We start from the raw sequence: 57,671 nt of genomic DNA on the forward strand, positions 1-57,671 counted from the left end.
CGCGCAAGGTTCGACCACCCGCTTTGCCGGACTGGATTTCCGCGCCGTAGCCGATATGAAAAAGCGCAATCTGACGGCGGTGGATGCGCAAGGGGCAGTGTTTTACGGCCTTGACATGACCGGTGCCCAGCTTCAAGGGGCGAACCTGTCTGGTGCTGATCTACGCCGCTGCGACCTCAGTCATGCCGACCTGCGCGGGGCGAGGCTGATGCGGGCGCGCCTTCAGCACTGCAACCTGACCGCTGCCAAATTGGGACCGCTGATGCTGGGGGTCGATAAGATGTTGCGTACCGACCTTACGGCTGCAAACCTCAGCCATGCCGACTTAAGCTATGCCGATTTCACCCGCGCCCGCATGATGGAAACCGTGCTCGATCATGTCCGTGATGAGGGCTGTAATTTCTCCCTGGCTGAACGCGAGTAATAGCCGAACGGGAGTAGTTGCATCCGCATCTAAAACAGTGCTATGGCATGACCTGCATCAAGAGTTGGGCCGACGCCTGACACCAACCTGCTTATCCGGCAAGGTGGTGCCCTAGACCTGAGGGGATGTGGCCTGACCGGCAACTAACGGAGTCAAAGCCACACGTCGTTTCGCTCTTTTAGACTTAGAAAGGGCGTCCCCGTGGTCATTACCTCCCAACAATTCGCCAGCGACAACTATGCCGGCATCTGCCCCGAAGCCTGGGCTGCCATGCAGGCGGCCAATGACGGCTCGGCCGTGGCTTACGGTAATGACGAATGGACCGCCCGCGCCGCCGATGCTTTGCGCGCCCTGTTTGCCTGCGACGCCCAGGTCTTTTTCGCCTTTAACGGCACCGCCTCCAATTCTCTGGCTCTGGCGTCATTGTGCCAGTCCTACCACAGCGTCATCTGCTCCTCGTCGGCCCACGTCGAGACCGACGAATGTGGTGCGCCGGAGTTTTTCTCCAACGGTTCAAAGCTGCTGGTCGCCCCTACCCCGGACGGCAAGCTGACGCCGGAGGCCATCCGCGCCCTTGCCGTCAGCCGCTCCGATATCCACTTCCCCAAGCCGCGCGTGGTCACCGTCACCCAGCCGACTGAGACCGGCCTTGTCTACACACCTGATGAATTGAAGGCCATATCGGCAACCTGCCGCGAACTGGGGCTGAAGCTGCACATGGACGGGGCGCGCTTTGCTCATGCCTGCGCGACGCTGAACTGCGCCCCTGCCGATATCACCTGGAAGGTCGGGGTCGATGTCCTGTGTTTCGGCGGCACCAAGAATGGCATGGCGGTCGGTGATGCCGTGCTGTTTTTCGACACCGCCCTGTCTGAAGATTTCGGCTATCGCTGCAAGCAGGCCGGACAACTGGCCTCCAAGATGCGCTTTCTGGCCGCCCCGTGGGTCGGGATGCTGGACAGCGGCGCGTGGCTGAGGAATGCGCAGCATGGCAATGCCTGCGCAAGGCGGCTGGCGGCGCAGATTGAACCACTAAACGGCGTCGGGCTGATGTTTCCGGTTGAGGCTAATGCCGTGTTCCTGAGCGCGCCGGAGCTTGTGTTGCAAGGTCTGCGCGACCGCGGTTGGCTGTTCTACACCTTCATCGGCGGGGGTGCGCGCTTCATGTTTTCGTGGGATGCCAAACCGGAGCGCATTGATGAACTGGCGGCGGATATCCGGTCTTTAGTTTAGAGTTGAATGATTTTGACGAAATCATTCAACTCAAGCCGCCACCCGCGGCGCGGCCAAGGTGGCGGAGCCACCGCCCGGCGAGGGACTAAAAACTTACAACCACCCTTTATACTTAAACCACACCATCGGCAGTACAGCCGATAGCACCATAGCCCCAATCGCCAGCGGATAGGCCACGGCCACATGCAGTTCCGGCATGTGCTCAAAGTTCATGCCATAGATGCTGGCGATCAGGGTCGGCGGCAAAAAGGCCGCGGACGCCACCGACACAATCTTGATGATCGAGTTCTGTTCGATGTTTATCAGCCCCATCGCCGCTTCCTGCAGATAGGTGATATTGCCGGTCACATAGCCGGCATGGTCAGTCAGGGACTGGGCGTCTTCGTGCAGGGATCGCAGGCGGGCGCGAAAGACCTCAAGTTCGGCCACATCACCGCTGACCTGATCATCGGTGAGCGCCAGCGCATAGGAAAACAGGCGCTGAAACGATAGCAAACTGTCGCGCAGCTTGGCGATATCGTTCTGATGCCGCCCCATCTGCCTCAGCAGTTTGTCCAGTCCGCGATTGGCCTTGGTGGCGAAAATCTGCGTCGAGATGTCATCGACTCCGGCTGAGATTTTTTCAACCAGATCCGCCGTGCGGTCAATCAGCACATCCAGCAGATTGGTCAGGGTCATGGCCGCACTGTCGCACAAGGCCGGAGACCGGCTGATTTTATCGGAGAAAATACTGAACGATTGCGGATCGATATAGCGCACCGTCACCAACCGCTCCCGCAGCAGGGCAAAGGTCACCGGCCCGCTTTGCAGATGGGGGCGGCCACCAAAATAAGCGACCTGAGCGGTCATGAACACCGCCCCGTCTTCGGTATAGAGCCGCGATGAGGTCTCAATCTCGTTCATGTCCTCACGGGTCGGAATACCGACACCGAGCGCACCTTCGACAAACAGTTCTTCATCGCGGGTCGGATTATAGAGGTCAAGCCAGGTCATGGCGTCATCAATATCGCACCAGGCCGAACCCGCCCCCTGCTGTGGCTCTAAGGCGATCATCTCCTCGACCTCATGGCCATATTCGATGGCGGCGCGCCGGTCTTCGGCGGGCACATCGCCAAAGGATTTGACGACCGAATGACCGTCTTCAGAATCGTGGGCGCGGCTATAGATTTTCAGCATGTCAGTACCTCAATAGTGCGGAGGTAAACATGATTTGCGCACAATTTGGAGAGGGGCTACCGCTTTAAGCGGCTTTTTTCGCCTCAGGCTTGGAAGCCTTGGCCGTGGCGACCTTTTTATCGGTCTTGGCTTTATCCGTAGCCTTATCCGCCGTCTTAGCGGTGCTTTTGTCGGCCAGTTTTTTGGACGACGACTTAGCGTCGGCCTTTTTGGCATCCGTCTTCTTAGATGAAGCGTCCGCCTTAACCACGGCCTTGGTTTTCATGGCCGCAGGTTTATCGGATTTCTTGACCGGAATGGTCGGCGCATCGATCAGATTGGCGGCCAGCAGCTTGGCCTCAATGGCGCGGGTATCGACACTATCGATCGCTTTCTTTTCGGCAATTTTGGCGTCATTGGCCTTCATGACCGTATAGGGCACGGGGGCGGCATTTTCGGCCTTATCGCCTGAGAACGTCTCCGCAATCGAGGCCGTCAGGCTCTGGCCGATATTCTGGCCTTTTTGGGCGGCGGCGTAGATAAAGCCATAGGTCGGATAGACCGAGGTGCCCAGATCGTTGATCGGCCCGTACCAGACCTTGACCTTGGACCAGTCGCCCTTATCGGAAACATCGACCACGGTGACGTCTTTTTCGACCTGACCGCGACGGCCATTGATCGGCGACCAGTTGGCGTGGGTGATCTGAATGATGCGGTCAGTGACAACTTGGGATACAACGGCGACGTGGCCGACCCGCATCTTACCCGTAGGTTGAAACACCAGAACGGCGCCCGCCTGCGGGGCCTGCCCCTTATCATATTTGCCGGAAGCTTTTTCCCACCAGGTCCAGGCATCGCCGAAGATCTGCATACCGGTGATCGAACGGGCGAAGGTGACGCACTGCCAGTAAGGCGATTTCTCAGCCGCCTGAGCCATAGGGGCGGCAGCCATTACGCCTGCGCACACCATAGCCAAACCGGCTTTAATTACTCGCGATACCTTAAATGCCTGCAACGCCTCACTCCACGGTTGTTAATCCGATCGCGCATCTTATCCGAAAACCGCTACACACTTTTCGGGACGCGCTTAACACTCTGTGTCTTTGATACATCACATAAAATATTTTACAAATACTTTATGACTATCAAATGGGGAAAAGGTTAATTTTTATGAATAAACCCTTAACCAGACACCGCTCTAAGCCACAAAGCTTATTTCGACGTGCCTTGCAGGCGGTAGTTGAGGCGATAGCGCACCCCGTCACCGATATGGCGCACGACATTGCGCATCGGGTTTTCGACCACATGGTGGGCCAGCATGGCGATCGGGATAATCGCCACAAATCCCCCCAGCCACCACATCAGCGGCAATGAGTCTTCGCTGCCCAAAATCATGCCCGCGGCCTTAGTGAAGATCCACTTCCACGGCACATAGACCATGTACATGGCAAAGCTGGCATTGCCGAGATAGACCAGAACGCGGTTAGACATAATCCCTTTGCCGTCCGCCGTCGCCAGCCCGCCGACCGACAGGATTAGGCCACCAAGTGCCAGCACGACCAGCGCATCCGAGGTCATCAGCGCCGACGCCCCCGCAATTACGGCCAATGATACCGCAACCCCACCAAGGGCTATGGGCTTTGAGGTCACCGCCCCGGCCCGCCACGCCAGATAGACGGCGCAACCCAGCGCAAAGCACGGCACGATGCGCAGCGCTCCCCACATGAAGGTCGCATTGGTCAGCTTAAACCCGGCAAAGGCTTCAAACGCCCAATAGAGAATCGTCAAAAACCCTGCCGCCAGACCCAGCGCCACCGCTGGTCTCGATCTCAGCGCCCAGGTCAGGCTGGCAAAAACCGGAAACAGCAGATAGGCAAACCATTCCGCCGATATCGACCATGACGGGTGATTCCATGACGCTTCGGGGGCCAGCCCCCAGGCATGGACCATAAAAATCTGTGCGGGTAATGACGCCCACGACGCCACATGGCTGTCGAGCGTCAGGCCCTTGACCGCCGCAGCCATCACCAGCGCTAGCGTAAACAACAGGGTGGCGATATGCAGCGGATAGATCCGCGCTAAGCGGTTGACGATAAACTGCCCGTACTGGAATTTACTGGCTCCAAAACTTTCCAGATAGACGTGACACAGGATAAAGCCCGACAGGATGAAGAACAGGTCGACCCCCAGATAGCCGCGCTCAATGATCCACAGCGGAGCCGCCCCTTGCAGCAGCGGCCAGTAGCTGAACAGGATCACCCAGACGGCGGCAAAAAAACGCAGGCTGGTCAGGGGCTTGAGATAATCGGACACGGCATTCTACCTGTTTATTTAAGACGCGCATCTGATCCAAAAACCGCTACACACTTTTTGGGATGCGCTTACACACTATCCCAAAGCCATGAAAAAACCCTGAAGCCGGAAAGCTTCAGGGTTAAATCATTGTGTTATCAGCCGAATTTACTTCTGCTTCCAGGCACCGGAGGTGTCCTTATAGTATTCACCGGCCTTCAGCTTGGGCTGAATGACGCTGGAAAAGGTCGCCGCACCGGCGGCGGCCACCGGCACATTATTCTTGGCGGCAGCTTCGGCATAGACCTTGGCGCGACCGGCATTGATTTCCTCGACCGCAGCCTTGGTGGCCGCGTCACCGGACTTCACAAAACCGAGGTAGCCATCGGCCTGTTCACCAACCACACCGGCGGCCTTGGCGGCATCGACGGTGGCCTTGGCGGCGGCCTGGGCAAATACAGGTGCTGGCGACGCCATATTGATCGCCACACCTGCGGCCATCATACCGGTGGCGGCCATCATCGCCGCCGTTACAGAAAAGACTGTTTTTTTCATAATCGGTCTCACTTTCACAGGCGAATTAGAAAAGGTTCGGGTTTTGCTGCACCAGCGCCTTGGCGTCTTCGTCAAGGCGAATGCGTACATCGTGGTCCAGCTTGGCATAGATCGAAATCGGGGCCACCTCGACGCGGACGGTCGGGGTGCAGGCGGCAAATACCGGCGCGCTCAGCACCAGTGCCGCAAATAACAGACCTTTGTGGGTCATGGTAGTACTCCTTAGTCAAAGGCCCAAAGACTTAAGCGCCTTGTCGTGAATGTCTTATATGATTTGCAGTCTGAACCCAAGCTGAACAAAAAGTGCTCAAGGAGCGGAGCGTTAGCACAAATAGAAAGTGCTCAAGGAGCGAAGCGTATACACCTTCTCCTCCCTACGCAGTGGGGAGGTGCCGAGCTTGTCGAGGCGGAGGGGTACTTTACTACGGTCTGCAATACCCCTCCGTCTGCTCACTGTGTTCGCATCCACCTCCCCACTGCGTAGGGAGGAGAAAATGAGATAAGCGGCAAAGCGCTCTGCCGATTACTTCAACCCGGCCTTCTGAGCCTCAAACGCCATCAGGTCATCCAGCACCTGATCGAGATTAAGCGTCATATCGAGATTGAGATCTACCCCGGTATCGGACGGCAGATCGATCGGCTTATCAAACAGGCGTCCGCGAATGACATCGACATAGCTGACACGGGCCTCCTGTTTCTTTGGCGGATCGTAGCGGCCCTTGATTTTGAAATTAAAGCCCAGACGACCGTTTTCAAGGCTGTTGATCGTGGCCGACATATCGCTATAGGCCATGTTTTCCATCGCCTGATAGGCCATATCCTCAACCACTTTTGAGGCATCGGCCGGAGCCTGAGCCGGCACATCAGGCCCTTCCGCCGTCACCGCCCCTGATGAGGCCACCCCTTGCAGGGCCGCCCGCTGGATCGACAGGCGCCCCGGCCCGTCGCCATGCAGTTCACCCTGCGCGAAATTGATCCGGCTGCCATTGACTTCAAACGGCATACGACCGGTGACCGTGCCCTCGAATTTCATATCGCGGCCTAGATCGGTCGCGGCGATGATCTTGCCGAAATCAAGCTGGCTAAAGGTCAGCGCGCCCTTGATCGGCACGTTTTCCGCCAAAGGCACATCCATAGGCTCAAGGCCGAACTGCCCGCCCGGCGACATAGCGGTTGCCGCCGCCAGCGCCAGATGATCGCCGCGGAACTGCACGGAGGTATTAATGTCGGTCAACGGCACGGCGGTCGTCAGCGAGGCCACACTGATGATCTGCCCCGGCGGGGTCATCAGCGGTGACAGGCTGGTGAATTCGATATCGCCGCGCAGATCCTGTGCCTTGCCCACCGGCCCTTCAAAATCGATGTCGTTCAGGCGCAGGCGGCCCTGAGAGGTGGGCGTTCCCGTGCGTGACCAGTCAAACCGGCCATCAAAGGTGGCCGCCCCCGTGACGTTCTTGGTGGCCACCGTGGCCACCTGAGGCGTCAGGTCGATTGGTTGCAGGCCGTCGGGCGAAAACACCATATCGCCGGTGCTGATCAGGGCATAACCCGCATCGCTGCGGGCATCCTGCACGATATCGATGCGCGCCAGATCGCCGGTCACACGTTCGCGCACCGCCGGATTGAGCGGCTTTACGCCTAACCTGCCGGTCATGCGGGTGGCGTCCTGATCGAGCTTTCCGGCCACCGTCACCGGATTGAAGCGAGTCTTGTCCGCCGTGTCATGGGCCTCAGCGGAAGCGACCGTTATGCGGAAACCAGCACCGTTCGGCGCGCCGGATCGTGTCGAAAAGGCATTGAATCGGCCCTTGGCATTGCTCAGCCGCGCCTCATAGTCCGGCGCATTGAGCTTCAGATCCTCAAAAGCACCCGCCGACTGCCACTGACCACGTTCCATAGTGAGGATCGGCGCTTCGGTGGCACAAATATTCGCCGTCAGCCCTTCCAGCCGCCCGCCGATGTCCGCGCGCGCCGCGCTAAACGGCATGCAGTCATCCAGCACAAAGGCCGTCCGCCCGCCCGCCACCGTAAAGCGGCCACGGGCTTTGGTCACCGCCGCCGTCACCGGCGCAAAGTTGAATTTGGCATCCACATCCAGCTTACCGCCTAGCTGGCCATTTTGACCAAACCCCATATCGCTCAGGAATGCGCTCACTTCGGGCAGGTTCTCGCCCTCAAGCTTCAGCCCGAAGGCCGCGCGGGTTGCACTGGCCGCACTGGCAATCAGGGGCCGCGTCCCGTCCGGCGTCAGGGTCAGCTTGCCGCCCGTTTCCGGGATGACCGTAATCGGGGTTTTGGTGCGGACATCAAAGGCCACAGGCTTGCCCGCCGCGCCGTCCAGCTTGATATTAATGTCATTGGCGTCAAGGCTGAAGGCTCTGGCCGCATCCTGTAGCGCGATCACCGCATCCGCCTTGATCGGTGCCACCGGCACAGGCGGCGTATCGGTACCCACCGGCTCAGGATAGACGACCGCCTGAAGATCCTTACGGCGTGTGGCCGCCATCTCATCCAGCCCCTTATAGCTGCCGTGGCGGCTGCTTAGGTTGGTCTTGATCGCTGCGGTCCAGGCCGACGCCCCATTTTCAGCGGCACCATTCAGGCCGGCTTCGGCTTTGGCGTTGCCGCTCACCGTCATATTGACCCGGTCCAGCGACAGATCAGCCGCCGACATGCGCCCGGCATAGGCACTGCCCTTAAAGCTGATGTCGGATTCGGCCCCCGCTATGTGCAGGGCTACTTTTTCAAGGTCGGCGCGGGCATTACTGACCTCAACACCGTCCTGACGGTAAAGGCCGATGCGCGCCTGCAACGGTCCGTCGACCCAGATATGGCTGCCGCCCGCATCCGGAGCCTGCGGCGTTGGCTTTTTACTGGAGTGGGCAAAACTGAGATTGAGGCTTGAGGCATCGAGATAAACATCGCGCCCTAACATCGCCCCCTGGGTGACCGACTGAGCCCGCCCCTGAAAACGCGACTGCCCTTCAAGCCGGGTTTCATCGCGCTCAAAACTCAGAGCGGCCAAAATGGAGGCATCGGCCTTAACCCCTTTCAGGGCCGTCATGCCGGTAGTCAGTTCATCCGCCGCCACTTTCATATGCGCTTCCAGCGGGCCCGAAAACTCGGCCAGCGGCGACGCCTTGAGGTTGGCCGCCTGCTCAAGCTGGCGGTACGGCAGGTTGGAGGTCAGATCGAGTTGCACGCCTTTAAGGCGGGTCACGTCACCGGCCTTACCCGGCTTCATTTCCCAATCCCCAACAGCAAACTTGCCTTCAATCTTCAGCCCCTCACCGACCGAACGGGCATGAATAGAGCCGTCACGCAAACTGCCTTCGCCCAGCGGCCCGCTCAGACGGGTCGAGGGAATATTGAGATTAAGCTGCTGCAACCGTCCGGCCTGCATCTGGACACGGCCCGTAGCATTGATCGTGCCGTAGTCAGTCTTCAGGCGCACAACGGCATTTTCGATCAGGACTTCGTGGGGAGCCTCACCCTTATTGGACGGCGACGACATAATGCTCTGGATCAGCGGATCAAGCGTGCCGAAGTTAAGCCCCTTGGAGGTCAGCGACAGGGCGATCTCAGGCTTCGTCAGATGTATGCGCTTAAAGCGCGCCATCGGCTTACCCTGACCGGCAAACAGGTTCAGGTCGTAATCGATGCGAAAATCATTGAGGATCACATCCGGCGACGTCGCCTTACCCAGACGGATCGAGCCTTCGGCATGATCAAGCCCCAGACGCCCGATCTTAAGCTCAGAATCGATCTGCTGTGACCGCAGCCAGCCTTGCGCGATTTCGCGGGCAATTTCCTTACGCGCCACAACTGCCGCCACACCGATCACCGCCACGCCGCACAGGGTCAGGCCGATGATCTGACCGGCTTTGCCGGCACCGGACTTTGGCGGGCGACCGTTGCCGCCTCCCTTTTTGGTCTTCTTTCCGGGGCGCCCCTTTTCGCCGCCGCCCGCCTTGGCATCGCCACTGATGACGCGCGAAAACGTACCCAGCGTCGACGTGCGCACCGGGAACATCAATTCATCGTTTTGATCAGCAGTCGGATCAGTGGGCGTCAAGAGGCGGGCTCAAACTAAAGGGGAATGCAATGCGGTCGAAAAAATTGTGCCGACGAACCAAAAAATTTTCATCATCATCGGCAGGTCATTATGGCACATATATTGGTAAAAATTATGGACACATCACCGCATTTCGCACAAGAGGCGCGATTTCCCTTTAAAACAAGCCAAGGAACAATCGCCATTGGCGAATTCTTTGCCGTTTCGTTATAAATTTTAAATGCTTAAAGCATCATTTATCAACAGATCGATGCTCATCACCCAAAGCCCCCGCATTATGCGTATACCATTTTTTAACAAAATTTAAGGGCGATCTTAATCTTAATCGGCTAAAAAGCGCCCTTCGTTGTTGCCTTCGCGACTGCGGTATGCTTGATCTTAACCCAAGTTTTTGGGCCTCACTTTGGCCCTATTTCGGCGTAAACAGGATGGCACGGAATTTGTAGCTGAGTTTTCAAGCTTCACGACTCAGGCTTTTTCGCTCATAAAGAGCGTCTGTAATGAGACAGATCCGTAATATCCGCACGACTATAACCCTAAAGACTACCGGCCCTTTATGGGTTCATCTGTAAGTTTTAGTATCGTTTGTCTTTTTTAGTGTTTGACGGGGACTGATGGCTCAACTCGATCCACGCCGACAGCCAGTACGCTTAACGCCCATGGTCTTTGCGACTGTGGCGGCCCTCACGGTGGGCACCTTGATCTGGCGTGTTTTTCAGCCGACACCGGGCATCTTGCCGGGTATGGCGCTTGATCCGGGTGCCGTTATGGCGCTGGAGACTCAAGCCTTCGCTGCCGCGTCTGCCCGCCCCGGCTTTAACCAGCCTGAGCAGATCGCCATTCTGGTGCGCTCCGGTGAAACCCTCTCACAAGCGATTGCCCGTACCGGCGTGTCGAGTGCTGATGCACAGGCAGCGGTCAATCTGCTGTCGCAAGCCTTTGATGTCGTCAATGTCCGCGCCGGCATGTCCATTCAGGCCGCGATTGCCAAACCGGCTCCCGGTTCAAGCCAGCCTGCCCAGCTTCTGGGACTTACGACCCGCACCGGCCCCGCCAAGCAACTGACCCTGACCACCAGCCATGACGGCGCCATGCGCCTGCGGGTATTAGAAGAAAACGTGCGCGATGAACGCCGCGTAGCCATTGGCACCATCGACGGCTCTTTATTTACCTCCGCGGCAGCCCTTGGGGCGACACCGGCGGTCACCAACAATGTCATGAAGCTGTTCGCGCACAAACTCGATTTCGAGCGCGACATTAAGGCCGGTGACACGTTTAAGCTCATTTTCGACCGCAAGGTGACCGAAAGCGGCCGCACCGTTGAAACGGGCAAGCTGTTATACGCTGAAATCGAAGCCAAGGGCGGCATTAACCGCTTCTACAGCTTCCAGCGCGCCGGTGAAAAAGACGCCCAGTATTTTGACGAGACGGGTAAGAATATTCGCGGCTTCCTGCTGGCTACGCCGGTTGACGGGGCGCGCACCTCATCGGGCTTTGGCGTGCGCCGCCACCCGGTTCTGGGCTTTATGAAGATGCACACCGGCATTGATTTTGCCGCCGGTTCCGGCACCCCGATCGTTGCTGCCGGTGACGGTGTGGTTCAGGATGCCAAATGGTGGGGCGGTTATGGCCGCTGGGTGCGTGTGCGCCATACCGGCGACTGGCAAACCGGCTATGCCCACATGTCGCGCATTGCCGTACAACCCGGTCAGCGCGTCAAGCAGGGGCAGGTCATCGGCTATGTCGGCTCGACCGGCCGTTCCACCGGCCCGCACCTGCATTTTGAAGTGTGGTATAAGAATCGTCCTATCAACCCCAAGGACGCCAAGGTGCCGCAGGGCACCATTCTGGGCGGCAAAGAGCTTCAGGCCTTCATGGCCCGTAAGCGTGAAATCGACACCATGATCGCTATGGCCGATATCAAGCGCGGCGACGAAAAGCAGGCTTTGGCCATGAACAGCCCGGCCAAGTCCGCGCCTGTGGCCACAGCGCCTGCGCCGGTCACTCTGGTCAGTCACGAGCGCACCAAAACCTATGCCGCGCTCAAACCGGCCCTGTCGTCGACGCGCGGCATGAATTAGAGCAGATTTCCAAAAGCGATGGCGATTGCTCCTCCTCCCTACGCAGTGGGGAGGTGGCAGCCCGACAGGGCTGACGGAGGGGTATAATCGACAGTAAAGATACCCCTCCGCCTCGACAGGCTCGGCACCTCCCCATAAAATGGGGAGGAGATGAGGGAATGCAATGTAAATCTCAAAATGGTCACTACAGTTGAAAACCGTGATCAAAACTATAACTGAGTAATAGGATTTTTAGTTCCTTTGGTTTTAGTCTAAGGCATCATATGTCTGGCTATTAACCAAGGGAGCTGCGCGGTGTTTAATTTCTCCGAGAAAATCAGCGAATTAAAATCCTCGATCCTCTATGTGGTCTTTCTGGCAGGCAGTTTGCTGATCGGGCTGACCTGGCTGAGCATCGGCCTTTATAACGCCCTTAAGCTCTGGGTCGGGACACCGTGGAGCTCGTTTATTCTGGCGCTGATCATGCTGCTACCGGTGGCGATCCATCTTTTGGTCAAGGCCTTTACCGCCGATCAGCCCGCCAAAGCCAATACCTTAAGCAGCCAGCCTCGCCCTGCCGTCGATCCGTCGGGCGCGTTATTGTCGCAGATCATGGGGGCCGTCGCGGGTCAATCCACGCTGATCGTCACGGTGGTGACCTTGCTGGCCAGCTTTATCGCCGTGCGTTTTCCGTCGTTTCTGGGGATGTTCGCGCAGGTGGTCACGGCCTTTGTCGACGATATGAAACTGCGCCCGGCGGCAGCGGCCACACCCCGCAAACCCCGGCGCAAGGCGACCGCTGACGTTGATGAGTAAACGCTCCGAATTGTAAATCGTGAGATTTGCGAGTTTCACCGCAAAAGCCTGAATTTCGGATGCAGTATTAGGCATTAAAACGGGGCTGTATATGAATACAGTCCCGTTTTAATAACGACATAATGCGCCAAAAGGCAGGACTTTTTACCAGGGGCGGAAGTGTTTGGAGAGTTTTAGTCCTTGCCCTTGGTAATGGGAACCGCTCTGCCCATAAAGTTGCGACGGCCGTTCAATAAGCGGCTCATAGACCAGCCGCGCCACGGTCTGGTCATCTTCCAGCAGGAACGGCGTCTCGTGACAGCGCACCTCCAGCACCCCGCGTGAGCCCGCAGCTCCCGCCTCTTCGGTGCCAAAACCTGGATCGAAGAAACCGGCATAGTGGACGCGGAATTCACCGACGCTGGGGTCAATCGGCAGCATTTCGGCGGCTTCCATGACCGGGATCACGACCGCAGTTTTCGACGCCAGAATATAGAACTCACCCGGATCAAGCAGAAGCTGGCCCTTATTCTGGTACAGCGGCTCCCAGAAATCGCGCGGGTCGTGGCCATCGACATTATCAAGGTCGATCACCCCAGCATGTCTGCGGGCGCGGTAGCCGACGAGGTCACCGGTCAGGTCAACGCCGCAATCGGACGTATAAAGCTTGGGCGCCGTCCCGCGCTTGACCCGAAGCTGGTTAAGGCGCGTGCCGGTGCGGGCCAGAACGGAAAAGGTCTGGGGGGCGATTTCGACATAGATCGGCCCGCTATAGCCTTCGCGCACGTCATCAAAAGCATCGGAATAGTCCGACAGAAGACGCACAAACACGTCACAACGGCCTGTCGAGGATTTCGGATTGGCCCGCGCACTTAAGCCCTGCGGCAGGCTCAGGCTTTCCTGAAGCTCGGCAATATAGACGCAGCCGGCCTCGAACACCGCCCCTTTGGACAGATCCATTTCGTGCATGACCACATCACGGAGGCGCTCAACAACCGTGCGCTTACGCGGCAGGTAGGACGCCCTCACCCGCCAGGCGCGCGCGCCCAGACGCAAGTCAATACTGGCGGGCTGAATCTGGTCGGCATCAAGGGCCGATGTGCTCAGGACAACGCCCTGATCCACCAGTTCCGACAGGGTTTGCAGGGGCAGGATGCCGTGACCGGCAGGCGTATCCTCAACAGGCGTCATACGTATCTCTAAACTTATGGGGGCTTTGTTTACGACATTTTTCAAAGCGCGCAAACTTAAGTTTTATGGCGAATGACCCTAATGACGGACTTTAAATCATCTGCGAAGCTGTTTAGATTGAAGCCATGATCTATGAAGCCGTAAGTCAGGGCATCCGCATCAGCGTTGAGGTGGAATATATCCCGCCAGATGATGATCTTCCCGCCACCTCGCGGCGGCAGCGCGCCTATGTATGGGCCTATCACATCACCATCGATAATGAGCGCGGCGATCAGGTGCAACTCATGACCCGCCACTGGACGATCATGGATGGCCTCGGCCGGATCGAAATCGTCGAAGGCGATGGCGTGGTTGGCCAGCAGCCGATACTGGAACCGCAGGAAAGCTATAGCTATTCGTCCGGCTGCCCGCTGCCAACGCCGTCAGGTTCGATGAGCGGCTATTACATGTTTGAGGACGAAGACGGAAAACCGTTCAAAGCCACCATCCCGACCTTCTCGCTCGACCTGCCCGAAGCCCGCCGAATACTTAACTAAATTGCATCCTGAATGAAAAACCCCGCCGTTTCCGGCAGGGTGTTTTGATCAACATCCACGATACGTAAAATCGTGAGATTTGTGAGAGATAATAGCCGGCAAGGGAAGCGGGTACATTTGAGTACCCGCAAACCGTAGACTGCGTATTAGCTCTCGGCACGGGCCGCCCCGCAAAGACCGCGATTTTACAAGTAGCGGCGGAGTGAACGGGACAGGTCTACCCCGTCCTTTTTCTTCTTTTGCTGCGGCTGATAGGCGACGCGCGAATGTTCGACACAGTACGGAATACCGTCATCGGCCCTGCGGCCGCAGAAGGTGAATTCATCGGATGACGGATCGCCGATGGGCCATTTGCACATCTTGGCGCCAAGCGTCAGGACGGTAGCCGTGCCCGGCCCTTCGATCACCGGAACGGCGGGCAGGCCATTTGAGGCCGAACCGGTGGTCTGACGGGCCACGACCGGCTCAACGCGGCGTACAGGCACGGATGCGGTTTGCGGACGCGGCGCAGCCTCGGATGCGGCCTGACGCGCGGGCTTGGCGGGTTTATAAACCGGACGGGCAGGTTGCGACGGGGCGGCACGGCCTGAAAGGCCGAGACGATGCACCTTGCCGATAACGGCATTACGGGTGACTCCGCCCAGTTGTTTGGCGATCTGGCTGGCGGAATGACCTTCCTGCCAGAGCTTCTTGAGTGTTTCCACGCGTTCGTCTGTCCAGCTCATATTCTAGCCTCCCATTCCCCGTGCAACACGGGACACCAACCACAAGATATAGACTGAGACCTTGGGAAATTCTTCCCGGCCACCTACATATCGTAAACAAAACGTTAAAAACCGCAATATTTAGTGGCGATAAGCCACAGGTCTGTCCACATGATTCTAGATATGGTGTTCGCCTGTGGATAATGCTTAACAAGATGTTAATTCAAGCAACGGGTGATCTTTCACCTGCGGCGGCATTGCGCTAGCTGCGCCTGATTCCCTGAATCAGCGCCAGATCATCGCGCCCGGCGCTTAAACGCAAAGCTGCGGATAGTGTGTTTTTGGGCTTTGAGTCTGGCAGCGATTACGCTATGAACGCATCGCCTTAGCCGGTTCGCAGTTTATCAGGATCGTGCGCCATATATAGCGCGGGTGTAGCTCAATGGTAGAGCAGCAGCTTCCCAAGCTGACAACGAGGGTTCGATTCCCTTCACCCGCTCCAACGCCCGGCTTGACCTTTAAAGCCGCCCCAAGTCCAAGATTAAACGATAGGCTCCCAAGCGGCAATTTTGCTTGCGGTAACCGAGGCGCGCGATAATCTCAGGCCTTCACTCAGGGGATAATCATGACAGGTAGCAAGACCCTCAAACTGGCCGGATTAGGTGTGGCGCTGGTCGCGCTAACGGCGGCGGACAAACCCGCGCTGTCGCCACAAGAGGTCATAGATGCAGCGCCCGCCAACGCATGGAAGGAGATCCCCGCAGAGGATATGGTGCTGATCCGCTTTCGCGACGGCACGTCATCTGTCCTGCAACTGGCTCCGGAGTTCGCGCCTGTTCATGTTGCCAATATCAAGACCTTGGTGAAAACCGGCTGGCTTAACACGGCGGCGCTTATCCGGGTGCAGGACAACTATGTTACCCAATGGGGCTATCCCGATGCGGAAGAGGCGCCCCTGCCTGCCGGCGTGATCAAGACCCCGCCCGCCGAATATGAGCATGCGCGATCAAAAAATTTCAAGCCTCTGAAATATAAGGACAGCTTTGCCGCCAAGGTCGGTTATGTCGCGTCATGGCCTGTGGCGGCGGATGGTAAGAGCCAGTGGTTGACCCACTGCTATGGCATGATCGGCGTGGCACGCGATGTCGCCCCCGACACCGGTTCCGGCAGCCAGCTCTATACGGTCATCGGTCAGGCCCCGCGTGCGCTGGACCGCAATGTCACTTTGGTTGGGCGGGTAATTGCAGGTATGGAAAACCTCAGTGCCCGTCCGCGCGGCACGGAGGAGCTGGGCTTTTATAAAACCCCTCCCGAAGAGGGCCGGTTTACGTCCGTCACCCTCGCCAGCGATTTGCCGCAAGCTGAGCGCCCGAAGTTTCAGGTCATGGATACCGATAGCCCGACCTTTGCCGACTGGGTAAAGGCGCGCGCCAACCGTTCCGGCACGTTCTTTGTGAAATCGGCCGGGGCGATCGACATCTGCAATGCCACCGCCCCGATCCGTAAAGTGCCGTAACTACTCTGCCGGTTGCGGGGCGGTGACTGTCTTTTTCCGCCCGTGGAACAGACGGTCCAGCGCCAGGTATATGACCGGCGTTGAAAACAGCGTCAGCACCTGCGACACCAGCAGGCCACCGACCACCGCGACCCCCAGCGGCTGACGCAGTTCGGCGCCGGTGCCGTGGCCGATCATCAGCGGAATGGCCGCTAGCATGGCCGCAATCGTGGTCATGATAATGGGCCGGAAGCGGGTGATGGCGGCCTTATAGATCGCCTGATCTGCGGTCATTCCGCCATTGCGTTGGGCATCGAGAGCGAAATCGACCATCAGGATGCCGTTCTTTTTGACGATCCCGATCAGCAGGATGACCCCGATCAGCGCCATGATTGAGAAATCAAGCTGGAATAACCACAGGAACAGCACGGCACCGATACCCGCCGATGGAAGGGTCGATAGAATGGTCAGCGGTGTCGAGAAGCTTTCATACAGCACGCCCAGAATGATGTAGACCGCCAGCACTGCCGCCAGGATCAGCAGCGGCTGGCTCTTGAGCGAGTCCTGAAAGATGAGGGCCGCCCCCTGCGGCTCACCGGTAATGGTGTCGGGCATATTGATTTCCCCGCGCAGACGCTCAATGTCCGCAATGGCATCCCCCAGCGCCACCCCTTTGGGCAGGTTAAACGATATGGTCACCGCCGGAAACTGACCGTAGCGGTTGATCGACACCGGACCGGAGGTCGGGGCTTCGCGGGTCGTCACCGCCGATAACGGCACCATTTCCTGCGTCAGGGGTGAGCGCAGATAGAAATAATCCATGCTGTCGACGCGCTTGGCCAGTTCGTCATCAATACCCAGAATGATCTTATACTGATTGACCTGAGTCTGGAATTCGTTGACCTGACGCTGGGCATAGGCATCGTATAGCGCCTGATCGATATCATCGACGTTGAAGCCATAGCGCGCTGCCGCCACCCGGTCGATGGTCAGGTTTTGCATCCGGGCCCCCAGTTGCAGATTATGGCGGACGTCACGAAAGCCGGGGCTGTCGCTCATAGCCTGCGTCATACGCTCGGACCACTGGGCCAGTTCGTTATAGTCCTGTCCTTTCAGCACATAAACATATTGCGCCGAACCGCCACCCGCGGACAGGTTGATATCCTGAGCCGAGCGCAGCGACAGATTGATGCCGGGAATTTTCGCCGCCTGCGGACGGATGCGGTCGATGAATTCTTCGGACGAGACATCGCGGTCGTCGCGGTCTTTGAGCACGATGAAAAACCGCCCGTTGGACCAGCCGCCACCACCACCACCACCGATGATATTGTTAAAGCCGGAAACCGCCGGGTCCTTAGCGATGATATCCTGAATCAGCTTTTGCTTGGCCATCATGTCTTCGTAGGAAATGTCATCCGCCGCCTGAGTTGAGCCCTGCACAAAGGCCGTGTCCTGCAACGGGAAGAAGCCCTTGGGTATCCACATATAGCCCGCAACCGCAATAGCTACGGTGATAAAGAAGGTGATCAGGGTCAGGCCCTGGTGGCGCAGAACGACCTTTAAGGCACCGTCATAGAGGTTTTGCAGACGGGTCGAGAAATCCTTTGAGCTGTCGTGATGTTTCGGCGTCTTCATAAAGCGCGCCGCCAGCATCGGTGCCAGCGTCAGGGACATGACCACTGAAATCAGAAGCGACACTGTGATCGTTACGGCAAATTCAAAGAACAGACGCCCGACAATGCCGTCCATGAACAGCAGCGGAATAAAGGCGGCGATCAGCGAGAAGGTGATCGATAACACCGTGAAGCCAATCTCACCGGCCCCTTTCAGGGCGGCGGTCTTAGAGTCTTCGCCCAGCTCCATGTGGCGGTGGATGTTTTCGACCACGACAATGGCGTCATCGACCACGAAGCCAACCGCAATCACCAGCGACACAAGGGTCAGGTTATTCAGGCTGAAACCCAGCACATACATGGCCGCAAAGGTCGCGACCAGCGATGAGCCGAGCACCGCCGCCACGATCAGCGTCGCCGACACCTGACGCAGGAACAGGCCCATGACCAGCACAACGAGGATCAGGGTAATGACCAGCGTCAGCTCGACTTCGTGCAAAGAGGCGCGGATGGTGCGGGTACGGTCGTTGAGCACTTCGACCTTGGTCGTGGCGGGCAGGGCCTGAGTGAGAGTTGGCAAGGCGGCGCGGACCGTATCGGCGATCTTGACGACATTTTCACCGGGCTGACGGGTGATGGCAATGCCTAAGCCGCGCTGGCCATTCGGGAAAGCGGCAGAATAGAGATTTTCTGGCCCCAAGGTAACGGTCGCCACATCACGCATATAGACCGGCGTTTGGTCGCGATAGGCGATGATGACGTTCTGATAGTCCTCAGCAGAAAAAATCTGGTCGTTGGTGGCAAAGGTCGACAGGGTATTGCGCCCCGGCACCGTGCCCTTGGCGCGGTTGACCGAGGCTTCCTGCAAGGCGGTGCGCAGATCCTGCATGGTCAGGCCGTAGGAGGCCAGACGGTCAGGCTGAGCCCCGATGCGGATCGCCGGTTTCTGGGCCCCAAAGATGCGCACTTCGCCCACGCCCGGCAACTGATTGATCTGACGGGCCAGATTGACATCGGCCATGTCCGAAAGCTGGGTCAGATCCATGTACGGATCATTGATCGTCAGGATCAGCACCGGCGAGTCTGCGGGGTTGAGCTTACGCCAGGTCGGCAGGTTCGGCATGTCGTCAGGCAGACGTCCGGATACCGAATTGATCGCCGCCTGCACTTCCTGGGCGGCGCTGTCGATATCCTTGTTCAACTCGAACTGAAGCGTGATGTTGGTTGACCCGATCGAGTTGGACGAGGTCATTTCCGTAATGCCGGGAATAGCCGTAAAGGCCGTCTCCAGCGGCGTGGCAATGGCCGACGCCATAGTGTCAGGCGACGCACCGGGCAGGCCCGCGCTGATGCTGATGGTCGGGAAATCCGCTTGTGGCAAAGGGGCGACCGGCAGACGCGGGAAGGCAAATACGCCCAACAGCACAATGGCCAGTGTCAGAAGCGCGGTGGCGACAGGGCGATTAATAAACCAAGACGAAAAGCTGGAATAACCGCTTTGGCCTGAGGTTTTTTCTTTCGGCTGCGGATGATCCATTATTTGGCCCCTTGAGGTTGGGCCCCTTTGGCGGGAGCAGCCCCTTTGGCGGCAATATCCTCGCCACCGGGCTTGACGCGCTTGACGGGTGCATCCGGCTGCAGGCGTGAATGGCCGTCGGTGACGATCTCTTCGCCTGCCGCTACGCCCTTGGTGACCACCACATAGTCATCATTCTGATAGGCGGTCTCGACCGGCACGATCTGCGCCTTATCGGCCACGATTTTAATGACAAACGGCCCTTCAAGGCCCGGACGGACCGCCACCGTCGGCAGGGTCAGGGCGTTGGTGCTTTCGTTTAGGGAAATATCGGCGACCACGAACTGTCCCGGCCATAGCTTTTCACCGCCATTATCGAAGGTGGCGCGGATCTGCACCGTGCCGGTACCAGCCTGCACCACATTATCAAGCGCGCTAATCCGGCCCGTCGCCAGCACCTCACCTTTTTCGCGGTCCACGGCCTTAACCGTAATGCCACCGGAACGCTTCATGCCCTCAATCAGATCGCCCTGCACCGTCTGCGGCACGGAAAAGACGACCGAGATCGGGTTGATCTGGGTGACGGTCGCCAGTCCCTCAGTCGACGAGGCACTGACCAGATTGCCCGGATCGACGCGGCGGATGCCGATGCGGCCTGAGACGGGCGAGGTAATGCGGGTAAATGAGAGTTGTACGCGGGCGTTTTCAACGGCGGCCTCATCCATCTGCACCGCAGCCTTCGCCTGCTCGACCGCGGCCTTTTGCTGGTCAAGGGTCTGCTGCGGGATGGCGTTAATCTCGGCCAGGGTCTGATAGCGCTTGAGATCAGTCTCGGCGACCAGAAGCCGGGATTTATTTGTGGCCAGTTGGGCCTGTGCACTTTGCAGGGCGGCCTTATAGGTGCGGTCATCAATCACCGCCAGCAGCTGCCCCTTTTGCACAAACGCGCCTTCATCAAACAGCACCTGGGTCAGCACGCCGTCAACCTGCGGGCGCAGGGTCACAGAATTGAGCGAGGTCACCGAACCGACCACCTTAAGGTCATGGGCGATGGTGCGGGTTTCCGCGCGCACCGTCACGACCGGCACCGGCGGACGGCCCTTGCCCTTGTCATCACTCTCCCCCTTTGGCCACAAAAAGAACGCCGCGGCCGCGACAACAACGACACCGGCAGCAATGGCCAAGGGGGCGGGTTTGATCATAAGGGTCTCTTGAAAATCAGGCTGAACGCAAGGGGAGGTGAAATCGCAACCGAAGGTCTGACAATTTCGCTACCAAGCCTTTAACGTGGCACGTCTGAAAATCCTTCGCAAAATATGAATGGTATACAAAAAAATTCGCAGACACGAATTATCTAAACCGCGCTCTCATTTTACGCGTCTTATCCGCTTCCAGATCAGGATCAAAAAAAGCGCAGGCCTGCTGTATTTTTGCAAGCCCGCGCACTTTTGAGGCAGAGCCTACTTATCCATCAGCTTTTGCATCAGATAGGTGTATTCAATGGCATTGCGCTTGGCGGTTTCACGCAGGTTAGCTGCCGCCGCATGGCCGCCGTCGATGTTTTCATAATAGAGGAACGGCAGGCCCATTTCCTGCATCTTCGCCGCCATTTTACGGGCATGGCCGGGGTGAACACGGTCGTCCTTGGTCGAGGTCACAAACAACGGCTCCGGATATTTCACGCCGGCTTTCAGGTTGTGATAGGGCGAGATGGATTTAAGGAACGCGCCTTCAACCGGATCGGCCGGATCGCCATACTCACCCATCCAGGACGCTCCAGCCAAAAGGGTATGGTAACGCATCATATCGAGCAGCGGCACCTGAATGACGACGGCGCTCCACAGGTCAGGGCGCTGGGTCAGTTGCACGCCCATCAAAAGCCCACCGTTTGAACCACCCATGATCCCTAAACGACGTGGCGAGGTCAGCTTTGCGGCAATCACATCTTCGGCCACAGCCTGAAAATCATCAAAGATGCGCTGACGGTTAGTTTTCAGACCCGCCTCATGCCATTGCGGCCCGAATTCACCCCCGCCGCGGATATTGGCCAACACATAGGCCCCGCCATTTTCCAGCCACAGCTTACCCATGCCGCCGGAATAGGACGGGGTCAAGGCAATCTCAAACCCGCCGTAGGCATAGAGCAAGGTCGGCGTATTGCCGTCCAGCTTGGTGTCTTTGCGCGCCACAACAAAGTACGGCACCTTGGTGCCGTCTTTGGAGGTCGCCCAGCGTTGCTCGACCTTAAGGCCCTCAGCATTAAAGCGCGCGGGGCTGGACTTGATCTTTTCGGCCTCACCCGTCGCGGCATCGGCACGGTAAAGGGTCGACGGCTGAATGAAGCCGGTTGAATAGGCGAAAATCTTATCGGAATCGTCATCCGCCGACGATACCGACAGGGTGGCGTTTTCCGGCAGCTTAATGGCCTTATACGACCAGGCGCCGGCCTTATAGCTATAGCTCCTGACCTCACCCGTCACGTTCGATAGCAATTGCAGGACGATATGGTTTTTAGTCTGGGCAATGCCTTCGACCGACTGATGAGCATCGGGTGTGAACACCGCCACCGGCTCGATATTTTTCGGATCGCTCAGCCCGGCCTTGAGGTCGAACGCAATCACGCTGCCGGAGGCGAATTTCGTGCCCTTGGCACTGGTCCAGTCATCTTTCAGGCTATAGACCGCCTGACCTTCATAATAGGCCGACATTTCCGAGGTCAGCGGCAGGGGGAAACTGACTGGGCCATCCGCCGTGATGAACTGATCGATCACCTCAAAAAAGGACGGACGGCGCGTCTGCATGTCCAGCACATAGTTGCCGTCGATGTCGCGCAGGACCGAGCGGTACGCCATCATGTCAGTCTTATCGCCGCGGAAAATTTCCTTGGCGTCTTCAAGCTTTTGGCCGCGTTTCAGTTCACGGGTGACAAAGGCGTAGCCCGATGGCGTGACCTCGCCCGGCGTCCATTCGCGCGAGACATAGAGCGTGTCCTTGTCCTTCCACACTACGACCTGCTTGCCTTCGGGCAGGTCGAAGCCGCCCGCAACAAACGACTTGGCGACGGTGTCGTATTCGCGCACGGTGACAGCATCCTTGCCGCCGTTCGACAGGCTGATCAGGCAGCGGGTCTCTTCCGGCGGCAGGCAGTTTGAGCCCTTATAGACCCAGTTCTTGCCCTCGGCCTTCGACAGCGCGTCGATATCAAGAATGGTTTCCCACACTGGCTTATCGGCGGCATAGGCGCTCCAGTCCGTGCGCCGCCAGATACCGCGCACATGGTCGGTGTCCTGCCAGAAATTATCGACCTTGCCGCCTTTCGCAAAGCCCGGAGAGGCAATGCGGTCCTTGGCTTCAACGATTTTCAGCACCGCCTCACGGTTTTTTTCAAAGCGCGGGTCTTTCATCAACTGGGTAAGCGTCCGGTCGTTTTGGGCGCGCACCCAGTCGAGCGCTTTTTCACCCTCGACCTCTTCCAGATAAAGACGCGAATCCGAGGCCTCGGCAGCGGTGGTATTTTGCGTGGTCATTTCAGCCCTGAGAGTAGCGGGCGACAGCACGCCCATCAGCATGCACAGGCCCAGAAACGCGCCCTTATGAGCGCCGGAGAGGAGTTCGGTCTTAGTCATATAGGATTGCCCAGCCTTACTGCAATGAACACCATACCCTTATCCGCAGAAATGGCGGACGGGTTCGTTAGCGATGAAACTAGAATGGCTTTTACGGGTTTGGCAAGATAACAAATCTGTAATTTCGCCCACACAAAAAGAACTTTACATTATAAAGTTCTTTTGAGATGATGAATCCATGCTCATGAATGAGCGGGAATTCATACGGTGAGGAGGCCGTGGGAACATGTCAGATCCTTTGACGCTGAAAAACGATATCGATTACATGAAGGCCTTGGCTCAGGATGGGGGCCGCCGCCCGATCATCAACGGCGGGGCGCTGTTCTGGGCCGGCATTATGTTTGGGGCCGCCAGCCTTATCCATTACGGATTCTGGACGCAAATGATCCCGTTACCTAATCCGTGGTTCCTGGCCGCTAACTGGCTGGTGGCCGGGCTGATTTATGGCGTTCTGGCGACTTTGAGCATCCGCAGCTCAATCAGAAAATACGGACATGGCGGCACCATGAATGTCGCTATCGGCAATATCTGGTCAGGTATCGGCTTTGCTATTTTTGTGATTGCCATGTGCCTGATCGTGGCTGGCACCCACATGGAGCAGATGGAAGCGACCATGTCGATGCTGGCCCCGGCGATCCTTGTGCTATATGGCCTCGGCTGGTGGATCGTGTCAGCCATTTCCGGTCAGGGCTGGCTGAAGTTTGTCTGTTTTGGTGCGTTTCTGGGGGCCGCAGGCACCTCCTTTATGGCGGGTGAACCGGAGCAGTTTCTGGCCTATACGGCCTGTCTGATCCTGTTTGCGACCGTGCCGGGTATGATCATTATGTTACAGGCAAAAAAGGCGTAAGCGCTGATGGACGATTTTAATATCGAGCGTATTGATGACGTCATCCACGGGCGGTTAAGGCTGGGGGTCATGGCCTATCTGTCGACCGCTGGGTCTGCGGATTTCACCACGCTCAAGCAGAAAACCCAGTCCAGCGATGGCAATCTGTCGGTGCAATTGCGCAAGCTTGAGGAGGCTGGTTATGTCGAGATATCTAAGGCCTTTGTGGGTAAAAAACCGCAAACGACGGTGATCCTGACTGAGGCCGGACGCGCGGCCTTTGTGACCTACCTTGAGGCCATGCGTAAGCTGATTGATGAAACCTCTGCCTGACAGCCCCTGCCCTGTGCCTGTCAGACGATGAGAAAAGCCCCGGTTCCCGCCGGGGCTTTTTAGCTACTTCGCCGTCCAGATAAAGCGCACGCCGTCCTTACCGTCAGATTGCGGGCCGGGGCTGTCGGCGGTGATAGCGCGGGTTTTTGGATCAAGGCGCAGGAAACGGTGATTGACCAGAGACATCAGAGCCAGTTCACCAGTCGGGGTTTCGATCCACTGAAAGCTTTCGGACCTGGCGGGCTGACCGGTTTTTAGGCTAACCGAGCCATTATCCGCCACGCTGATATAGGCGTAGCCAGTTTTCAACGCGGCGCGGCCCAATCCCATATCGATGACGTCAAACGGCGCGGGTTTGCCGGAGGCCAGCTTGCCCCCTTTGACCGACAAACCCGATTGCGACTGATCGCTTTTCAGGGTGATCGTACGCCCATATGGGATGGGTTTCATCAAACCTTGCGGATAAGGCTCATGGATGTCGATGGCGTCAAAATCGGCATGGCCACCCTCAATGCCTGATGTGTTGTAATTAAACAGGCTGTAGCGCACGCCCTGAAAGGTCTTGAGCTGAAAGACCATCGTGAACTCATCGCCAATGGGCGTGAAGGTCTTACCATCCGTCGAATAGCTGAAACGGGCCTTTTCGGTCAGGAAATTACAGTCGGCCCTCAGCCATACGCGCGGGGTCGTGATTTTGACGCGGACAGCCTTACCTGTCTGCTGATCAAATTGCGCCAGCGTCAAACCCTCCGCCATTTTCTCCACGCCAATCCACGCATAAGGCCGGTTCAGAAGCGCCAGCCCCGCTACATCGCCGTCTTTCAACCCGTCGGTTTCCAGAGTAGCGGTGGGTGTTGACATCGGCCCGATAGCGCGCTGGGTCAGGCTGTTTTTGGCATCCCAGAACGAGGTCGCGGGCAGGGATTTCAGCCGCAAATAACCGGGCCGCTCAGTCAGCGACCATTTGCCATCGACCGGCACATGGTTCCATTGCCAGACGGGTTTCAGCGCCGTATCCGAGAACTCATCGCTGCGTTCATAAGGGGTACGGATGGGCTGAACGTCCTCCGTTTTCGGCTTGACCCAGGTGCGCGGATTGCGCCCCAGATTTCCGGGCAGACCAAAGTAAGGCCAGCCGTCCTTCCACGTAACCGGCGACAGGGCCAAAAGCCTTCCGACCGAATTATAATCCATCATCGAAAAGCCCCACCATTCGCCTTGCGGGGTCTGAACGATCCCGCCCTGATGCAGAGACATGCGGCCATTAGGGGCCAGATTAGGCGGATTGATAGTAAAGGGCGGTGTGTCACCCCGCCCCCACATATCACTCAGACGATAGCCTTCCATCAGGCCGAAATCCTCATCAATACTGATGGCCGGATTAACCTCATAGGGCCCAAGAATGTGATCGGCACGGGCGGCCGGCATCTTCATGCGGCCTTCGTACCAGGCGCTGGTGATATAGTATTTGCCATCGAACTTATAGAAATGCACGCCTTCGCCCATGCCGGCATTGGGGGGAATAATCTCTCTCTCGGAACCCGGCACAATGTCGCTCAGATCATCGGTCAACTGGGCGATCTTGATGCCCTGATAGCCCCAGATGGCATAGACCTTGCCGTCATCATCGAACAACACCGACAGGTCGTGCATGGAACGCTTCATCTCGGTGCGCGTCCACGGCCCCTTTGGGTCGGTGGCGGTGAAAATCTGGGTTTTCTGACCGTTTACATTGCTGAAGATATAGAACGTGCCGTTGTGATAGCGAAAGCTGGGGGCCCAGATGCCCTGACCATAGATGCCTTTGCCGTCCTCAAGCCGGAATTGCGGGCCGAGGTCGAGTTTATCCATCGCATAGGTGACAAACTCCCAGTTGACGAGGTCTTTTGAGCGCAAAATCGGCAGACCGGGCATGGTGTGCATGGTCGTGCCGGTCAGATAAAACCAGTCACCGACACGGATCATGTCGGGGTCTGAAAACTCATCGTAAAACAGAGGGTTGGTAAAGGTGCCGTTACCATTATCGGCCGTCCAGGTTTTGGACGTCTCAGCCCATGCAGATACCGCCATCCCGCTTAATAGCGCGGCGATGCACAACGATTTCCAGACCATGTTTGCTCTCCCTGATGTTTTGCCTTTACGGCTTTTCAGGAGAGATTAAATGGCCGGAAACCGGCACGCAACTAAAAACTCAGACAATATAAGCAAGAACCCCCACCACCGCGCATAGTGCGCGCGGCCCCCCTCCCCGGCATGCCGGGGAGGTATAAATCTCATGAGTTCCTTATGCGGTCCAACCGCCGTCGACGGATATATGGGTGCCGGTAATCGATTTGGCCGCATCCGAACACAGGAAGGCAAACGTTTCGGCGATGTCATCTTCCTCGACGAATTTCTTGGTCGGTTGCGCGGCCAGCAGCACGTTCTTGATGACCTCGTCTTCGGTGATGCCGCGGGCCTTGGCCGTGTCGGGAATCTGCTTTTCGACCAACGGGGTCAGCACATAGCCGGGACAGACGCAGTTGCAGGTAATGCCGAACTCGGCCCCCTCAAGCGCAATCGTCTTGGTCAGGCCCAAAATACCGTGTTTGGCCGCGACATAGGCCGACTTGAATGGCGAGGCGACCAGCGCGTGGGCCGACCCCATATTGACGATCCGGCCCCAGCCCTTGGCCTTCATAGCCGCAAAGCTGTGGTGGATGGTGTGGTAGGCCGAGGTCAGGTTGATGGCGATGATAGCATCCCACTTGGCCGCCGGAAACTCCTCGATCGGCGACACGAACTGGATACCAGCATTGTTGATCAGAATATCGACGCCACCCAGTTTCGATTGCGTGGTTTTCACCAGATCTTCGATCTGATCCGGCTTGGTCAGGTCGGCGCCATGAAACCCGACCTCGACACCGTAGTCTTTGGCGATACCGGCGCGAATGGCCTCGATCTCAGCGGCATCACCAAGCCCGTTGAGCATGACATGAGCGCCTTTGGCAGCCAGCGTTTTAGCTACAGCCAAGCCGATGCCGCTGGTGGAGCCAGTCACCAGAGCGGTTTTACCTTTAAGCATGTGTAAGTCCTTTAAAATGGGGAGGTTGAGGACGGTAAATTATTCTGGGGGCGTTTCGCCAGATGTGGCGTCAGGTGTAGCGTCTGGCAGATCACCCTTGACGATGGCCTTGGCGTTCGCTGCCGTATTAAGCGCCTGCTTGCCGCATTGTTCAACGAATTGCATAGTGGTGCGGGCCTGATTTTCGGAATATTTGACACAGGTTTGCGTCCACTCTTTCTGCAGGTCGGTCAGGCCCTGCGGGTCACGCACGGCCGACGCCTCCTTCATCAGGCGCACGGCATCCTCGGCAAAGGCTGTGGTCTGAGAGGCGTAACGATGGGATGAGGCGCTGATCATCTCGATCAGGTTGAGCAGGCTGCGCGTCGCGAGTTGCTGCTGCGCCCCCATAAGCTTAAGGCCCTGCTCGAACGGTCCGTGATTGGTCATGGCGCAACCTTTCCCCAAAGTGAAGCGAGTGCCCACCCTAAAGCGCAATCCGGGACGTGCCAAGAGTTTGTTGACGGTTCCCGTCTGTAAATTGTGTGACAAAGCCTATGGTAGCCAAAGGGCTTTTTCATGGCGGCCTAAATCAGTTTATCAGCATCGTCCCCAGCAGGACCGTCGCCCCTGATTTTTTAAGCACCTGATCGGTGGCCGCCTGAAGCTCACGGGTGATAAAGCCCGGATCGATCAGGCTGTTCTCGCGCAGGCGCAGGCCATAGGCCTGAATACGACTGACATAGGCATCACGCAGACGCGGGATATAGACCGGTATCAATTCGGCCAGCTTGGGGTCTTTGACATCCAGGCCCATCTCTATGGTCATGGTCGCATGGCGACCATCACGACGCGGAATATAGACGCTGATCATCGGGAACTGGGTGAAGCTGGGGCCGCCGCCCTTTTTCTTTTCCTTGGGCGCACCGCCGGCAAAGGCCTGCGGTACAACCGCACAGGCAAGGGCGGGCATCAGTAAAGCGGTGAGAAGGTGACGGCGTTTCATGATGTTCAACCTAGATTAATCTGGTTTATTTTGAGTAAGTCATCATGCTTAATTTCAATTAACCCTGATTTATCAAGGCTTAAAGCTTGAATTAACAGGTTTGCTGTAGTCTTTTTCGCATCGGCACAAGATCATACGGGCGAATGTCAAACCTGACCTATCAAACCTTGCGCGCGCAGCGAAAAATCAATCCGGCGGCGGTAAACATACTGGTCGTTGAGGATCATGATGCCTCACGCCGCATGATCCTTGAGCTTCTGCGCGGCGCGGGCTTTACGCGGTTGCTGCCCGCTCGGTCCGCCGAAGAGGCGATCGGGTTCCTGATGTCGCACAATCCGGATCTGATGCTGCTCGACTGGGAATTGCCAGGCATGTCAGGCGTTGAACTGGTTCAGGCCCTGCGCCGGGCAGCCGTAGAAGACGACCCTCGTTTTCTCAATCCCAAAATGCCGGTACTGATGCTGACCGGACGGCAAAAATCCCAGGACGTTACCCATGCCCGCAACTGCGGGGTCGATGAGTTTGTCATCAAGCCCTTCTCGACCGCGGGGCTGCTTAAGGCGGTGCTGGCGACCCTGACGCGCACGCGCAATTTCGTGATTTCACCGGCCTATATTGGCCCATGCCGCCGCCGCAAATCCCATACGACCTATCAGGGCGTATTGCGCCGGATCGACGATATCGAGCAGGCCGCCGATAAGGTTCAGCGCGACATGTTCCACCAAACCTTATCGGTGGAGTTGAATTCCCTGCGCGTGCTGATGCAGGCGCGCGGTGGACTGGACCGGAAACTGCTCGACTATATGGTCGGACGGATCATGCAGACCGAGAAAAGGGCGCGGGAACTGCGCCTCGAGTTGATCGAGCAGACTACACATTCTTTAAACGATTATGCGGTATTATTTGGGGAAGACGTTGAACCCGAAGTGGTCAGTATACACATCGACACCCTGACGCGGCTGAATGAGATCGACGTGGACGATCACCGCGAAGCCCTCAAAACCGTGCAGCAGTTAGAGCGTCTCGTAACCAAGCGTAAAAAATCCCGAAAACTAGTCGCCTGAGATTAACAAAAATGAACGCGCTCGCCCGAAAAATGAATGAAACCCAGATGGCCGGCATGCAAACGACCACCGGCCGCGATGTGCGCAATCTGGCCAGTCTGGGGGAAACCGCCTCGACCAGCCGGGTGCTCAACCTGTCGCAGGTCTATCTGAGCAGTTCAAAAGACAAAGATTATCTGATGAAGCCTTTCTTCAAGGACAGTCAGATGAACAAGGCGATCCTGGTCAAGCACACCCTGCGTTCCAATGAGCGCATGTTGTTCTCACGCCACCGCCGGACAGCGACCAAGGTGATTTTACCGTTCGACCCCAATGATCTGAAGCTGGGCGGGCGTTCGGTGTTCGTCAACCAGATCGGTTTTGACAGCTTCGCCCGCACCTATTTCAACACCGATGACTTCAATCAGAACTACGATGTGCAGGTCTTAAAGCTTCTGGATGCCTTGCCGTCACTTGATCCGTTTCTGGTGCGTGAACACCTGTCACGCAGTGGCTACAAGCCGGCGACCTGTTACCTCAAAATTTCGCCGGTTGATGTCCAGCAGATGATCGGCTTTGCCAATGCCGAGATTGAACGGCTGGTGATCACCGCCTTTGGTGAGGCTTTACAGTACCGTTCCGTCAAGCTGGCGGGCAAGATTTTGTCCAATGAACTCGACAAAGAACTGTGGCCGCTGAAATCGACCCTGCGCATGACCGATGAAGAGTTCTCGGACGGCATTTTCTCGTGGCGCGGCTTTCTCTATTTCAAGTGGCGTCACATCGAGCTTCAGGACGAAATGCGCAAAGTGTTGGAGGGCCTGGGCAACTATCAGCCCTATAACACCTCCGAAGACAGCATCAAAGAATACCTCAAGGAGGGGCGGCCCCGTCTGGCGCGCGGTATCGCCGAAGCCATCAAACGCGTGGGTCGGACGCTGGCCGTCTATGATCAGGCCTATGCCGCGCTGGTCGAACAGAAAAACCCCGGCCCCTTCCGCCGGTTCCTGCTGGATGGTCCCAGCCTGTTTTACGAACTGGGCGAAAACATCGGCATTTTAGGCCATATCGGCTCCTTCTGGAAATACCGCATGGTTCAAAGTGGTCCGCATATGCGCCTGTCGGCCCCGGAATTTGCCGACATGCTTATGGATTTCGAAGATAGCCTCCTGAACATCACCCATCATGACAGCGTGGCCTTTTAGGATGGCCGTGCAATCATCCGAGTAACAAAGAGTACCCTATGGCCGCGGTCGCAAAAGCCTTAACTCAGAGCCATTTCAAGACGACGCGCGAAGTGCGCAATCTGGGCAATCTGACCTTTACCTCGGCCACCAGCCGGGTGCTTAACCTCGCGCAGGTCTATGTCTGGTACGCGGATGATCCGACCTACAAAGACCAGCCGTTTTTCGAGAACAGCCAGCTTAACCGTGCTATCATTTTAAAGCACAGTTTGCGGGTCAATGAACGCGGGCTTTATCACAACCAGCGCCGTCAGGTGACCAAGGTCATCCTGCCGTTTGACCCCCACGATCTGCGTTTGGGCGGGCGTTCGTTTTTCATCGATCAGATCGGCTTTGATCAAACGCTTAAGACCTATCTCAACATGGACGATCCGGCCAAGAGCCCGGATGTGCGCATCCTGAAATATCTCGATCAGTTGCCGTCGCTCGACCCGTTTTTGGTGCGCGATACGCTTGCGCGCAAAGGCGTCAAGCCGGCGCTATGTTATCTGCGTCTGTCATCGGCCGACCTTACACGTATGGCCAGCTTCACCAGCGCGGAGATCGAGCGTCTGGTGCTGGAAGCCATTGGTGTCGATTCCGGCAAGGCCTCGCTGAAACTTGGCAACAAGATATTGTCGGATAAGCTCGACCTCGAACTGCGGCCGCTGCAAAAGGCGCTCGGCATGTCGGACGAAGAGTTCCGCGACGGCATATTTTCGTGGCGCGGTTTTCTTTATTACAAATGGCGCCATGTCGAGCTTCAGGACGAACTGCGCGAAGTGCTGACGGGGCTTGGTTCCTATCAGCCATCAGGCTCATTTGACGAGCTGACCAAGGACTATCTGCGCAAGGCCCGCCCGCGGATTGCGCGCGCCATCGTGGACACCCTGACCAGAGCGGGCCGCACCCTGCACAGCTACGATATGGCCTACAATTCGCTGGTTAAAAGCCGCGATCCGGCCCCGTTCCGCCGGTTCCTGTTTAATGGCCTGAGTTTGTTTGCAGAGCTTGGGGAATCGATCGGGACGCTGAACCACGTTTCATCGTTCTGGACATTCCGGATGCAGAAAACCCAGAATGGCCGCAAACAGCTATCGAGCGCAGAATTCGCCGACATAATGATGGATTTCGAGGCCAGCCTGGCCCACGCTATCAAGAACCGTCATAGTCAGACCAACTGAGCCTGCAGCATTGTTGATAGGGTTGATGATCCGACTCGTCCAACCGGATCAGTGGAGTCCAACATTTAGATAAGTCGCGGATTAAGCATTAAAGCCGCCAATCCAGATGCCGTGAAAACAGCAAGAAAGCACAACATAGATAGGCCTAAACACTTTCTGGCTTCACCAGAGGCGCGGCGGAAACTATGTCCGAAGGCCAGCAATATGAACCAATTCAGCAGGATAAAAGGCAGGATTGGGAAACTTTTGATGTAGACGGCACAAATCAGCATCACTGCCGAAACCGCCACGCCAAACACTAGTAACCATCTGTATTTATGAGATGAATCCATCACTCCACCTGCGCTTCGACCTTGGCGAGGGTTTCGCGGGCTTCGTCGGCAGCGCGCTGACGCTCCCACATGCCATGATAGATGCCCTCAAGCCGCATAAGCTGGTGGTGGGTGCCGCGCTCGGCCACCACGCCATCTTTCAGCACCAGAATCTCATCGGCACCCACAACCGTCGACAGGCGGTGCGCGATCACCAAGGTCGTGCGGTTTTGCGAAACTTCATCGAGAGACGCCTGAATTTCGCGCTCGGTATGGGTATCAAGCGCCGAGGTTGCTTCATCAAGGATCAGGATCGGCGGGGCTTTGAGCAAGGTGCGTGCAATGGCCACGCGCTGCTTTTCACCGCCCGACAGTTTCAAACCGCGCTCACCGACTTCGGTATCAAATCCCTTGGGCAAGGAGGTGATAAAGTTTGAAATCTGGGCCTTGTCCGCCGCCGCTTCGATCTCGGCGCGTGACGCGCCCGCCCGGCCATAGGCGACATTATAAGCGATGGTGTCGTTAAACAGGACGGTATCCTGCGGCACCATACCAATAGCATGGCGCAGGGAGGCCTGATTGACGGTGCGGATATCCTGACCGTCGATTTCAATCGAGCCGCCCTTAACGTCGTAAAACCGGAACAGCAGCCGTGAAATGGTCGATTTACCGGCACCCGAAGGCCCGACAATCGCGACGGTTTTGCCCGCCGGGACTTCAAACGACACCCCTTTCAGGATCGGCCGGTCGGCATCGTATGAGAACACCACATCTTTAAACGCCACGGCTCCGGCAGCGATCTTAAGGTCGGCGGCATTGGCATCATCGACCACTTCGGCGGGCTCATCCAGCAGCTTGAACATCGAATCCATATCGACCAGCGAGGTGGTGATTTCGCGGTAGAGCGTGCCGATGAAATTGAGCGGGATGGAAAGCTGCATCATGAAGGCGTTGATCATCACAAAATGACCGACCGTCTGGGTGCCGCGCGACACTTCGTACGCCGACATCAGCATCACAATCGTCATGCCGATCGAGAAGATGATCGCCTGGCCCAGGTTCAGCCAGGCCAGAGACGTATAGGTCTTGATCGCGGCTTTTTCGTAATCGCCGGTGGCTTTGTTATAGCGGTTGGATTCGAGCGTCTCATTGCCGAAATATTTGACGGTCTCAAAATTCAACAGGGAATCGACGGCCTTGGACATGGAGTCGGTGTCGGCATCGTTCATATCCTTGCGGATCTGAATGCGCTTATTCGACGCCCAGACCGAGAACCAGACATAGATCACCACCGTGACCACGACGACGACCACATACATGACGCTGAACTGGTTGGCGATGATGGCCGAGGTCAGCACAAACTCGATCAGGGTCGGAATGGCGATCATCATGGTCAGGCGGATGATGGTCTCAATGCCCGTCTTGCCGCGCTCAATCACCCGCGACAAACCGCCGGTGCGACGCTGCAGGTGGAAGCGCAGCGACAGATTATGCAAATGGACAAAGGTGCGGTTGGCCAGACCCCGCACGGCATGTTGGCCGACCGCCGCAAACAAAGCGTCGCGCACCTGATTAAAGCCGTTGGACAGCAACCGCGCCACGCCATACGCCACCACCAGAATGATCGGTGAGGCAATCAAAAGCCCTAACACCTCCGGCGCCTCGCCTTCGCCGGATAAGGCGTTAGTCGCCCATTTATAGGTGTACGGAATAAAGACCGTCAGCACCTTACCCAGTAGCATGAACACCATCGCCAGCACGACCTGCATCTGAAGGTCGGCGCGGTCCTTTGGCCACAGATAGGGCTTCAAAAAGTCGATGGTGCCCTGAAAGCTGGCGTTGGGTCGCATCATAGGTGATTGCGGTGCAGAGTTAGGATCGGCCATCTATTCAGGCACTTTCGGCAAAGGCTTTAGGAGTCACGCCTATATAGGGCGATGCGCTTTTAAAACCAAATCTTGCAGTGATTTATTTTGAGCCTTTGAAATTTTATCCAGTTCCGATAATGTTTGATCATAAATAATCACATGGGAGACTGCCCGATGCTGACCCGCCGTTTGTGTATTGCCGCCGCATTGGCCTGCCTGACCGCGCCGGCCTTCGCCACCGAGGCGCTTAAGCCGATCCGGGTGATACTGGTTGGCGATTCGACCATGACCGACAAATCCGGCTACGGCAAAGGCTTCTGCGCCCAGTTCAAACCGGAAGCGGTGACCTGCGTCAATGCCGCCCGCGGCGGGCGTTCCTCCAAAAGCTACCGCGTCGAAGGCCTGTGGGATAAGGTCATGGCCGATCTGCCGGTCGGGAATTTCGATAAGACCTATGTGCTGATCCAGTTCGGGCACAATGACGGATCATGGCGGCCGGAGCGGCGCACCGACGTGGAAACCGAATTCGGCCCGAATATGCGCAACTATGTCTATGACGTGAAAAAGGCCGGGGCTGTGCCGGTGCTGGTCACACCGTTGACCCAACGCCATTTCAAGAATTTCAAGGTTCAGAACGACCTGCTGCCGTGGGCGCAGGTCACCCGCCTGATCGCCCGCACCACCGATACCACCCTGATCGACCTCTATGCCGAAGGACAATCAAAAGTGCAGGACATGGGCATCGCGGAATCGCTCACGCTCGCGGGTCAACCGGTGCCGCAAAATGTGCTGGATGCGGCACCGTCCGGCACGACCGTGCCTGCGGTATTCACCGACGCCTCTCAGGGCCAAGGCAGCGCGCAGGCCTTTGATTATACCCACACAGGCCCCAAGGGATCGGAATACTTCGGCAAGATGGTGGTCGACCTGTGGGTCAAGGCCGACCCGAAAATAGCCGCCTATGTGGGCGCCCCGAATTAGGGCCCAAATTAGAAAGTGGTGGCAAATAACCATAGGCCAACCTTCTCCTCCCTACACAGTGGGGAGGTGCCGAGCCTGCCGAGGCGGAGGGGTACCTTGACGGGCGGTTATACCCCTCCGTCACATCGCTTCGCTCAATGACACCTCCCCATAAAATGGGGAGGAGGAAATATCGTGAACTGCAATCTTAAATTGTCACCACAGCCTAGGCCAAAGCCATAAGTTCGTGACGGATCACCTCAAAGCCCTCATCGGCATGAGGGGGTTCAAAAAACCCGCTGACAATGCCGAAATCGCGGCTGGTAGCGGCGAAGTTGTGCGCGCCGCTGAGGTTGCGGGCTTTCAGCCGCTGACGGCAGACCTCATCCGGCGTATCCAGAAAATGCAGTTCGTGAGCCGCATTGGCATTGACGCAGAGCTGGCGCATCCAGCGACGCTGATTACGGGTATTGGCCGGAAAATCAAGTACGACCGACAGCCCTGCCCGCAGCAGGTCCTCCACATGGGGGCCGACCACATCACGCAGCTTGGCCGAATAAAACACATAGTCATCAAGATTTGAGATCTGGTTCTTATAGAGCCGCGCCAGCCAGGCGTCTTCGCTGATCGCCACCGTGTGCGGGCGCGTGGCCAGCTTGGTCGACAGGGTCGATTTACCCGCGGCGATCTTGCCGCACAGCATGTAAAGTTTCGGCTGGGAATTTAGCGACATGGTGGATCCTTTAAGTAGATTGGTACTCAGGAAGCCAGGCATAAAAAAACCCGCCTCCTGGGCGGGTTGGCGACGGTTCTGACCTCAGACGCGCTCTATCCCACCACCGGTTCGGTGATGATAATAATCGCGGCGGCTACGATGAAAGCGGTCTTGGTCATGGCTATCTGATTACAGGCTGAGGGGCTGGCTGTAAACCCCTATATCGCACAGCCATCCGGCCCACACGCTTCACCCTCTGCGCTCTGAGGCGCAATGTCTTTCCATGCGGATTCCAATGCCTGCGCAAAGGCTTCCGGCGGCTGGGCCCCTGACAGGGCATAGCGGTTGTTCAGCACAAAGAACGGCACGCCCTGCGCCCCACGCGCAGTGATAAATTCCTGTTCTTCTCGTACCGTATCGGCATAGCGGTCGGTTTTCAGAAACGCCGTCACGGCCTCAGCCTCAAGGCCGACCTCTGCGGCCAAAGCGACCAGCATCGCATCGTCAAACAGCGACTGTTCTTCGGTGAAATTGGCGCGGTAAAGCCGCTCAATCATCGCTTCGGCCAGGCCATGATCTTCGGCCAGCTTGATCAGGCGGTGGGCCTTCAGCGTATCCCCGTTCAGGGTGTTTTCCAAATGGTAGTCAAGCCCGACGCTTGCCGCCATCTGAACCACCCGCGCCTGATTTTGAACGACCTGCTCCGGGGTCATGCGGTATTTCAGTTGCAGCATGTCTTTGACCGGCGTCACCGGCTGATCCGGCGACAAACGAAAGGCATGGTGATGCACTTCGACCTGATCGTGGCCCGCGAAATCTTTCAGCGCGATCTCGAACTGGCGCTTACCGATCCAACAGAACGGGCAGATAATATCCGACCAGATATCAACACGCAGGGTTTCAGGGGCAACGGTCATGGTTGAGCCTTTCGTTTCGGCTTATATCGGTGTGGGAGGCATTGCGTACAAGCAGGCAGGTTAAGGTAACTGCACCTAAGGCCGGTCGGCCCGCACCAGTGACGGTACGGGTGCGGACAACCGCCAGACGACCTTATCAGAGGTCTTGGGGCTTTCGGCGGTGACTTCGTTGATGCCTTCTTTAAGGATCACGGATTTAAAGATCACGATCCCGCCCACCGGCTTTTGCGTGCCGATAACCGCGCCGTTAAGTTTCAGGGTCACACTCGGCTGATTGCTATAGACCTTAACGTCGGTCGAGGCGGCTTTGCGGTCAACATAGCGGCGTGAGGTGATGTAGACCAGCGGGGCCTGCGACCACTGGGCCTTGTAGAAATAAAACGCATCTTTCTTGACCCTACGATCATAGGTGATCAGGCCCTTATCATTGATACCCGCCTGTTCGCCTTCGTTGCGGCTGTCTGATGCCGCATCAAAACCCTGCCAGACGAACTTGCCCCAGATGAAAGGGCGGCGCGACAGTTCGGCCCAATTCGCTTCGTGGTACAGGGTCTGATATTGCTCAGGGTGCCAGCCGGAGGTGGGATCAGTGCGCCCCGCCGGGTCCTGCTGATGGCCCGCGCTGCCGCCCGCGCCATACTCGGTAACGGCGAACGGCTTTTCCGGAAAAGCTTTGTGGAATCCATCGGCCCAGGTGCCCATTTTGGCGAAGTCATCAGCATACCAGCCGAAATAGCGATTAAAGCCAATCAACTGGCTCTGCATCGCCTTGGGGTCGTTATCGGCTTGGCAGCAGTGGGCATAGATGGTCGGGCGGCTGTCGTCTTCTTCAATCGCTATATTGTTCAGTTCCATCAGGATATTGGCGACATGGGGCTCGGTGGCATAGACCTCATTGCCCAGCCCCCAGGCGATGATGCTGGGGTGGTTGATGTTCTGACGGATCAGTTCACGCACCTGCTGGGCAGCATTGGCGCGGAAGGCTTGCGTATCCGCCACGGTCGCATTCACTGGCACTTCGGTCAGGATCAGTATGCCACGCCGGTCAGCCTCCTCATAGGCGCGCTGAGCGTGGGGATAGTGGACCAGCCGCACGCCGGTCACACCCAGTTCATCCAACATATCAAAGTCTTCGGAAATATCGGTATTGCTCATCGCCGCCCCAACGCCTGAGCGGCTGGCGTGCAGGTTAACGCCGTGGACCGGATAGGGTTGACCGTTTAGCAGCAGGCCACGAGTTGCATCAAACTCAACGGTACGTACGCCGAACGGGGTCACGACCCGATCGAGCAGGCCGCGGTCTTCGGACACCTCGGTGACTACATTATAGAGGTGCGGATCGACGCGGCCATTCCACAATCTGGGCCGTACGATAATGCCGGCCTGATTGAGTTGCACGGTTTGCCCGGCCCGCAAACGTGCCCCTTTGGACAGGGACAGAACCTCGCGCCCTTCGCTGAAGACACGGGTGCGAACAATCAGGTTAGCGTTGCCTTTGCGGCTATTGCGCAAAGATGTGACAATATTCAGTTGCGCCTCACGCCGGGCATTAAGCGTAGCCGTCACCGCCACCCCCGGCGATCCATGATCGAGCATATCAAACCCGGCATCGCTCGTCTGGATCAGCGACACACCGCGATACAGCCCGCCGAAGATGGTGAAATCCCCGCCCAAAGGCGCAATGTGTGGCCAGGCGGCATTATCGACACGCACAGCAATAAGGTTTTGACCGGCCTTAACCGCCGGTGTGATATCAAAGCGGAAGGTCGAATAGCCGCCGTCATGGCGACCGATACGCGTGCCATTGACAAACACTTCGGTGACTAATGCCGCGCCGTCAAACTGCAGATAAAGCCGGTCGCGCGCCGTCAGTGGCTTAAGATCCAGCGTTTTGCGATACCACCCGGCCCCGCGGTAATAGGTTCCGCCATCGGCACCATCACCGGCATTGAAGGTGTGCGGCAAAGTAACCTTAAGCCATGCCTTATCGTCGAAACCGGCCCCTGACGCGGCAGGAATGTCTTCGCGCTTGAACACCCATCCGGCATTGAGCGAGGACGTCTGACGCGCCTCGGCGGCGGGCCCCATGATCGTCAGAACGGCCAGCAGGGCCATAAGAAGTGCGCGCATTCCGTTTCCTCTTGTTTCTCATACGGTTGTAACGGCCACAAATTTCGAGTCAACCAACCGACATTGTCTCTGGCGGTTAGGCGGCTTTGCGGGCATAAAGATGGCCGCATAAAAATAAAACGGGGAAGTCTCTATGAAGTTCGTACGCTTTGCGTTCGCGGCTATACTGATGGCCAGCGCCAGCCATGCTTACGCCTGCGGGCCTGATGCGCTGGGCACCACGCGCACGCTGACGATTTCAAACGATAAGGGGCAGGCCTATGGCACCGCCCAGCACGGGCCCTTAGCCTTGGCGAAAGATGAAGTCGTCATCACCTTTGACGACGGCCCGCGCCCGGAAACCACCCCGCGCGTGCTGGCGGCGTTGAAAGACCAGTGCGTCAAGGCGACCTTTTTCATGCAGGGCAATAATATGATCGCCTATCCCGATCTGGCAAAGCAAGTCGTGGCGGACGGCCACAGCGCCGGTCTGCACAGCTATAAGCACGACCATATGAATAAGCTGTCGCCTGCCGATCAGGTTAAGGACTTTGATGCCACCCGCGAAGCTGCCACCAAAGTTCTGGGTAAATCCGCTGCGCCATTTTACCGGTTTCCTTACCTCGGTGAAACGCCGGATCTGATGAATGCCCTCAAGGTCAGCGGCTATACGGTCTTTTCGATCGATGCCGGCGCCAATGACTGGGAAGTTGGCGAAACCCCGCAAACGGTCACCGACCGGCTAATGAAAAATCTGGAGGATAAGGGCGGCATTATTTTGCTGCACGATGCGCAGGAAGTTACCGCTCAGGCCATGCCGCTCATCCTGAAAACCCTGAAAGACAAGGGTTATAAGGTGGTTCATATTGAGCCCGCCCCCTAATCACGCCATCTGAATTTAAGGCTGGACACACCAAAAATGTTACAATATAACACAAACAAAGGGTGCCCGCACCCTTGAAAAAAGTTATGCTATAACATATGTGCTGTGTTCAGTTACGATCAGGAATTCGCTTTCATGGGTCAGAGCCACTTTCATAAACCGACCACCCAGATGCTGGATGCGGCCTCAATTGGCCTGTCGGGTCTGTGCCTGGCCCACTGTCTGGTTCTGCCCCTGCTGACCGCGGGACTGCCGGTGTTTGGTCAGTTCAGCGAAAGCGAACTGATCCACCAGATATTAGTGCTGATTGCCGCGCCGCTGAGCGTGTGGGCCTTCTGGCGTTCCGGCGGTTGGCGCGATTACCGTATTTCCGGGTTTGGTGGACTTGGCATTTTCCTGCTTGGGATCGCGGCTTTTTATCCGCCGCTCCTGCCTTATGAAGCGCCACTGAGCATAGTGGGCGCATTATTGCTGGCGGCCGCGCACCTGTTCAACGCTACCCGCAAAAAGGCTTTGCTTTAAGGGTCTTGTGTTCGGGCGCTCAAGATTCTATGACCTCAGCCATGATCAGACACATAGTCATGTTTAGCTGTAAAGACGGGATCGACCGTCTGACCGTCCAAAAGGGTTTGAGTATCCTCACCCAGATTCCCCACGCCTCAAAGTTGGAGATCGCCCTCAATGAAAAGGTCGATCAGTTGGGTAATGTCGTCGATGTGGTGGTTTACGGCGAATTTTCTGATCAGGCCGCGCTGGACGCCTATAAGGCCCACCCGCTTTATCAGCAATCGATCGATATCGTCCGCCCGATCCGCGAACTGCGGGTCGCTGCCGATTACGACACGGCCCACGCCGCTACTGAGGCGCTTGCCTAAAATCGGTTTATAGATTTAGGCTGCCCAAAATTATAATTGGGGAGCTTACATCATGTTCAGAACCGCCATCGTGTTCGCCCTGTGGGCGGGCCTTGCCATAAGCGCGCACGCCCAAACCGTTACCCATCTGTGGTCAGGCGGCGCGCCTGGGTTTGAAGCGCTGAAAGATGAGCCCGAAAAAGCTGCCGACTGGTGGGTGCGCAGCGTCCATAACCCGTCCGTCACCGTCTATTCCGCCGATCCGGCCCACCATAGCCGCACCGCCATTATCGTCGTCCCCGGCGGCGGCCATGAAAATCTGGTGTTCAATTCCGAAGGTGTTAAGCCCGCGAAGTTTCTGCAAGGACTGGGCGTCACCGCCTTTGCGTTGAAATACCGGCTGGGGCGCGAAGACAACGGTAAAGCTGATTACGATATCGAAGCCCACGGGGCGGCGGATCTCAGGCGGGCTATTCGTCATGTCCGCGCTCATGCCACGGACTATGGTATTGATCCCAACCGCATCGGGGTGATGGGCTTTTCCGCGGGCGGCGAACTGGTCCACATGGTCAGTTTTTCGGGCTTTGACGGCGACCCTAAAGCCGCCGATCCGGTGGAGCGGGTGAGCGCGCGTCCCGACTTTATTGTCGAAATCTATTCCGGTCCGCTGGGACTGCCCGCCAAGCTTGACACCGCTCCGCCGCCCGCGTTCTGGCTGACCGCCTATGACGATAAGGGGCCGGTTAAAACCTTCAACACCCTGCTTGATCTTTATACGCCCTATGATGTGCCGGTTGAGGTGCATTATTTCGCCCGCGGCGGCCATGCCTTTAATATGGGCGATCGCTCATCGCTTAAGTCGGTCCATGACTGGCCCGCGCGGTTGCGCGACTGGTTAAATGATAGTGGTTATCTCAACACTCCACCACATTGACGGCCAAACCGCCTTGTGAAGTTTCCTTATATTTTGACGACATATCAAGGCCGGTCTGGCGCATGGTCTCGATGACCTGATCCAGCGTCACCTTATGTTCGCTGGAATCGCGCAAAGACAGACGCGCCGCATTGGCGGCCTTAACCGCGCCGATGGCATTACGCTCGATGCACGGGATCTGCACCAGACCACCGACCGGATCGCAAGTTAAGCCCAGATTATGCTCCATACCGATTTCCGCCGCGTGCTCGATCTGGGCCGCCGTGCCGCCCCATACCGCACACAGCCCCGCCGCCCCCATCGAGCAGGCCACGCCAACCTCACCCTGACAGCCCATTTCAGCCCCGGACAGTGACGCCCGCTGCTTATAGATCATGCCGATACCCGCCGCCGTCAGCAGGAACCGCCCGATCTTACCGTCTGCGTTCGTATCATCCTCCGTCCAGCCATCCTGTGCACAGTAATATCGGATCAGGGCCGGAATAATCCCCGCTGCACCGTTGGTCGGGGCCGTGACCACGCGGCCACCGGCGGCATTTTCCTCATTCACCGCCATGGCAAACACGTTCAGCCAGTCAAACAGCCGCTCGGATTCCTGATTGTGGCTCTCACTCGTCAGGGTTTCATAAAGACTGGAGGCGCGTCGGCGCACGCTTAAGCCTCCCGGCAAAATCCCTTCCATTCGCAAACCGCGATTAATCGCGCCATCCATCGCTTGCCAGATACGCAGCAAGCCGGCATCAGTCTCAGCGCGCGGGCGCTTGGCGTCTTCGTTGGCCAGCACCACGTCATAGACATTTAGGCTATGCTGCGCACAATGTTCCAGCAATTGCGCTGCCGACCCAAACGGCAAAGCGCCCTTGCCCGCAATCCCAATCAGGTCATTTTCAGGGGGCCGCGATAACTGCTCACTTGAGGCAATAAACCCGCCGCCGACCGAATAGAAGGTGCGCTCGAAAATAACCCCGCCGCCCACATCATAAAGGCGCACACACAGGCCGTTGGGGTGCAGGCGCGGCACTATATCACCACGAAAATCCACATCCTGTCGGAAATTAAACGGCACCACCGGCCCGCCATAGAGGGCGATTTCGGTCGCGGTTTTAAGCTGAATAAAAGTCGCCTCGGCCCAGTCGGGATCGACCGTATCGGGCTCCGCGCCCAATAGCCCCAGCACCGCCGCCTTATCCGAACCGTGACCGATGCCCGTCAGGGCCAGTGATCCCTGAAGCTCAATGCGCACACGGGCGGCCTTATCCAAAACACCGGCGGCAGCCGCTTCGGCCAGAGCGCGTTTTGAAATGCGCATGGGGCCAACGGTGTGTGAACTGGAGGGGCCGATGCCGATCTTGAAGATATCGAGAACGCTTAACATAAAGACCCAGCCGGTTTAAAAATCAGGATACAGGTAAATTCGGTATCGGTCTGGCGATCGTCGCCCCTTCCAGTACCCGCGCCACCGCATCGCGGGCGGAGACCAGAATATTGCGCAACTGGCAATCTTCGGGGGTCGGGCAATCCTCGCACTCAGCATAGGCGGTACGGCTGGCGCAGGTCGTCAGCGCCAGAGGCCCGTCGACCAGACGGATGAGATCAGCAATGGAAATCAGATCGGCGGGCTTGGCCAGAGCATAGCCCCCGGAGCGCCCTCGCCGCGAAATCAGCAGCCCTTCGCGGCGCAGTTCCAGCAATATGCCCTCAAGGAAATGCAGCGGCGCCTTGATGCGTTCGGCCAGTTCCCCGGCCTGTAAGGTCTCACCCGCCTGCGCCTTAGCCAATTCCTGCATGGCGCGGATGGTGTATTTTGCTCGCTGAGATAACATTATCTGAGTATGGACGCCGTGGGTGAACTTTATGCTCCATAAGCCAGAATCTGCGTCGCCTCAAGGATTTAACTCAAATCCAGATCGCAAGCCCTGCGATTGTTCAAATTTTCTTAGGTTAAGGTTGAGTTTTTATCGTAATTAAAATTAAAACTAATATGATAGGAAATAATTATTGCCACCGAATTGAATAGTCCTGCCATGTCCCATTCCCCGACACCGTCGCCCCCACGCCCACCAAAGCCCCACTCGGGCCCAGCTCAACTGGTGTGGTACGCACGCTGCCCGACCCTGACGGCGCTGGGACTGATCGCCAATCGCGGCATACTTCAGCGTGAGTTTTTACGCGAAAACATCAACGTCATTTCTGTACGTGAAAATTCGACGCCGGCGGTCCGTCAGGGCCATCTGGATCACACCCTGCCCAATCTGATCCGCGAAGCCGATGCGGCCACGGCTCTGTGGGCCTACGGCTTAAATGGCCGCAGCCGTCTGCTGGCGCTGGGGGCGACTTATCATTCCGTCAGCGTGGTCGTGCCTCAGAAAAGCCCGTTGCGATCTCTGCATGATCTTAAAGGGGTGCGTCTGTCGGTACCACGTGAAGCGGGCGCGTTTTCTCCGGCACGGGTGCGGGCCTTAAGGGCGTGGGAGACGATAACAGCCTTCGCAGGCTCTGGCCCGGAGGCCGTGGAATTTACCAATGTGGTGTCCGACCATCCATCCGTACCGTTTGGCGACATCGCGCGGCGTGAAATCGAAGCCCTGCTGGGCGGGCAAACCGATGCCTCCATTCTTTATGGCGCCAAGGGGATTGAGTTGGCGCGGGCCGCCGGTTTGCGCGAGCTGCACCGATTTTCCGCCGCCGATATTCGTCATGATGACAGACTGTCCGGACTTATCGAACTGCGCGCCGTGACGGTCGATGATCCGTTCCTTGAGGCCGAACCCAATGTGGTGTCGCGTCTGTTGCGACAATTGGCACAAGCCCACCAGTGGGCTGAAACCTTCCCGAAGGAAGCCCTCAACCAGATTGCGATCGAAGGCAAGGTCAGCGCTGATCTGGCGTCCGAGGCCTATGGCAATCTGTTCGTCGAAGGCGCTAAAATCGGCCTGGAATCATTCCGTCTGGCACAGCTCACCCACTTGGAACAGTGGCTGAAAGCGCGCGGCTTTATCGCCTCAAACCTGTCGGTCGATGACTGGCTGCGTCCGGACATACTTGAAAGTTTACAGTCCGCCCCTTCTTCGCAGACACGACTAAGGTCGCGAGCCATCATGTCATCGGTTTGACAGTCAAGGCCTCAAACCTATATGTCTGACTTGTCTCCCATAACTGGTGCCCCTTATGCTCAGCCTGCTCAATAAAATCCCGTTCTGGCTGCGCACCGTCATCGGCCTGATCGCGGGCATTGCTATCGGCGTAATTTATGGCGAGCAGGCCGTGCCCTATGTTCAGCCGATCGGGGATCTGTTTTTACGGCTGATCAAAATGCTGATCGTACCGCTGGTGTTTTTCACCATCGCCTCATCGATTGCCAAGCTCGGCCATCAGGATGGCGGTAAGGCGGTTAAGTTAGGCGTACAAACGATCCTGTGGTTTATGATAACCTCAGCACTGGCCGTCACGCTGGGCCTTGGGATCGGCCATCTGCTTCAACCGGGGCTGGGCCTGACTGGCTTGCCGCTGGCCGAACTTAAGCCCAAGGAAATCCCCCCCGTCGTCGATGTATTTTTGGGGATTGTGCCTACCAATATCATTGACGCCTTTGCCAAGGGACAGGTGTTGAGCGTCGTGTTTGTCGCCATCATCGTCGGCGCCGCACTGGCCGCTCTACGCGATAAGACCGAAGCCTTAAGCCGCATCGTAGAGCAGGGCTCACAGGTCATGTTTCAGATCACGCGCTGGGTTATCCGCCTGACGCCCATCGGCGTATTCGGCCTGATCGGGTCCGTAGTCGGATCATATGGGCTGGAAAGCCTGACGCCATTATTAGGCTTTATCGGCGCGATTTACCTCGCCTGTCTGATCCATGTGTTTGTGATCTATCCCATATTGCTCAAGCTGCACGGTTTGCGTCTGAGCGGCTTTTATTCGGGTGTGTTTCAGGCTCAGCAGACGGCGTTTTTCACCTGCTCTTCGCTGGGGACCCTGCCCGTATCGCTCAATTCCGCGATCAATAATCTGAAACTGTCGCCGTCCTACGCCGGTTTTGCTGTGCCGCTGGGGGCCAATATGAAGATGGACGGGTGCGGCGCGATTTACCCCGCCATAGCCTCAATCTTCACCGCCAACTATTTCGGGATCGAACTGACACCCGCCCACATCGTCATTATCTATATCAGCTCTATTCTGGGCTCATTAGCCACGGCAGGTGTCCCGGGCGTGGCGACAGTTATGCTGACCCTGACGCTGACGGCGGCTGGATTACCTTTGGAAGGGCTGGCGCTGCTGGCCGCGATCGACCGCATTATTGACATGGTCAGAACCGCCACCAATGTGACAGGCCAGATTCTAATCCCGACGCTGGTGGCACGCGAAAATGGCTTGATCGACAAGGAAAGCCCCCTGCTAATCAGGCCATCTAATCACGCGTAATTAGGCGCGGGTCAAAGTTACTTCGATATTGCCGCGCGTGGCGTTGGAGTACGGGCAGACCTTATGGGCTTCGGCGATCAGGCGGTCGGCCACCTCGGCCTCAACGCCCGGCAGGGAAATCTTCAAGGTGACCTCAAGGCCAAAGCCGCCGGGGATTTGCCCGATACCGACCGACGAGTCGATGGCCGTATCCGCAGGGACGGAAACCTTGTCACGCCCGCCAACGAATTTCAGCGCGCCGATAAAGCAAGCCGCATAACCGATACCGAACAATTGTTCCGGATTGGTGCCCTCACCGCCGGCGCCGCCCAACTCTTTGGGGGTGCTGAGTTTGACCGACACGCGGCCGTCGTCAGTGGAACCGGTGCCTTCGCGACCGCCGGTAGCGCGGGCATGGGCGGTATAGAGAGCGTTGATCTTCGTGGTCATGATAGTCTCCTTTGGGTTTGATATAAACGCGATTACATTTCGATGATGGATAATTAAATTGTGCACAATGTTTTGTCAATTGAATTGCGCGCAATTTAATTGATTTTTCTGCAAGAATATGCTACTCATCTGATATCAAAGGATAAATAAATGTCAGATAATCACGAAACCCCTGAATTATGGCTACATAACCAGATTTGTTTTGCGGTTCATTCGACCGCCCATGCCTTTGCGGCGGCCTATAAGCCGCATCTGGACCCGCTTAATCTGACCTATCCGCAGTACCTCGTCATGTTGCTGTTGTGGGAAAAGGACGATCAGTCGGTCAGCGAACTGGGCAAGCCCTTGTTTCTCGACAGCGGCACCCTGACGCCGCTGCTGAAGCGCCTCCAGGCTACCGGCTATATCAACCGTACCCGTGACGTGAACGATGAGCGTGTCATGCGCATCACCCTGACCGACGCGGGTAAGGCACTTAAACAAAAAGCCATCTGCATCCCTCATGAGATGCTCGGCGCGATGGGCCTGAATGTCGAGCAGGTTATTGCGCTTGGCAAAGACGTGCGCAAACTGGGGCAGGCCCTGAGGCAGAACTAAAGGCGGCAAAATTGGCTTTGACCGAAGCGCCAAAGCCGCCCTATCCTCGCCCAAACGAGAGATGCCCGACATGACCCAGTCCGCCACCACCGCCTTTGCTGTCCCGTCTGCACGTGCCGGTGAGGTGGTCGCGCAGGCGGCGTCACCTGACGGGTCGATCACGGTCCAAATCCGCATCGGCAATGAAGGCCATGCCACCTATGCGATTTCACGTCATGGGCAAGAAATTATCTCACCATCGAAACTGGGCTTCCTGTTTGCCGATCAGCCCAAATGGGAGCGCAACCTGACCCTGACGGCACAGTCGCAATCCCAGCACGATGAGACCTGGGAACTGCCGTGGGGTGAGCGCCGGTTTGTACGCAATCACTATACCGAACTGCGCATTGACCTGACCGAGCGTAACCGGCTTTTGCGCAAAATCACTGTGGTGTTCCGGCTATTCGATAATGGCTTTGGCTTTCGTTATGAGTTCCCGGATCAACCGCAGTTAAAAACCGTCAATATCGTTGAGGAGCAGACCGAGTTTGCCATCACCGAGCCGGCCACCGCCTGGTGGATTCCGGCCGGGGAATGGAGCCGTTACGAATTTCTTTACAACAAAACCCCTCTGGCCGAGGTTTCACAGGCCCACACCCCAATCACCCTGCGCACAGCCTCCGGCCTGCATTTGGCCCTGCATGAAGCCGCGCTCGTTGACTATTCGGCTATGTGGCTGCGCCGGTCGACCGGTCAGGTCTTAAAGGCCAATCTGTCGCCGTCCGGCATAGGCCCTAAGGTCGTGCGCGAGGCGCCGTTTAACACACCGTGGCGGACAGTGCAGATTGCCGATACAGCGGGCGGGCTGATCGAAAACGATCTGGTGCTTAATCTCAATGACCCCAATGTTTTGGGCGATGTCTCATGGGTCGTGCCGCACAAATTCATCGGTATCTGGTGGGAGATGCACTTAGGGCTGGCGACGTGGGGGTCAGGCGACAAACATGGCGCGACCACGCAACGCGCCAGGGCCTATATCGACCTTGCGGCGGAACACGGCATCCGCGGCGTCCTGATCGAAGGCTGGAATATCGGCTGGGATTCTGAATGGTTTGCCGACGGCAGCACCTTTGATTTCACCACCGCCTATCCTGATTTTGATCTGGAGGCCGTCTGCGCCTATGCCAAAGCCAAAGGCGTGCGCATTGTCGGACACCACGAAACGGCGGGCAATGCCGCGCTTTATGAATCCCAGCTTGAGGCCGCCCTTGATCTTTATCAGCGGCTGGGTGTCGATTCCGTCAAGACCGGCTATGTGTCGGACGCGGGCGGGTTTCGCACGGTTGATGCGCAAGGCCACGACTACTATGCCTGGCACGACGGTCAGGCCGCCTCGCGTCATCATCTTAAGGTCGTACAGGCAGCCGCCAAACGCAGGATCGCTATCAATGCCCATGAGCCGATCAAGGACACCGGCCTGCGGCGCACCTACCCCAACTGGATCGCCCGCGAAGGGGCGCGCGGCATGGAATATAACGCTTGGGGCAATCCCCCCAATCCGCCGGAGCATGAGCTTAATCTGGTGTTCACGCGTCTGCTGTCAGGGCCGATGGATTTCACGCCCGGGGTTTTGAGTTTAGAGGGCGTGAACCAGCCGCTCAATTCGACCGTCGCCAAACAACTGGCGCTCTATGTGGTCATCTACTCGCCGGTGCAGATGGCCGCCGATACGATCGAGAACTATCAGAAACATCTTGCGCCATTTCAGTTTATCAAGGACGTGCCGACCGACTGGTCCGACACCCGTGTGCTGAATGGCGAGGTCGGGGAATTTATCACCATCGCCCGCAAAGATCGCGCATCGGATGACTGGTATCTGGGGGCCGCCACCAATGAGCAGCCGCGCCACCTAACCATAGCGCTCGATTTTCTGGATGCGGGCACAACCTATGCTGCGACTATTTATCGAGACGCTGACGATACCGACTACCGGCTCGACACCCGCCACCACTATGTCATTGCGACACGCACCCTGACCGCACATGACACCCTCACCCTGAACCTTGCCCCCGGCGGCGGTCAGGCGATCCGGTTTTCGCCTCTATGACCGACTTTCAGCTATCTTGGGTCGACGGCGTTATCATCGCGGGTTACCTTATCGGGCTGGTCACACTGGCGCTGATGGCCCGCCGCGGTGCCTTAAGCCCCGATGCGGCGCGGGATCATTTTCTGGCTGGCCGGTCGGCCCCCTGGTACATGATCGGCTTTGCGCTGTTTGCCTCCAACATGACCGCCGTCGGCATGATCGGCCTGCCCGGATCGGCCTATGCGCACGGCATCAATGTCCATAATTATGAGTGGATGGGCACGTTGGTTCTGCCGCTATTTTGTGCGTTTGTGTTGCCGACCTATCTGTCCTCGAATGTGTTCACCGTGCCAGAATTCCTTGAGCGGCGTTATTCACGGTTTGCGCGCACCTATCTGTCCGGACTGACTATTTTCCTGTGTGTGCTCGCCGATACCGCAGGCGCATTGTTTGCGGGCGGCGTGCTGCTGCAAATCCTGATGCCCGATGTCGCGCTATGGCAGATATCGTGCGTGCTGGCCTTGTGTGCCGGCATATTCCTGATCATCGGCGGCCTTCGTGCCGTCATGGTAACCGAAGCCATTCAGGCCGTGATCCTGCTGATCGGTGGGGTGATTGTCGCCGTGTTGACCGTCAATGCGGCGGGCGGTTGGGAGGCGATTAAAAACGGCGTGCCCGCCTCACACCTCAGCCTGATCCGGCCAGACAGCGATCCGGTTATGCCGTGGACCGGGCTGGTCACCGGCGGGCTGATCATCGGCTTTTATTTCTGGTGCACCAATCAGTTCATGGTGCAGCGGATGCTGGCGGCACGGTCGCTCGACCACGGTCGCTGGGGCGGCCTGTTTGCGGGTTTGCTGAAACTTAGTTCGCTGTTCTTACTGTGCATCCCCGGTGTGGCGGCTCTGCTGATCTTCCCGAACCTTGCGCGCCCCGATCAGGTCTTCCCCAGCTTGATCCTGACCCTTTTGCCAACGGGCATTTTGGGCATACTGATAGCCGCCTTTCTGGCCACTATTATCTCGACGCTCGCGGCCAATTACAATGCAGCCTCGACCCTGGTGACCATGGATTTCGTACAGCGGTTCCGGCCATCCATGAGCGACACGGCCCTGATCCGTGTGGGCCGGATCACGGTCGTTATCCTCATGCTTTTGTCTATGCTGTGGGTGCCGATGATCGGGGCCATGCGTGACAGCCTGTGGCAATATTTGCAGGCGATCTTAAGTTATTTCGTGCCGCCGGTCGCCGCGGTGTTTTTTGCGGGCCTGTTCTGGCGGCGGGCCAATGATGCGGGAGCAAAGGCAGGGCTGACTCTTGGCACCATATTGAGCGTGGTGTTTTTCATAAACGTGGAAATCACCCACGCCGTTGATCTACATTTCCTGAAAGCCGCATTTGTGATCTTTACAGTTAGCCTTGGGGCAACAGCCATCGCCAGTTTGATGACGCACCCACCGGATTCGATGCGCGTCAATGCAATGACCTTTTCCGGCGATCTGTGGCACAAGGAAACGATTGCGTTGAAGTCCGTGCCGTGGTGGCAGAACTACCGGATATTATCGCTGGCCCTGATTGCGGTCACGGCCATCATGGTGTGGGTTTTCAGGTAAGCCGCAGCACGTTTTCGCGGATGGCGGTTTTACGAGCTTCGGCATAATAGCGGTCATGGCCCACCATATTAAACCCGCATTTTTCCAGCACACGCTGAGAGGCCAGATTGTCAAAGGCGATGCGCGCAAACAACGGGCGCTTCGGCTCGACCTCCAGAAACTGCATGAGGGCCTCGGTGGCAATACCATGCCCCCAGAATTCCCGCCCCAGCCAATAGCCGACACAGCGCACGCCCATGCAATCAAAGCTGACGATGCTGCCGGCGATCTGGCCTTCCCACAGTATGGTGCGGCGAAGGATGGTCGGGTCGGTGCGGATGTGGGTCCAGAACTTATCAAAAGCTGCGCGATCGGACGGATTGCGCGGCGTAAAGGCGGCCATATGATTGGCCTCGGCATCCTGCTGCTGCGCGAAAAAGATATTGAGATCGCTGTGACCGACGTCGCGTAAGCTGATCTCGGCGGGTTTTGTTTTAAAACGCGCGAGCATATTGTAAAGACCCTTTATGAGGGGTCGATACTGACTAAAAAAGGGTTAGCAAAAAGTTACCAACAGCCCATCAATGCGGTAAAATTTAACACTTTGATAGTTAACCTTACCTGTAAATAAAAATACCATAAGTCCAAACACCGAGATGTGCATGAACCCAGTCTTTCGTGATCTAAAGACCTCGATTTTTGAAACCATGTCCTTGCGCGCGCGGGAACTGGGGGCGGTCAATCTGGGGCAGGGTTTTCCGGAAAGCGACGGGTTTGAAGATGTCAGACGTGCCGCGGCTGAGGCTTTGATTGACCAGTCGAACCAGTATCCACCCATGCGCGGGTTGATGGAACTGCGTCAGGCTGTGGCGGATTTCTATGGCCGCACACAAAACCTCAATCTTGATGCGGCTGACAATGTACTAATTACCTCCGGGGCGACCGAAGCCATCTGTGCCGCTCTGTTGTCGCTGATCACCCCAGGCGATGAGGTGGTGGTGTTTGAGCCGATGTACGACGCCTATATCCCGTTGATTGAGCGCGCGGGCGGTGTGCCGAAAATCGTGCAGCTTAAGCCGCCGCACTGGCGCTTTGACGATGAGGATCTGAAAGCCGTCTTTTCGGACAAGACCAAGTTAGTCATGATCACCACGCCCAACAACCCGACCACGCACGCCTTGACGCGGGACGAACTGGAAAGCCTTGGCCGATTTTGTGCGCAATATGACGCCGTAGTCATCAGTGATGAGGTGTGGGAAAATGTGGTTTTCGAGCAGCCCCACCTCAGCGTTCTGCATATCGACAGCCTCAAAGATCGGGCGTTGAAGATCGGATCGGCGGGTAAGTTGTTTGCCCTGACCGGCTGGAAAGTCGGCTTTGTCTGTGGGCCGCAAGCCCTGATTGAACAGGTCGCCCGCGCCCATCAGTTCATCACCTTCACCACCCCGCCCAACCTGCAATATGGGGTGGCTTACGGTCTTGGTTTGCCTGCCGAGCGGTTTGACGAGGCACGGGAAGAACTGCGGATCGCCCGCGGTTATATGACAACCCGTCTCAGTGATGCCGGATTTGAGATATTGCCTGCTGGTGGCAGCTATTTCCTGAACATCGACCTGACGCCTCTGAACCTTAAGATGGACGGACTGGCCTTTGCGCACCATGCGCTGGAGACCTGCGGCGTGGCGACGATTCCACTACAGGCCTTCTGCCCGACGGGGCGTGAACTGCCCATCCTGCGGCTGTGCTTTGCCAAGTCTCTTACTACGCTCGATAAGGGGATCGAAGGCCTGATCAGGGCCGCCGCCACAGCCAAAACCTAAGCCGATTTCGCTCTTCTGATCTCTTCACTAGACATGGGCGCCGGACGGCCCAGCAGGTACCCTTGCGCCTCATCGCAGCCCTCTGACCGCAGCAAACCAAGCTGGGCCTCCGTTTCAACCCCTTCGGCCAGCACCGGCACATTCAGGCTCTTACCCAGCGCCAGAATGGCCTTGATGATCGCCAGAGATTGCGGGCTTTGCTCCGCCTCCATCAGGAACGACCGGTCGATCTTGATCTTATCGAACGGGAAGGAATTGAGCGTATCGAGCGACGAATAACCGGTGCCGAAATCATCGATGGCGATAGTCACGCCAAGCGCCTTGATCTGACGCAGGATGTGCAGGGCGCGGGTCTTGTCACCGATGATGGTCGATTCCGTAATTTCAAGCTCAAGCCGCTTGGGCGACAGTCCGGTATCAATCAGAATCTCATGCACCACCTGCACCAGATTGACATTACCTAACTGCACCGGCGACAGATTGACGGCGATTTTGGCGTCATTATCCCAGCTTGCCGCCTCACGGCAGGCCGTTCTCAACACCCACTCCCCGATATCGAGGATCGCGCCGCACTCTTCGGCGACAGGAATGAAATCGACCGGAGACACAAACCCGCGCGTCGGATGTATCCAGCGCAGCAGGGCCTCATAGCCGGTCGTCTCGCCCGTCATGACGGATTTCTGGATCTGGTAATAGATCTGGAATTCATCATTTTTGATGGCTTCCCACAGATCCTTGGCGATGGCGCGGCGATCACGGGCCGCCTCATCCATACGCGCCTCATAGAAGCAGAAACGTTCGCCGTGGGTCGATTTAGCCCGATACAGCGCCAGATCAGCATTGTTCATCAGCGGATCACGGCTGTCGGCATCCTGCGGGAAGATAGCGACCCCAAGGCTACCTTCAGGCGTCAGTTCATAGCCATCAAGGTCGATGACTTCACTTAACGCCCCTGACAGGCGGGCGATGAAATCGGTAAGCTCCCCATCGTTTTCAAAGCGCTTGGCCGCACTGAATTCGTCGCCACCAAAACGGGCCACAAACTCATCTCCATGCAGCACATTCTGCATACGTGCGGACAGGGCTTTCAGCACCTCATCGCCCGCCGCATGGCCGCGTGTGTCGTTAATTTCCTTGAAGCGATCAAGGTCGATCGCGATGACCGCGACCTTAGACTGGTGACGGCGCGCCCACTCCAGTTCCTGATCGAGGTAGTCCGTAAAATGCTCACGATTGGGCAGGCCAGTCAGGCCATCATGCCGTGCCATATGGGCGATGCGCGCTTCATCCATACGCCGGTCCGTGATGTCTTCATAGGTCGCCACCCAGCCACCGTGCGGCATGGGCCGGTAGGTCATGGAGATAATGCAGGTCGGCGACAGTTCGACCACCAGAGTGCTGCCTTCAGGCTTATAAAGAGCAGCCTTGTGCTTGGAATAGGCTTCGCGCACGGTCGCCTCATCAGGCACCTTACCATCGCGGGCGGCCATGCCCTGCTCAATCAGAAAGCGGAAACTGGCACCTTCAAATACCGCCTCAACCGGCAGGTTGAACATCTCGGTAAAGCGCTGATTACTCAGCACCAACCGCTCGTTCTTATCGAACAGGCACAGGCCATGCGACATGTGGCTAAGCGCCATGTCGAGATTGGCCGACATATTAATCAGGTGTTCGCGATCGGCCCGCAGCACGGTGACATCACGGGTAATCTTGGCAAAGCCCATCAGATTATTCTGTTCATCGCGCACCGGCGTAATAATGACGTGCGCCCAGAACGGCTCACCGTTTTTGCGAAGACGCCGCCCTTCTTCTTCATAACGGCCGGCTTCCAGCGCGATCTGCAACGCCCGTGCCGGCGCCCCGGCTTCGCGAGCTTCCGGCAGATAGAAACAGGAAAAATGCTTGCCCACAATTTCAGGGGCCTTGAACCCTTTGATCCGCTCAGCACCGGCGTTCCAGTTATTCACATGGCCATGCTCATCCAGCATGTAGATGGCATAGTCCTTCACGCCTTCGACCAGAATTTTGAAGGTTCGCTCAGACGCCGCCACCGCCGCTTCCATACGCCGCCCCTGAACCGCCGCCGACAAACAGACCGCCAGCACCGACATGGCCGCAACCGCGATGGCCAGCGACATGCTGTCCGGCTTAAGCATCAGTCCGCCAATGACCCGCGCCGGATCGGGTGTGATGACGACGCCGCCCATAGCGGTAAAATGGTGGGAAACAATGGCAAGAACCAAAAGCCCGGTCGCGGCCGCGATCCCTTTCCAGGTCTTTGCGCGCGCTGCCACCATCAGGGCCACAGCCCCAAACACCATGCCCAGAACGATCGAGGCCAGAACCAGATCCAGTTGCCAGGAAATATAGCCCGGCATCTGCATGGCGGTCATGCCCATATAGTGCATGCAGCCGATACCCGCCCCGACCAGGGCGCCACCCGCAGCCTGAGCGCCCTTAAACTCCGCCGTCACCGCCAGAGCAATCCCGGCCCCGGTCACGACAATCGCCATCACCAGAGACAAAACAGTCAGATTAAGGTCATAGCCCGTCGCCACTCCCGGATCATAGGCCAGCATGGCAATAAAATGCGTGGCCCAGATGCCAAAGCCGGTCGCCATCCCTGCGGTCAGCAGCCATTTCAGGCGCGATTTGCCATCGGTGGCTGTCGCTCGGTGCATGAGGTTCACCGCCGCGAATGAGGAGACAAGGCAAACTATGGCGGCCAATGCGACCAAAACCCAATCGTGCTGATCGGTCAGGCAGGAAATAACGCGGAACATTCTGGCTCCAAAAAATCCATAAGTTGAATTCATCAACTAAAATCACAACCAAATGGCGAATACTTCCGTCATAGGCCCGAATTCATTGGTCTTTTTATGAAATAATGATTTTTTTGGAGTTAACCGGACGGCGTTGTTTAAAAATACTTTCAAGTTTACGTAAGGTAAGAAATTACACCTATTGCGTCACATAAAATGATAAACGGTTGTGGTGCCGCGCGCCTGCCTTTACAGTTTCAAAAGACCTAAATTACAAAAGGCTAAAGACAGGATAGTCCCATGTTATTACGTCTGCTGCTGTGCCTGATGCTGGTTCTGCCCATAACGGCGGTAAGTTATGCCGGTGAGGTCAAGGTGGCGGTCGCCGCCAACTTCACGGAACCCGCCAAGGATATTGCCGCCGCCTTTAAGGCCCGTACCGGCCATGAGGCGAGTTTGAGCTTTGGGCCGTCAGGTCAGTTCTATACCCAGATCATGAACGGCGCGCCCTATGAGGTTTTCATGTCCGCCGATGCTGAGCGCCCCCTTAAGGCCGAAGCCGAAGGACTTGGGGTCAAAGGCACGCGCTTTGTCTATGCTTACGGGGCGCTGGTGCTGTGGAGCGCTGATCCAAAGCTGATTGACGCGAAAGGCGCGGTTCTCAAAAGCGGAAAGTTTAATAAGCTGGCCATCGCCGATCCGGGTACGGCGCCTTATGGCGTGGCTGCCGTTGAGACGCTCAGAAAACTGGGTGTTTATGACGCGGTAGCCCCCAAAATCGTCAAGGGCACGTCAATCGCCCAGACCTATAATTTCGTCTCAACCGGATCGGCGGAGCTTGGGTTTGTGGCCTTATCACAGATTTACCGCTCTAAAGACGGATCACGTTGGATTGTGCCGAAATCCTATTATACACCCATAGACCAACAGGTCATCCTGCTCAAAACCGGTGATAAAAACCCAGCCGCAAAGGCGTGGATGGCGTTTCTTAAATCACCCGAAGCGATCAGGATTATCCGCTCATATGGCTATGAGGTGCGTTGAGCGTGGCAAGCGAAGGCCTTCTTGACGCAATCCATATCACCCTGTCGCTGGCGGCGGTGACGACGGTTCTGCTGCTGTTGATCGCCACGCCACTGGCCTGGTGGCTGGCGCGTGGACATAGTGTATTTAAGGATGTGGTCACCGCCATCACCACCCTGCCCATCGTTCTGCCGCCGACCGTGCTGGGGTTTTATTTGCTCGTGGCGATGGGGCCCAACAGTCCGCTGATGGTACTGTTTGAGCCGTTCGGCATCCGCACGCTCAATTTTACTTTCACCGGATTGGTCATCGGGTCAGTATTCTATTCCCTACCATTCGCGGTACAACCGATCCGCAATGCCTTTGCCGCGATTGATCCTAAACAACTGGATGTCGCCTCATCCCTAAGTGCGTCACGTCTGCGTACCTTTTTTGAGGTGGCCCTGCCCCAGTCGCGGCGCGGCTTTATCACTGCCGCCCTGTTGGTGTTTGCCCATACCATCGGTGAGTTTGGCGTCGTGCTGATGATCGGCGGGTCAATCCCCGGCAAAACCGAAGTGATATCAATCCGCATCTATCAACTGGTCGAACAACTGCGCTGGGAGGAGGCCCACCAACTGGCGGCGGGGCTGGCCGTGTTTGCCTTTGCGATCATCATGACCCTGCTGTGGATGGATCGGCACCGGACAAAGCCATAAAAAACAGGCCCGCGAGGGGGTACGCGGGCCTGTAAAGTTTCATCCGGATATCGGATAGTTTCAGATCGGATACGCAACGCTTACTAACACTTTTTAAGAGTCCCTCGCCGGGCGATGGCTCCGCCATCTTGGCCGCCGCCGCAATGGCGGCTTGAAGTTTAGTCCCTCGCCGGGCGATGGCTCCGCCATCTTGGCCGCCGCTGTAATGGTGGTTTAGGTGAAAGACTGCCCCAAATCATCCAACTCTAAATCCGCGCATCGGCAATGGCCGCGCCCCAGGTGGTGCGCCAGCGACGCTTGATCAGGGTCAGGCCGCCGAACGCAATCACCGCCAGCACCGCAAAGCCGATCAGGCCCGGCTGATAACTGCCCAGTGCCTGTTTCGAGACCCCAAGGCTGGCCGCCAGATAAAAGCCGCCAATGCCGCCGAACATACCCACCAGCCCCGTCATGACGCCGATTTCACTGCGGAAACGCTGCGGCACCAGTTGGAACACCGCGCCATTGGCCATACCGAGCGCGCTCATGCCGATGATCAACACAAACAGAGTGGCATAGGCACTGGGTAGCTTGACGCTCATAATCACCAGAGCGATTGCCGCCACCACATACATGATCGACAGGGTACGGATGCCACCGATCTTGTCGGCCAGACCGCCACCGATCGGGCGCACCAGAGAGCCTGCAAAGACACATGCCGCCGTAAAGAAGCCTGCAATAACGGGCCCCAGACCATATTCGACGTTGAAATAGATGTTGAGCGAGGAACTCAGGCCCACAAACCCGC

50 protein-coding genes, 1 tRNA gene and 1 riboswitch (2 of these 52 cut by a window edge) are annotated in these 57,671 nt (G+C 57.2%); of the genes, 25 read left to right on the forward strand and 26 right to left on the reverse strand.

Annotated features, from left to right (window positions below; genetic code table 11):
- Together PQU98_RS09260 and PQU98_RS09265 are read left to right on the forward strand one after the other, a co-directional pair.
- Positions 1–424 carry the 3' end of a pentapeptide repeat-containing protein gene (locus PQU98_RS09260; RefSeq protein ID WP_272744658.1) on the forward strand. It extends 779 nt beyond the left edge of the window, so 424 of the gene's 1,203 nt are visible here — the last part of the coding sequence; the start codon falls outside the window, past its left edge; its stop codon occupies positions 422–424.
- 49 nt (positions 425–473) lie between these two features.
- Positions 474–581: riboswitch (SAM-I-IV-variant riboswitch) on the forward strand.
- Positions 582–625: 44 nt separating this feature from the next.
- A complete protein-coding gene (locus PQU98_RS09265; protein ID WP_272744659.1) occupies positions 626–1,657 on the forward strand; it encodes a threonine aldolase family protein in 1,032 nt (343 codons plus the stop codon).
- A 93-nt stretch (positions 1,658–1,750) separates the two neighbouring features.
- Here the strand turns inward: PQU98_RS09265 and PQU98_RS09270 are convergent, their stop codons facing one another.
- From PQU98_RS09270 to PQU98_RS09295, 6 genes are all read right to left on the reverse strand, one after another.
- The gene (locus PQU98_RS09270) at positions 1,751–2,833 is read right to left on the reverse strand and encodes a magnesium transporter CorA family protein (protein ID WP_272744660.1); all 1,083 of its coding nucleotides are present in this window, start codon (positions 2,831–2,833) and stop codon (positions 1,751–1,753) included.
- A gap of 64 nt (positions 2,834–2,897) precedes the next feature.
- The gene (locus PQU98_RS09275) at positions 2,898–3,764 is read right to left on the reverse strand and encodes a CHAP domain-containing protein (RefSeq protein ID WP_272744661.1); all 867 of its coding nucleotides are present in this window, start codon (positions 3,762–3,764) and stop codon (positions 2,898–2,900) included.
- 260 nt (positions 3,765–4,024) lie between these two features.
- Positions 4,025–5,125: an acyltransferase family protein gene (locus PQU98_RS09280; RefSeq protein WP_272744662.1), complete on the reverse strand. Its 1,101-nt coding sequence runs from the start codon at positions 5,123–5,125 to the stop codon at positions 4,025–4,027.
- A 147-nt stretch (positions 5,126–5,272) separates the two neighbouring features.
- Positions 5,273–5,659, reverse strand: coding sequence for a YdbL family probable chaperone protein (locus tag PQU98_RS09285; protein ID WP_272744663.1), 387 nt, complete (start codon positions 5,657–5,659; stop codon positions 5,273–5,275).
- A 25-nt stretch (positions 5,660–5,684) separates the two neighbouring features.
- Complete coding sequence (locus PQU98_RS09290) at positions 5,685–5,870, reverse strand: YnbE family lipoprotein (RefSeq protein ID WP_272744664.1); 186 nt, start codon at positions 5,868–5,870, stop codon at positions 5,685–5,687.
- A gap of 312 nt (positions 5,871–6,182) precedes the next feature.
- On the reverse strand, positions 6,183–9,734 hold the full coding sequence (locus tag PQU98_RS09295) for an intermembrane phospholipid transport protein YdbH family protein (RefSeq protein ID WP_272744665.1): 3,552 nt from the start codon (positions 9,732–9,734) through the stop codon (positions 6,183–6,185).
- Positions 9,735–10,348: 614 nt separating this feature from the next.
- On the opposite strand from PQU98_RS09295, the gene PQU98_RS09300 reads away from it, so the two are divergent.
- Together PQU98_RS09300 and PQU98_RS09305 are read left to right on the forward strand one after the other, a co-directional pair.
- The gene (locus PQU98_RS09300) at positions 10,349–11,815 is read left to right on the forward strand and encodes a M23 family metallopeptidase (RefSeq protein ID WP_272744666.1); all 1,467 of its coding nucleotides are present in this window, start codon (positions 10,349–10,351) and stop codon (positions 11,813–11,815) included.
- Between the two features lie 294 nt (positions 11,816–12,109).
- Complete coding sequence (locus PQU98_RS09305) at positions 12,110–12,610, forward strand: hypothetical protein (RefSeq protein ID WP_272744667.1); 501 nt, start codon at positions 12,110–12,112, stop codon at positions 12,608–12,610.
- A 144-nt stretch (positions 12,611–12,754) separates the two neighbouring features.
- On the opposite strand, the gene PQU98_RS09310 is transcribed toward PQU98_RS09305, so the two are convergent.
- The gene (locus PQU98_RS09310; protein WP_272744668.1) at positions 12,755–13,780 is read right to left on the reverse strand and encodes a 2'-deoxycytidine 5'-triphosphate deaminase; all 1,026 of its coding nucleotides are present in this window, start codon (positions 13,778–13,780) and stop codon (positions 12,755–12,757) included.
- 125 nt (positions 13,781–13,905) lie between these two features.
- On the opposite strand from PQU98_RS09310, the gene apaG reads away from it, so the two are divergent.
- Positions 13,906–14,316 (forward strand): Co2+/Mg2+ efflux facilitator ApaG/CorD, encoded by a 411-nt coding sequence (gene apaG, locus PQU98_RS09315; protein ID WP_272744669.1) that lies wholly within the window; start codon positions 13,906–13,908, stop codon positions 14,314–14,316.
- Positions 14,317–14,501: 185 nt separating this feature from the next.
- Here the strand turns inward: apaG and gcrA are convergent, their stop codons facing one another.
- Entirely contained in the window at positions 14,502–15,041 is a 540-nt protein-coding gene (gene gcrA / locus PQU98_RS09320; RefSeq protein WP_272744670.1) for a cell cycle sigma 70 cofactor GcrA, read from the reverse strand.
- Between the two features lie 407 nt (positions 15,042–15,448).
- Here gcrA and PQU98_RS09325 point away from each other — a divergent pair.
- Together PQU98_RS09325 and PQU98_RS09330 are read left to right on the forward strand one after the other, a co-directional pair.
- Positions 15,449–15,522: transfer RNA gene (locus PQU98_RS09325), tRNA-Gly, on the forward strand.
- A 123-nt stretch (positions 15,523–15,645) separates the two neighbouring features.
- Positions 15,646–16,536, forward strand: coding sequence for a peptidylprolyl isomerase (locus PQU98_RS09330; protein WP_272744671.1), 891 nt, complete (start codon positions 15,646–15,648; stop codon positions 16,534–16,536).
- Here the strand turns inward: PQU98_RS09330 and PQU98_RS09335 are convergent, their stop codons facing one another.
- The 3 genes from PQU98_RS09335 to PQU98_RS09345 form a co-directional block, all read right to left on the reverse strand.
- On the reverse strand, positions 16,537–19,665 hold the full coding sequence (locus PQU98_RS09335; RefSeq protein ID WP_272744672.1) for an efflux RND transporter permease subunit: 3,129 nt from the start codon (positions 19,663–19,665) through the stop codon (positions 16,537–16,539).
- Positions 19,665–20,846 (reverse strand): efflux RND transporter periplasmic adaptor subunit, encoded by a 1,182-nt coding sequence (locus PQU98_RS09340; RefSeq protein WP_272744673.1) that lies wholly within the window; start codon positions 20,844–20,846, stop codon positions 19,665–19,667. Before PQU98_RS09340 ends, PQU98_RS09335 begins: the two co-directional genes overlap by 1 nt.
- A gap of 258 nt (positions 20,847–21,104) precedes the next feature.
- Positions 21,105–23,270: a prolyl oligopeptidase family serine peptidase gene (locus PQU98_RS09345; RefSeq protein ID WP_272744674.1), complete on the reverse strand. Its 2,166-nt coding sequence runs from the start codon at positions 23,268–23,270 to the stop codon at positions 21,105–21,107.
- A gap of 226 nt (positions 23,271–23,496) precedes the next feature.
- Between PQU98_RS09345 and PQU98_RS09350 the strand changes: the two genes are divergently transcribed.
- Positions 23,497–24,117 carry a hypothetical protein gene (locus PQU98_RS09350; protein WP_272744675.1) on the forward strand — a complete coding sequence of 207 codons (621 nt, stop codon included), beginning with the start codon at positions 23,497–23,499 and terminating at the stop codon, positions 24,115–24,117.
- Positions 24,118–24,123: 6 nt separating this feature from the next.
- On the forward strand, positions 24,124–24,429 hold the full coding sequence (locus tag PQU98_RS09355; RefSeq protein ID WP_272744676.1) for a winged helix-turn-helix domain-containing protein: 306 nt from the start codon (positions 24,124–24,126) through the stop codon (positions 24,427–24,429).
- A gap of 63 nt (positions 24,430–24,492) precedes the next feature.
- Here the strand turns inward: PQU98_RS09355 and PQU98_RS09360 are convergent, their stop codons facing one another.
- From PQU98_RS09360 to PQU98_RS09375, 4 genes are all read right to left on the reverse strand, one after another.
- The gene (locus PQU98_RS09360; RefSeq protein ID WP_272744677.1) at positions 24,493–26,541 is read right to left on the reverse strand and encodes a glycoside hydrolase family 43 protein; all 2,049 of its coding nucleotides are present in this window, start codon (positions 26,539–26,541) and stop codon (positions 24,493–24,495) included.
- A gap of 172 nt (positions 26,542–26,713) precedes the next feature.
- Positions 26,714–27,493, reverse strand: a complete 780-nt coding sequence (locus PQU98_RS09365; RefSeq protein ID WP_272744678.1) for a 3-hydroxybutyrate dehydrogenase — start codon at positions 27,491–27,493, stop codon at positions 26,714–26,716.
- Between the two features lie 39 nt (positions 27,494–27,532).
- Positions 27,533–27,922 carry a phasin gene (locus PQU98_RS09370; RefSeq protein WP_272744679.1) on the reverse strand — a complete coding sequence of 130 codons (390 nt, stop codon included), beginning with the start codon at positions 27,920–27,922 and terminating at the stop codon, positions 27,533–27,535.
- A 142-nt stretch (positions 27,923–28,064) separates the two neighbouring features.
- Positions 28,065–28,478, reverse strand: a complete 414-nt coding sequence (locus tag PQU98_RS09375; protein WP_272744680.1) for a Tat pathway signal protein — start codon at positions 28,476–28,478, stop codon at positions 28,065–28,067.
- Positions 28,479–28,621: 143 nt separating this feature from the next.
- On the opposite strand from PQU98_RS09375, the gene PQU98_RS09380 reads away from it, so the two are divergent.
- From PQU98_RS09380 to PQU98_RS09390, 3 genes are read left to right on the forward strand one after another with little or no spacing between them, the layout of a single operon-like run.
- On the forward strand, positions 28,622–29,542 hold the full coding sequence (locus PQU98_RS09380; RefSeq protein WP_272744681.1) for a response regulator: 921 nt from the start codon (positions 28,622–28,624) through the stop codon (positions 29,540–29,542).
- 11 nt (positions 29,543–29,553) lie between these two features.
- Positions 29,554–30,726, forward strand: a complete 1,173-nt coding sequence (locus tag PQU98_RS09385) for a hypothetical protein (protein WP_272744682.1) — start codon at positions 29,554–29,556, stop codon at positions 30,724–30,726.
- Between the two features lie 38 nt (positions 30,727–30,764).
- Entirely contained in the window at positions 30,765–31,928 is a 1,164-nt protein-coding gene (locus PQU98_RS09390) for a hypothetical protein (protein WP_272744683.1), read from the forward strand.
- 65 nt (positions 31,929–31,993) lie between these two features.
- On the opposite strand, the gene PQU98_RS09395 is transcribed toward PQU98_RS09390, so the two are convergent.
- Both PQU98_RS09395 and PQU98_RS09400 read right to left on the reverse strand, forming a co-directional pair.
- Entirely contained in the window at positions 31,994–32,260 is a 267-nt protein-coding gene (locus tag PQU98_RS09395; RefSeq protein ID WP_272744684.1) for a hypothetical protein, read from the reverse strand.
- Positions 32,260–34,125 carry an ABCB family ABC transporter ATP-binding protein/permease gene (locus PQU98_RS09400; RefSeq protein WP_272744685.1) on the reverse strand — a complete coding sequence of 622 codons (1,866 nt, stop codon included), beginning with the start codon at positions 34,123–34,125 and terminating at the stop codon, positions 32,260–32,262. Before PQU98_RS09400 ends, PQU98_RS09395 begins: the two co-directional genes overlap by 1 nt.
- 156 nt (positions 34,126–34,281) lie before the next feature.
- Here PQU98_RS09400 and PQU98_RS09405 point away from each other — a divergent pair, with 156 nt between their 5' ends.
- Positions 34,282–35,088, forward strand: a complete 807-nt coding sequence (locus tag PQU98_RS09405) for an SGNH/GDSL hydrolase family protein (protein ID WP_272744686.1) — start codon at positions 34,282–34,284, stop codon at positions 35,086–35,088.
- Positions 35,089–35,293: 205 nt separating this feature from the next.
- On the opposite strand, the gene PQU98_RS09410 is transcribed toward PQU98_RS09405, so the two are convergent.
- The 3 genes from PQU98_RS09410 to PQU98_RS09420 all read right to left on the reverse strand — a co-directional run bounded on the left by PQU98_RS09410 (position 35,294) and on the right by PQU98_RS09420 (position 38,829).
- Entirely contained in the window at positions 35,294–35,800 is a 507-nt protein-coding gene (locus tag PQU98_RS09410; protein ID WP_272744687.1) for a P-loop nucleotide/nucleoside kinase family protein, read from the reverse strand.
- A gap of 200 nt (positions 35,801–36,000) precedes the next feature.
- Entirely contained in the window at positions 36,001–36,699 is a 699-nt protein-coding gene (locus PQU98_RS09415; RefSeq protein WP_272744688.1) for a DsbA family oxidoreductase, read from the reverse strand.
- A gap of 75 nt (positions 36,700–36,774) precedes the next feature.
- Entirely contained in the window at positions 36,775–38,829 is a 2,055-nt protein-coding gene (locus PQU98_RS09420) for a glycoside hydrolase family 2 protein (protein ID WP_272744689.1), read from the reverse strand.
- 133 nt (positions 38,830–38,962) lie between these two features.
- Here PQU98_RS09420 and PQU98_RS09425 point away from each other — a divergent pair, with 133 nt between their 5' ends.
- The 4 genes from PQU98_RS09425 to PQU98_RS09440 all read left to right on the forward strand — a co-directional run bounded on the left by PQU98_RS09425 (position 38,963) and on the right by PQU98_RS09440 (position 41,479).
- Positions 38,963–39,691: a polysaccharide deacetylase family protein gene (locus tag PQU98_RS09425; protein ID WP_272744690.1), complete on the forward strand. Its 729-nt coding sequence runs from the start codon at positions 38,963–38,965 to the stop codon at positions 39,689–39,691.
- Between the two features lie 135 nt (positions 39,692–39,826).
- Positions 39,827–40,213 carry a MerC domain-containing protein gene (locus PQU98_RS09430; RefSeq protein ID WP_272744691.1) on the forward strand — a complete coding sequence of 129 codons (387 nt, stop codon included), beginning with the start codon at positions 39,827–39,829 and terminating at the stop codon, positions 40,211–40,213.
- A 41-nt stretch (positions 40,214–40,254) separates the two neighbouring features.
- Complete coding sequence (locus tag PQU98_RS09435; protein WP_272744692.1) at positions 40,255–40,566, forward strand: Dabb family protein; 312 nt, start codon at positions 40,255–40,257, stop codon at positions 40,564–40,566.
- A gap of 52 nt (positions 40,567–40,618) precedes the next feature.
- The gene (locus PQU98_RS09440) at positions 40,619–41,479 is read left to right on the forward strand and encodes an alpha/beta hydrolase (RefSeq protein ID WP_272744693.1); all 861 of its coding nucleotides are present in this window, start codon (positions 40,619–40,621) and stop codon (positions 41,477–41,479) included.
- Here PQU98_RS09440 and PQU98_RS09445 read toward each other — a convergent pair.
- Together PQU98_RS09445 and PQU98_RS09450 are read right to left on the reverse strand one after the other, a co-directional pair.
- Positions 41,460–42,854: an L-serine ammonia-lyase gene (locus PQU98_RS09445; protein ID WP_272744694.1), complete on the reverse strand. Its 1,395-nt coding sequence runs from the start codon at positions 42,852–42,854 to the stop codon at positions 41,460–41,462. The two genes, PQU98_RS09440 and PQU98_RS09445, sit on opposite strands and share 20 nt — an antisense overlap.
- 22 nt (positions 42,855–42,876) lie before the next feature.
- On the reverse strand, positions 42,877–43,302 hold the full coding sequence (locus tag PQU98_RS09450) for an RrF2 family transcriptional regulator (RefSeq protein WP_272744695.1): 426 nt from the start codon (positions 43,300–43,302) through the stop codon (positions 42,877–42,879).
- A gap of 201 nt (positions 43,303–43,503) precedes the next feature.
- Between PQU98_RS09450 and PQU98_RS09455 the strand changes: the two genes are divergently transcribed.
- Together PQU98_RS09455 and PQU98_RS09460 are read left to right on the forward strand one after the other, a co-directional pair.
- On the forward strand, positions 43,504–44,592 hold the full coding sequence (locus tag PQU98_RS09455; RefSeq protein WP_272744696.1) for an ABC transporter substrate-binding protein: 1,089 nt from the start codon (positions 43,504–43,506) through the stop codon (positions 44,590–44,592).
- A 55-nt stretch (positions 44,593–44,647) separates the two neighbouring features.
- A complete protein-coding gene (locus PQU98_RS09460) occupies positions 44,648–45,898 on the forward strand; it encodes a dicarboxylate/amino acid:cation symporter (RefSeq protein WP_272744697.1) in 1,251 nt (416 codons plus the stop codon).
- Here PQU98_RS09460 and PQU98_RS09465 read toward each other — a convergent pair whose 3' ends face one another.
- The gene (locus PQU98_RS09465; protein WP_272744698.1) at positions 45,899–46,327 is read right to left on the reverse strand and encodes an organic hydroperoxide resistance protein; all 429 of its coding nucleotides are present in this window, start codon (positions 46,325–46,327) and stop codon (positions 45,899–45,901) included.
- 150 nt (positions 46,328–46,477) lie between these two features.
- On the opposite strand from PQU98_RS09465, the gene PQU98_RS09470 reads away from it, so the two are divergent.
- The 3 genes from PQU98_RS09470 (at position 46,478) to PQU98_RS09480 (ending at position 50,602) form a co-directional block, all read left to right on the forward strand.
- Positions 46,478–46,924: a MarR family winged helix-turn-helix transcriptional regulator gene (locus PQU98_RS09470; protein ID WP_272744699.1), complete on the forward strand. Its 447-nt coding sequence runs from the start codon at positions 46,478–46,480 to the stop codon at positions 46,922–46,924.
- A gap of 70 nt (positions 46,925–46,994) precedes the next feature.
- Positions 46,995–49,010: a glycoside hydrolase family 97 protein gene (locus PQU98_RS09475; protein WP_272744700.1), complete on the forward strand. Its 2,016-nt coding sequence runs from the start codon at positions 46,995–46,997 to the stop codon at positions 49,008–49,010.
- Positions 49,007–50,602, forward strand: coding sequence for a sodium:solute symporter (locus tag PQU98_RS09480; RefSeq protein ID WP_272744701.1), 1,596 nt, complete (start codon positions 49,007–49,009; stop codon positions 50,600–50,602). The genes PQU98_RS09475 and PQU98_RS09480 overlap by 4 nt, the downstream gene beginning before the upstream one ends.
- On the opposite strand, the gene PQU98_RS09485 is transcribed toward PQU98_RS09480, so the two are convergent.
- On the reverse strand, positions 50,595–51,092 hold the full coding sequence (locus PQU98_RS09485; protein ID WP_272744702.1) for a GNAT family N-acetyltransferase: 498 nt from the start codon (positions 51,090–51,092) through the stop codon (positions 50,595–50,597). The two genes, PQU98_RS09480 and PQU98_RS09485, sit on opposite strands and share 8 nt — an antisense overlap.
- 151 nt (positions 51,093–51,243) lie before the next feature.
- Between PQU98_RS09485 and PQU98_RS09490 the strand changes: the two genes are divergently transcribed.
- Positions 51,244–52,401 (forward strand): aminotransferase, encoded by a 1,158-nt coding sequence (locus PQU98_RS09490; RefSeq protein ID WP_272744703.1) that lies wholly within the window; start codon positions 51,244–51,246, stop codon positions 52,399–52,401.
- Here the strand turns inward: PQU98_RS09490 and PQU98_RS09495 are convergent.
- Entirely contained in the window at positions 52,398–55,184 is a 2,787-nt protein-coding gene (locus tag PQU98_RS09495; protein ID WP_272744704.1) for a bifunctional diguanylate cyclase/phosphodiesterase, read from the reverse strand. The genes PQU98_RS09490 and PQU98_RS09495 overlap by 4 nt on opposite strands.
- 279 nt (positions 55,185–55,463) lie before the next feature.
- On the opposite strand from PQU98_RS09495, the gene modA reads away from it, so the two are divergent.
- Together modA and modB are read left to right on the forward strand one after the other, a co-directional pair.
- Positions 55,464–56,207, forward strand: coding sequence for a molybdate ABC transporter substrate-binding protein (gene modA / locus PQU98_RS09500; RefSeq protein WP_272744705.1), 744 nt, complete (start codon positions 55,464–55,466; stop codon positions 56,205–56,207).
- Between the two features lie 2 nt (positions 56,208–56,209).
- Positions 56,210–56,884 carry a molybdate ABC transporter permease subunit gene (modB, locus tag PQU98_RS09505; RefSeq protein ID WP_272744706.1) on the forward strand — a complete coding sequence of 225 codons (675 nt, stop codon included), beginning with the start codon at positions 56,210–56,212 and terminating at the stop codon, positions 56,882–56,884.
- A 245-nt stretch (positions 56,885–57,129) separates the two neighbouring features.
- Here modB and PQU98_RS09510 read toward each other — a convergent pair whose 3' ends face one another.
- Positions 57,130–57,671 carry the final stretch of a nitrate/nitrite transporter gene (locus PQU98_RS09510; RefSeq protein WP_272744707.1) on the reverse strand. Its footprint extends 670 nt past the window's final position, so only the last 542 of its 1,212 coding nucleotides appear in the window; its start codon lies beyond the right edge, outside the window — the gene reads right to left on this strand; its stop codon occupies positions 57,130–57,132.

The sequence above is a fragment of the Asticcacaulis machinosus genome, from assembly GCF_028550435.1.
GTDB lineage: Bacteria > Pseudomonadota > Alphaproteobacteria > Caulobacterales > Caulobacteraceae > Asticcacaulis > Asticcacaulis machinosus.

Excerpts from the sequence above, each read along its gene's own strand:
- PQU98_RS09395 (WP_272744684.1), bottom strand. The coding sequence starts at position 32,260 with ATGGATTCATCTCATAAATACAGATGGTTACTAGTGTTTGGCGTGGCG.
- PQU98_RS09480 (WP_272744701.1), top strand. The coding sequence starts at position 49,007 with ATGACCGACTTTCAGCTATCTTGGGTCGACGGCGTTATCATCGCGGGT.
- PQU98_RS09275 (WP_272744661.1), bottom strand. The coding sequence starts at position 3,764 with ATGGCTGCCGCCCCTATGGCTCAGGCGGCTGAGAAATCGCCTTACTGG.
- PQU98_RS09270 (WP_272744660.1), bottom strand. The coding sequence starts at position 2,833 with ATGCTGAAAATCTATAGCCGCGCCCACGATTCTGAAGACGGTCATTCG.
- gcrA (WP_272744670.1), bottom strand. The coding sequence starts at position 15,041 with ATGAGCTGGACAGACGAACGCGTGGAAACACTCAAGAAGCTCTGGCAG.
- PQU98_RS09485 (WP_272744702.1), bottom strand. The coding sequence starts at position 51,092 with ATGCTCGCGCGTTTTAAAACAAAACCCGCCGAGATCAGCTTACGCGAC.
- PQU98_RS09470 (WP_272744699.1), top strand. The coding sequence starts at position 46,478 with ATGTCAGATAATCACGAAACCCCTGAATTATGGCTACATAACCAGATT.
- PQU98_RS09450 (WP_272744695.1), bottom strand. The coding sequence starts at position 43,302 with ATGTTATCTCAGCGAGCAAAATACACCATCCGCGCCATGCAGGAATTG.
- modA (WP_272744705.1), top strand. The coding sequence starts at position 55,464 with ATGTTATTACGTCTGCTGCTGTGCCTGATGCTGGTTCTGCCCATAACG.
- PQU98_RS09435 (WP_272744692.1), top strand. The coding sequence starts at position 40,255 with ATGATCAGACACATAGTCATGTTTAGCTGTAAAGACGGGATCGACCGT.
- PQU98_RS09375 (WP_272744680.1), bottom strand. The coding sequence starts at position 28,478 with ATGAAACGCCGTCACCTTCTCACCGCTTTACTGATGCCCGCCCTTGCC.
- PQU98_RS09410 (WP_272744687.1), bottom strand. The coding sequence starts at position 35,800 with ATGTCGCTAAATTCCCAGCCGAAACTTTACATGCTGTGCGGCAAGATC.
- PQU98_RS09425 (WP_272744690.1), top strand. The coding sequence starts at position 38,963 with ATGAAGTTCGTACGCTTTGCGTTCGCGGCTATACTGATGGCCAGCGCC.
- PQU98_RS09385 (WP_272744682.1), top strand. The coding sequence starts at position 29,554 with ATGAACGCGCTCGCCCGAAAAATGAATGAAACCCAGATGGCCGGCATG.
- PQU98_RS09490 (WP_272744703.1), top strand. The coding sequence starts at position 51,244 with ATGAACCCAGTCTTTCGTGATCTAAAGACCTCGATTTTTGAAACCATG.
- PQU98_RS09430 (WP_272744691.1), top strand. The coding sequence starts at position 39,827 with ATGGGTCAGAGCCACTTTCATAAACCGACCACCCAGATGCTGGATGCG.
- PQU98_RS09350 (WP_272744675.1), top strand. The coding sequence starts at position 23,497 with ATGTCAGATCCTTTGACGCTGAAAAACGATATCGATTACATGAAGGCC.
- PQU98_RS09360 (WP_272744677.1), bottom strand. The coding sequence starts at position 26,541 with ATGGTCTGGAAATCGTTGTGCATCGCCGCGCTATTAAGCGGGATGGCG.
- apaG (WP_272744669.1), top strand. The coding sequence starts at position 13,906 with ATGATCTATGAAGCCGTAAGTCAGGGCATCCGCATCAGCGTTGAGGTG.
- PQU98_RS09445 (WP_272744694.1), bottom strand. The coding sequence starts at position 42,854 with ATGTTAAGCGTTCTCGATATCTTCAAGATCGGCATCGGCCCCTCCAGT.
- PQU98_RS09380 (WP_272744681.1), top strand. The coding sequence starts at position 28,622 with ATGTCAAACCTGACCTATCAAACCTTGCGCGCGCAGCGAAAAATCAAT.
- PQU98_RS09285 (WP_272744663.1), bottom strand. The coding sequence starts at position 5,659 with ATGAAAAAAACAGTCTTTTCTGTAACGGCGGCGATGATGGCCGCCACC.
- PQU98_RS09335 (WP_272744672.1), bottom strand. The coding sequence starts at position 19,665 with ATGGATCATCCGCAGCCGAAAGAAAAAACCTCAGGCCAAAGCGGTTAT.
- PQU98_RS09460 (WP_272744697.1), top strand. The coding sequence starts at position 44,648 with ATGCTCAGCCTGCTCAATAAAATCCCGTTCTGGCTGCGCACCGTCATC.
- PQU98_RS09290 (WP_272744664.1), bottom strand. The coding sequence starts at position 5,870 with ATGACCCACAAAGGTCTGTTATTTGCGGCACTGGTGCTGAGCGCGCCG.
- PQU98_RS09405 (WP_272744686.1), top strand. The coding sequence starts at position 34,282 with ATGCTGACCCGCCGTTTGTGTATTGCCGCCGCATTGGCCTGCCTGACC.
- PQU98_RS09355 (WP_272744676.1), top strand. The coding sequence starts at position 24,124 with ATGGACGATTTTAATATCGAGCGTATTGATGACGTCATCCACGGGCGG.
- PQU98_RS09390 (WP_272744683.1), top strand. The coding sequence starts at position 30,765 with ATGGCCGCGGTCGCAAAAGCCTTAACTCAGAGCCATTTCAAGACGACG.
- PQU98_RS09415 (WP_272744688.1), bottom strand. The coding sequence starts at position 36,699 with ATGACCGTTGCCCCTGAAACCCTGCGTGTTGATATCTGGTCGGATATT.
- PQU98_RS09455 (WP_272744696.1), top strand. The coding sequence starts at position 43,504 with ATGTCCCATTCCCCGACACCGTCGCCCCCACGCCCACCAAAGCCCCAC.
- PQU98_RS09365 (WP_272744678.1), bottom strand. The coding sequence starts at position 27,493 with ATGCTTAAAGGTAAAACCGCTCTGGTGACTGGCTCCACCAGCGGCATC.
- PQU98_RS09465 (WP_272744698.1), bottom strand. The coding sequence starts at position 46,327 with ATGACCACGAAGATCAACGCTCTCTATACCGCCCATGCCCGCGCTACC.
- PQU98_RS09440 (WP_272744693.1), top strand. The coding sequence starts at position 40,619 with ATGTTCAGAACCGCCATCGTGTTCGCCCTGTGGGCGGGCCTTGCCATA.
- PQU98_RS09420 (WP_272744689.1), bottom strand. The coding sequence starts at position 38,829 with ATGCGCGCACTTCTTATGGCCCTGCTGGCCGTTCTGACGATCATGGGG.
- PQU98_RS09370 (WP_272744679.1), bottom strand. The coding sequence starts at position 27,922 with ATGACCAATCACGGACCGTTCGAGCAGGGCCTTAAGCTTATGGGGGCG.
- PQU98_RS09475 (WP_272744700.1), top strand. The coding sequence starts at position 46,995 with ATGACCCAGTCCGCCACCACCGCCTTTGCTGTCCCGTCTGCACGTGCC.
- PQU98_RS09345 (WP_272744674.1), bottom strand. The coding sequence starts at position 23,270 with ATGACTAAGACCGAACTCCTCTCCGGCGCTCATAAGGGCGCGTTTCTG.
- PQU98_RS09340 (WP_272744673.1), bottom strand. The coding sequence starts at position 20,846 with ATGATCAAACCCGCCCCCTTGGCCATTGCTGCCGGTGTCGTTGTTGTC.
- PQU98_RS09400 (WP_272744685.1), bottom strand. The coding sequence starts at position 34,125 with ATGGCCGATCCTAACTCTGCACCGCAATCACCTATGATGCGACCCAAC.
- PQU98_RS09330 (WP_272744671.1), top strand. The coding sequence starts at position 15,646 with ATGACAGGTAGCAAGACCCTCAAACTGGCCGGATTAGGTGTGGCGCTG.
- PQU98_RS09300 (WP_272744666.1), top strand. The coding sequence starts at position 10,349 with ATGGCTCAACTCGATCCACGCCGACAGCCAGTACGCTTAACGCCCATG.
- PQU98_RS09495 (WP_272744704.1), bottom strand. The coding sequence starts at position 55,184 with ATGTTCCGCGTTATTTCCTGCCTGACCGATCAGCACGATTGGGTTTTG.
- PQU98_RS09310 (WP_272744668.1), bottom strand. The coding sequence starts at position 13,780 with ATGACGCCTGTTGAGGATACGCCTGCCGGTCACGGCATCCTGCCCCTG.